We start from the raw sequence: 57,671 nt of genomic DNA, 5'->3' as shown, positions 1-57,671 counted from the left end.
AGGGCCTGGCGTATGGCGGGGGCCAGTTCGAGCGCGCGGGGCGTTGGGTGCAGTCCGGCCGGACCGCGCACGAAGAGGGGATCGCCCAAGGCGGAACGCAGGCGCCCCAGCGCGTGGCTGACCGCCGACTGGGTCAGGCCCAGCCGCGCGCCCGCGCGCGTGGCGCCGCCCTCCTCGACCAAGGCGTTGAACAGTCGCAGCAAGTTCAGATCGAAGGCGGCGAAATGCATCGGGTTCATGATCTTCGTGATGAAATATCATTTCACGCATGATGGTCGGAGGTCTATCCCGCCGGCCAAGGTTCGCGTCCGAACGAACCCGAATCTCGAAGAATGACCAATCGAACCACGGCCGGCGCCGACGCCGGTCGCCCTTGGACGTGGAGACGCGCGTGAGCGACGCGGAAGGCTATGATGCGATCGCCGAGGCCGAACTTGAGGCGGCCCGCAAACGGGATCAGCGCAGCCTGGGCAGCCGCCTGCGCCTGCCGTTGATGATCGGCGCGCCGGTGCTGGTCGGCGCGGCGCTGCTGTTCGTCTGGCTGACCGGCGGCAAGTCCGAGAGCACCGACAACGCTTACATTCAGGCCGCCCGCACGCCGGTCAGCGCTACGATCGACGGCCGCGTGGTCGAGATCGACGTCAAGGAGAACCAGTCCGTCCGCAAGGGGCAGGTGCTGTTCCGCCTCGATCCGGCCAACTACCGCGTAGCGGTGTCGGAGGCCGAGGCCGCCTTGGCGTCCGCGCGGCTGAAGGTCGGCGGCTCGCGCGCCGTCTACGCCCAGCGCCAGGCCGATCTCGCCGCCGCCCAGGAAACCGCCGACTACGCCCGCCGCGAAGCCGCGCGCCAGAAGGCGCTAGCGGCCGCCGGCGTCGCCACCCAGTCCCAGGCGGACGAAGCGGCCCATGTCGCCGAGCAGGCCCAGCGCCAGATCGCGGTCGTGCACCAGCAGATCGCTTCGGCCCTGGCCGACATCGGCGGCCGCGACGACGTCGGCGTCGACCAGCAGCCCGCCGTGCTGCAGGCCAGGGCTCAGCTGGAGCGCGCCAAGCTGGATCTGAGCTACACCACCATCGTCGCGCCGGCCGACGGCGTCGTCGCCAAGGTCGACCAGGTGCAGGTCGGCGGCCGGGTCGAGGCCTCCAAGACCCAGTTCTGGCTGATCTCGAAGGGCCTGTGGGTCGAGGCCAACTTCAAGGAAGACCAGCTGGCTCATATGCGGGTCGGCCAGCCGGCGACCATCAAGGTCGACGCCTATGACAAGCCGTTGAAGGCCCACGTCGCCAGCTTCAGCCCTGGCACAGGCTCCAGCTTCGCTCTGCTGCCGGCCGAGAACGCCACGGGCAACTGGGTCAAGGTCGTGCAGCGTCTGCCGGTGCGCCTGGCCCTGGACGAGACGCCGCCCAATCTCAGCGTCGGCCTCAGCGCCCACGCCAAGGTCGACATCCGGTCGGCCAGATGAGCGCCATTCGTCAGGAAGACGCGGCCAATCGGACGGCGATCACCGTCTCGGTGATGCTGGCGACGATCATGATCTCGCTGGACACCACGATCGCCAACGTCGCCCTGCCGCACATCCAGGGCAGCGTCTCGGCGTCGGCCGACCAGATCACCTGGGTGCTGACCTCCTACATCGTGGCCGCCACGATCATGACGCCGCTGACCGGCTTCATGACCGATCGGCTGGGCCGCAAGATGGTGTTCCTGGTCTCCATCGCCGGTTTCACGGTCGCCTCTATGCTGTGCGGCGTCGCCACCAGCCTGGTCGAGATCGTGCTTTTCCGGCTGCTTCAAGGCCTGTTCGGCGCGGCGCTGATCCCGCTGTCCCAGGCCGTGCTGCTAGACATCAACCCGCCCGAGAAGCACGGCTCGGCCATGGCCATCTGGGGCGCCGGCGCGGTGCTGGGGCCGATCCTGGGTCCGGCCCTGGGCGGCTGGCTGACCGATAATCTGGACTGGCGCTGGGTGTTCTTCATCAACCTGCCCATCGGCTTGCTGGCCTTCGGCGGGGTGTTCTTCTTCCTGTCCGAGAAGAAGGCGGCCGTGCAGAAGCGCTTCGACCTGCTGGGCTTCTGCAGCCTGGCCATCGCCATCGGCGCCTTCCAGTTGATGCTCGATCGCGGTCCCGGCCAGGACTGGTTCGGCGCGATCGAGATCTGGATCTACCTGATCGTCGGCGGTCTGGCGCTGTGGACCTTCGGCGTGCAGCTGGCGACGGCCGACAAGCCGTTCGTCGACCGCGCCCTGCTGGGCGACGCCAACTTCATCACCTGCTGCGCCTTCGGCTTCTTCATCGGCATCCTGCTCTACAGCACGCTCGCCCTGCTGCCGCCGATGATGCAGACTCTGCTGGGCTATCCGGTCGCCTATACGGGCCTGGTCAGCATGCCGCGCGGCGTCGGCTCGTTCATCGCCATGTTCGCGGTCGGCCAGTTGATCGGACGCTTCGACACCCGCCTGATCGTCTTCGTCGGCACCGCCGTCAGCGCCGTGTCGCTGTGGATGATGACCCAGTTCAGTCTGGGCATGGACAACCACCTGATCATCATCTCCGGCTTCCTGTCGGGCGTCGGCACGGGCCTGATCTTCGTGCCGCTCAGCACCATCGCCTTCGCCAAGGTGCTGCCGCAGCACCGGGCCGAGGGCGCGGGGCTGTTCACCCTGGTGCGCAACATCGGCTCGGCCGCCGGCATTTCGATCATGCAGGCCCGGTTCGTCAGCGGCATCGAGACCCACCACGCGGTGCTGATCGAGCACGCCCGGCCCGACAACCCGATCTACCGCGCCTATGCGCCCAACCTCTTCCAGACCGAGGGCGCGATGGCCGCCTTCAACGCCGTGATCACCCGCCAGGCCTCGATGCTGTCCTACCTGGACGACTTCCGCCTGATGCTGGCCATCACCATCCTCTGCGCGCCGCTGATCCTGCTGATGCGCACGCCCAAGACCCAAGGCGGAGAGCCTGTCCATGTCGCCGACCACTAAGCGTCTCGCCGCGCTCGCCGGGTTCGTCAGCCTGACCGTGCTGGTCTCGGCCTGCGCGACCGTGGGACCCAACTTCGAGCGGCCGGCCGTTCCGGCCACGACCGGCTACGCCGCGCCGGGCGAGACCGCGCCGGCCTTGGACGCCAAGCGCGTCGGGCCCTGGTGGACGGCGTTCAATTCGCCAGAACTGGACGCGGTGATGCGCCAGGCCCTGGCCGACAATCCCAGCTTGGCCGAAGCCAACGCCACCCTGGCCCAGGCGCAGTCGGCGCTGGCCCAGGCGCGCGGGCAGGCGGGGCCGCAGGGCTCGGCGACCGCCGGCGTCAACCGCCAGCGCGCCAACCTGCAAGCCTTCGGCTTCACCAGCTTCGGCGACGTGACGCTGAGCAACCCGACCTTCAATCTCTATTCGGTCGGGACCGACATCGGCTACGACCTCGATCTCTTCGGCGGCAAGCGCCGGGGGATCGAGGGCGCGGCGGCGCGGGCCGAGGCGCAGGGCTGGCGGGCCGATGCGGCCTATCTGTCCCTGACCGCCAATGTCGCCCTGCAGGCGGCGACCATCGCCTCGCTGCAAGGCCAGATCGCCGCCGTCGAGCGGATGATCGCCGCCGACCAGACCACCATCGAGCTGGTGCGCAAGGCCAACGCGCTGGGCGGCTCGACCGCGCTCGCCAAGGTCAGCGCCGACACCCAGCTGGAACAGGACCGCCAGCTTCTGCCGCCGCTGCAGGCGCAACTGGCCGAAGCTCGTCACGCCCTGGCCCTGCTGGTCGGCCGCGCGCCGGCCGACTGGACGGCGCCGGACTTCTCGCTGGAGCATATGAGCCTGGCCAGTGCGACGCCGATCGAGCTGCCCTCGGCCCTGGTGCGCAAGCGACCCGACATCCTGGCGGCCGAGGCCGACCTGCACGCGGCCACCGCCGACATCGGCGTGGCGACGGCCGACCTCTATCCGAACATCCGGCTCAACGCTTCGATCACCCAAGGCGCTCTGAAGGCCGGCGACATCTTTTCCTACGACGCCAGCGCCTGGGACCTGGGCGCCGGCCTGACCGCGCCCCTGTTCAACGGCGGCGCGCTGAAGGCCCGTCGGCAGCAGGCGCGGGACGCAGCCAAGGCGGCTTCGGCCCGCTATCAGCTGACCGTGCTGACCGCCTTCGGCCAGGTGGCAGACGCCCTGTCGGCGCTGTCGGCCGACCAGGCGCTATTGGACGCCAACGACCGCGCCGCCGCTCAGGCGGGCGAACGGCTGCGCCTGGCGCGCATCGCCTATCGCCAGGGCGGGGGGACGTTGCTTGAGGTGCTCGAGGCGCAGCGGACATTCGGCGCGCTCGGCGTTGATCGCGCTCGCGCCGAGGGACGACGCCTGACCGACGCCGTGCGCCTGTTCGCGGCGTCCGGAGCCGATTGGCGCGACGCGCCGTCGGCCGCCTGAACGTCAGGGCCGCGCGGTGACGATCCAGGCCGCGCCGTCGATCAGCACCTGGTTCGACGCCAGCCGATCGGCGAAGGCCGCCCGCACCGCCGCCAGCGCCTTGTCGCGGACTGCCTGAGGCTGATCGGTCAGCAGGCGCGCCAGCGGACCAACCTGGCTGGCCTGGTCGAGCGCATCGTCCACGGCGGCCTCGTCGGTAGCGCCGACGCCAAACACCAGAGAGGTGTCGAAGGGCGAGATCTGGATGTCGACGAAGCCGGCGTCTGTCAGGATCCTGCGCACGCGGTCGGCGTCGCCGAACGCGAACGGGTCGGGCGCCAGCGGATTGGCGGCGGGCTGAGGCTGTAGGATATTGCGGGTGGCGTCCATCGGCAGTCGAACCCAATCGTTCTCGCCCGCGCCCCGCCAGCAGATGAAGGCCAGACGACCCGTGGTCTTGAGGGCGCGGCGCAGATTGGCGAAAGCCGCCGTCGGATCGTCGAAGAACATCACGCCGAAGCGGGAGAACAGCAGGTCGAAGCTCTCTGGCGCGAAGAGCGGCTGGCTGGCGTCGGCCAGGCTGAAGGCGATGGGAAGGTTCTCAGCTTCAGCGCGTTCCCGGGCCCGGTCGACCAGGACTTGCGAGATGTCGACGCCTTCGCAGCGTCCCGTCGGCAGGACCTTTCGCGCCAGCTCGAGCGTCGTCGCGCCCGCGCCGCAGCCGATGTCGAGCACGGTTTCGCCGGGACGAGCGTCGGCGGCGGCGAGCGCGGCCTCGCCGCACGCCGCGAGCATCCGGTCGAGCCGGTCCTGGTTGGCCAGCCAGCTCGCGCCGTTCTTGCCGTTCCAGTCGATGATCTGCTGCGTGTTGCTGTCGGCCATGCGTGTTTCCAGTTGAGATTTATTCTCATATGGGGTCTCGGCGTGGCCAAGCCAGGCTTCAGCTTCGCTTTGGCGCCTTGATCTTCGACGCGTTCAGCGTCGCGGCGGCGCGGAAGAGGGTCTTCAGCGCCTCTTCGTCGATCGCTTCGCCTTCGTGGATGTCGATCGCGCGGCGGACATTGCCTTCGAGGCTGGAGTTGAACAGGCCGGCCGGGTCGGCCAGCGCTGCGCCCTTGGCGAAGGTCAGCTTCACGGCGGCCTTGTAGGTCTCACCGGTGCAGATGATGCCGGCGTGCTCCCACACCGGAACGCCGCGCCATTTCCAAGTCTCGACCACATCGGGGACGGCCTGCTTGATCAGCCCCCGGACCTTGGCCAGCGTTTCGCCGCGCCAGTCGTTCAGCGACTTGATCCGGGCGTCGATCAGTTCGGCGGGTGCGGCGCCATCCATGGCGGCGGTGGGATCGTTCTGGAGCTGCTTCATAATCTGATCTCGCGCTGGCGGCTTACAGGCGTTGGCCGGGCAATTGGCTGGCTTGCTTCGCCCAGTCGGAGAACAGGGCTTCGTCGAGCGGTTCGTTCTCGCGGATATTGAGGTAGCGCACCTCGGCCGTCTTCGACACGCCGGGCGGGACGGGGTCCAGTGATGCGCCGCGGAAGAAGGCCACCTTGATGGACTTGGCGTAGCAATGGAAACTCAGGAACCAGCCCTGATCTCCGACCGCGCCATAGAAGGGCGAGTTCCATTTGACGGCCTTGCGGACGCCCGGGACGGCCTCGGCGATCAAGGCGTCGAGCCGCTGGCCGACCTTGCTTTTCCAGTCCGGCATCGCCGCGATATAGGCCTGCACCGGGGCATCGCCATCGCCCTTGGCGATCTGCGGGTTGCCGCCCGACAGGCGTTTGGGCTCGTCCGTCATACATAGGATCCTAGGCGCGGCCGCGCCGTTTGGCGACGTAGGGCAAGACGAACAGGTAGAGGCCGGTCGCCAGCAGCAGGATGAGCGGGACCAGCGCGAACAGTCCCACCCAGGCGGCGGGCTGGCCTCGGGTCATGACGATCATGTAGCCGATGACGCCCAGCGTGAAGGCGATGGACAGCCAGCGATGGATCTGTCGGATCAACATGTTCCAGTTCAAGGAAGCCTCCATCTGAAGAGGGGGAAGTGATAACAACGGTCGGCGACAGGGCGGGGGCCTCAGTCCTCCCGCGCCAGGACCTGCTCGAGTTTCTCGAAGAACTGCCGCCAGCCATGGCCCGCGCCGCCGAAGGCCTGCTTCTGGTCGGGCCGGAAGCCCGCCTGCTCCATGCGCAGGTGCGTGCCGGCGTCGGTGGGGGTCAGCGTGAAGGTCACCACGCTGCGTAGATCGAACGCCGCATCCTCGTGGGTGAAGTTCCACGTGTAGGCCAGGGTCCGGTTCGGCTCGATCGTCAGGACTTCGCAGTCCAGCACGCCGCCCCATTCGCCGCGAAGGTTGAAGCTGTGGCCCACCACGGGCTTGAAGTCGTTCTTCATCAGCCACTCTTCGATCAGGTGCGGCTGGGTCAGCGCGCGCCAGAGCTTTTCGGGCGCATGCGGGAGGTCTCGCTCGACGACGACGGAGCGCGTCTGGGTCGCGGTGCTGGTCATTGATCCATCCTGTTGAGCAGGTCTTCGAGTTGGTCGAACCTGTTTTCCCAGAAACCGGCCATCTGGCTGGTCCAGTCGATCAGCGGGGCCAGGGCGCCGAGCTGCGCGCTGTAGTGGGTCTGCCGTCCCTCATGACGGTCGCGCACCAGTCCGGCCTGCTTTAGGACGCCCAGGTGCTTGGAGACCGCCGGCTGCGAGACGCCAGCCTGGGCTGTGAGCGCCCCGACTGTCTGCTCGCCCTGCCGGCACAGTCGCTCGAACAGCGCCCGCCGCGTCGGGTCAGCGAGTGTCCTGAAGAGCATGTCGGGGTCGGCTTGCATTGGAAACGCATAACTCTGTGGCTATGTATTAATCCATAACTGACGAGCTATGTATTTTTCAAGCCGAAAAAAGAAGGGCTCGCTAGGCGACCTGTTGCGCGTGTCCCGAGCCGGCCAGTTCCGCGTCCCAGCGCCGCGCCGCGGCGGCGGTGCTGGAGATCAGGGCGCGGGTCGCGGCCAGGGCTGGGCCATGGGCGTCGCCTTGCTCCATCGTGTGTTCGAGGTCGCGGCAAGCCTTGCTCAGCTCCGGAAAGCCCATCAGGCCCGAAGAGCCCGCCAGGGCGTGAGCCTCCTCGCGCAAGGTCGTGGCGTCGTCGCGCGTCAGGCTGTTGTCCAGTTTGGCCTGCAGCAGGTTCAGCAGCGAACGGACCGCGACGGGACCCATGGCGGCGACCAAAGTCTTGCGGATCTCCTCGCCGGCGTCGGCGGCCGACGGACGCTGCGCGCCGGCGGCATCGGGCGAGAACACCATGCTCAGCACCCGCTCCAGGGCGCCCGGATTGAGCGGCTTGGTCAGGTGATCGTTCATGCCGGCCGCCTCGCAGCGCGCCAGATGCTCGGGCTGGGCGCTGGCGGTCAGGGCGACGATGGGAATGTCCGCCCAGGCCTCGCCCGAAGCGCGGATCGCCTGGGTGGCGGCGAAGCCGTCCATCACCGGCATCTGACAGTCCATCAGCACCAGGTCGACGGGGCAGACGCGCAGGAGATCGATGGCCTCGGCGCCGTTCTCGGCCAGCTCGATCGCGCAGCCATACTTGGACAGCAGCGCCAGCATCAGCTCGCGATTGAGGTCGACGTCATCGACCACGAGGATGCGCCGTCCGGTCAGATCGCGCGCGGCCAGGGCCGGGGTGGCGGCGGCGCGTTCGGCTGAGTCGGCCAGGGGCAGGGCCAATTCGAACCAGAAGGTCGAGCCTTCGCCCATGCGGCTGGAGACACCGATCTCGCCGCCCATCAGGCTGATCAGCTGACGCGAGATCGCCAGGCCCAGGCCGGTGCCGCCATAGTGGGCCGAGACCGACGATCCGGCCTGGACGAAGCGGTTGAACAAGCCCGAGAGCTTGGCCTCGGCGATGCCCGAGCCGGTGTCGGTGATCTCGACCCGCACGCGCGGCGCGGACTTGTCGCCGCCCACCTGGGTGATGCTGGTCGTCACGCCGCCCGACGAGGTGAACTTCACGGCGTTGGAGAGCAGGTTCAGCAGCACCTGGCGAAGGCGGCCGGCGTCGCCGATGACCCTTGTCGGAGCCTCCGCGTCGATCATGACGCGCAGGCGCAGGTCCTTGGCGGCCGCCTGCGGCTCCAGCATGCTGACGGTCTGGCGCAGCAGTTCGGTCAGTTCGAAGGGCGCGTTGTGCAGCTCCAGCGCGGCGGCTTCCAGCTTGGAGAAGTCCAGGACGTTGTCGATCACCGCGTGCAGCGCCTGGCCCGCGCCGTGCACCAGTTCAATGCGGCGCTGGTCCTCGGCGCACAGACCCTGGCTTTCGGTGAGCAGGCGCGTGAAGCCGATGATGCTGTTGAGCGGCGTGCGCAGCTCGTGGCTCATATTGGCCAGGAAATCGGCTTTGGAGCGGCTGGCCGCCTCGGCGTCCAGACGCGCCTGGGCCAAGGCGTCTTCCTGGGCCTTTTGCGCGGTGACGTCGCGGATGACGTCGAGATAGCCGGTGGGTTGGCCGTTGTCCTGATCGTGGATCAGGACGGGGTTGGACTCCAGCCAGATCCAGTCGCCGCTGGCCTTGTGGCGCACCCGCCAGCGCACGCGTTCGACTGGCTTGCCCAGGATCACGGCGGTGAAGCTCTCGCGCACGCGTTCGGCGTCGTCCGGATGGGTGATGGGCAGCGAGGAGCGGCCGACGATCTCGTCCGGCGCATAGCCCGTCACCGCTTCGCAGGCGGGCGAGACGAAGGTGGCCAGGCCGCGCATGTCGCTGGTGACGATGATGTCCGTCGCGTTCTCGGCCATCAGCCGGTAGCGGTTCTCGATCGCGCGGCGGTCGGTGAGGTCCTGAATCTGGGCGATGAAGTGCCGGGGCGCGCCGTCGTCGCCGCGCACCAGTGACACTGAAAGGCGGACCCAAATGGGGGCGCCATCCTTGCGGACATAGCGCTTTTCCATCTGATAGCAGGGGATCTGGCCGGCCAGCAGCTGCTCCAGCAGCGCGATATCGGCCTGCAGATCGTCGGGGTGGGTGATGGTCTGGAAGTCGAGGGCCTGGGCCTCTTCCTTCGGGTAGCCGATGATCTCGCAGAAGATCTCGTTCAGCTTCACCAGCTCGCCGCCCAGGCCGACCAGGGCCATGCCGATCGGCGCGTGGTGGAAGGCGTTCTCGAACAGCTCCTCCTGGGCGCGACGCTCGGAGATGTCGTGCATCAGGGCGGTGAACTGCCAGGCGTCGCCGTTGCGGTTGGCGCTTATCGCCAACTCGACCGGGAAGGTCTCGCCATTTCGACGAAGGGCCGGCACCTCGATCCGCTGCCCGATCACCGGGCCCTGGCCCGAGTGCAGGAACCGTTTCAGGCCCGCGGCGTGCGCCTCGCGCAGTTCGGGCGGCACGATGATCTCGTTCAGCGCGCGGTCCAGGACCTCTGCGGTCTTCCAGCCGAAGATCTTCTCGGCGTGGCTGTTCCAGCCGGTCACGCGGCCGGCCTCGTCCATGGTGACGATGGCCTGGTGGGCGTTGGCGACGATGTTCTCCAGCCGCGCCTCGTTGGCGCGCAGGGTCTGTTCCAGCAGGGCTCGTTGCTCGGCCTCGCGCGCCGCGCGCTCCAGCGCTTCGGTCTTCTCTGCGAGCAGGAGTTCGCGCTGCTGGAATTCCAGCTGGCGCGACATCTGCGCGCCCAGCATGCCCGCCAGCACGCGCAGGATCTCGATGTCGTCCTGGTCGAACGCGCTCTTGTGTTCGGAAAACACCTTCAGGACGCCCAGGGCCTCTGTGGCGTGCATCAAGGGCGCGCAGACCATCGAGCTGACGCCGACACGAACGCAGGCGGCGCGGTCTACGCGGTCGTCGATCAGGGCGTCATGACAGATCAGCACTTCGGCCGTGGCGACGCAGAGGCCCGAAAAGCTGGCGTCGCGCTTCAGGCGCGAGCCGATCAGCGCGGTGTCGGTGGCGGCGCGATAGACGAGGTCGCAGCCGTCGACCAGTTCGACGATGGCGCCCTTGGCGCCCGTCAGGTCGGCCAGCTGCTCGACGATCGCCTGCATGAAGGCGTCCAGGTCCAGGCCGGCTTCGGACAGGGTTCGCTGGGCCTGGGCCAGCCGGGTCATGCGATCAAGGCGCGCCCGCAGGGCGGCGGCGTCGGGTTCTGCGGTGTCGAGCGGCATGGGCGACTTTCAGGCGAGCGCGTGGAGCGCCCAGCCATCCCTACCGCCGAAGGGTGAAAGCCGAGTTAGCCATGATGCGAAGTTTGGCGATCAGGCCAGCTGCATCTGTTCCTGGATGATCGAGGCCAGGGCGTTGAGATTGAAGGGCTTGCTGATCGCCAGGTCCGCGCCCAGCGCCACCGCCCAGTCGAGCACCTCGTTGCGAGTCACGTGCTTGGCGCCGGCGCTCATGGCCACGATGCGGGTCGCCGGCCAGCGGGCCCGGATCCGCTTGATGGTCTCGATCCCGTCGACCTGCGGCATGAACATGTCGACGAGCACGAGCGGGAAGGGCGATCGCTCGAAGATTTCCAGCGCCTGCTCACCGTCGGCGGCGGCCACCGGCTCGTAACCGCAGGAGGCGATGACCGATCCCGCGACCTTTTGAACGATCTCATCATCATCGACGACCAGAACCCGCATGCTCCGCCTCTCTTGGGTCGGTTTTTGGGGATGCAAACCCCTGGAACGCAACCATAGCTGGTTGACGCCCTTCAGGTAAATCACCTTCGCGATCATGCGGTTCCGGCAGGCTGGCCGGGTGTTTTGCGCAGATCGTCAGGTCGGCGGCCGCCGAGGGTCAGATTGATGGTCTGAACACGATGTTGGCGATTCCGACCGATAGCGAAGCGCAGACTGGCCGGCGATAAACTCCGTAGTTTCAGAAGAGATCATACCTTATCTGCTCTCACCAACATCAACCTGGATAAGAGTTTTTCGGCCTGTATTAACCGCGGCTTGACGGAAAGCACCTGTCGTGCGCATCAAAGGTCAGACCAATGTGGCCGGGCGATTGTCACTCTTTGTGGCTGCTCGGCGCAGCAAAACAGGCGGACGACAAGCCGCCGACGCCGTGGGTGGAACGAGACCATGAGACTTTCCCTGGCCTTGGCGGCGTTGATCTGTGTCGTCCTGGCGAGCTCTCCGGCCGCCGCCTGCGACACGCCGGTTTCGGTCTGCGGCAAGTCGAGCCCGGGCGCTTTCGCCCTGATCCATTCCGGCAAGCCCGCCGCCGTGCTGGTCGACGCTTCGGCTGATTCCGCCGTGACCCGCGTAGGCGACAGCTTCGCCGCCGACCTGCAGCGTGTCGGCGGCAAGGCCGCGCCGCGCATCACCGACCCGGCCATGGCCAGGGGCGACCTCGTCATTGTCGGCGTGCTGGGCCAGAGCCCGGTCATCGACGGCCTGATTGCCGGCGGCAAGCTCAAGGCCGATGACCTGGCCGGCCAGTGGGAAGCCTTTCGGCAAGTCGTCGTCGAGCGTCCGTTTCCCAAGGTGGCGCGGGCTCTCGTCATCGTCGGGTCGGATCGTCGGGGCGCGGTGTTCGGCGCCTACGACCTGTCCGAGAAGATCGGCGTCTCGCCCTGGTACTGGTTCGCCGACGCGCCTATCGCTCACCGCGCCGACGTCTACGTCACGGCCGGCTCGCGCCGCGACCAGCCCAAGGTCAGGTACCGGGGCTTCTTTATCAATGACGAGGCGCCGGCCTTGACCAGCTGGACCGAGAAGCGGTTCGGCGGCGCCAATTCCAAGATGTACGCCCATGTCTTCGAGCTCCTGCTGCGCATGAAGGGCAACTATCTGTGGCCGGCCATGTGGCCGCCGCGCGCCTTCAACGACGACGATCCCCAGAACATGGTGCTGGCCGACTCCATGGGGGTGGTGATGGGGACCTCGCACCATGAGCCCCTGACCCGCGCTCATGACGAATGGCGCCGCGATACGGCTGGCGGCGTCACCGGCGGACGCTGGGACTATGCGACCAACGCCGAGAACCTGCGGACCTTCTGGCGCGGGGGCATGCAGCGGATGATGTCCAAGGGCGACGGCCGCGGCTACGAGGCCATGGTTACGGTCGGCATGCGCGGCGACGGCGACGAGGCCATGGCCGAGGGCACCGCCACCCAGTTGCTGGAAACCGTGGTCGCCGACCAGCGCAAGATCATCGCCGAGGTGACGGGCAAGCCCGCCGACCAGACCCCGCAGATCTGGGCGCTCTACAAGGAGGTGCAGGACTATTACGACCACGGGATGAAGGTCCCGGACGACGTGACCCTGCTGTTTTCCGACGACAACTGGGGCCAGATCCGGCGACTGCCGACCACCGACCTGAACAGCAAGGGCGGCTACGGGGTCTATTATCACTTCGACTATGTCGGGGCGCCTCGAAACTACAAGTGGCTCAATACCACCCAGATCGAGAAGACCTGGCAGCAGATGGACCTGGCCTACCAGCGCGGCGCGCGGGCGCTGTGGATCGTCAATGTCGGCGACATCAAGCCCATGGAGTTTCCGCTCAGCTTCTTCATGGACCAGGCCTGGGATCCCGAAGCCATGGGCGTCGAGGCGATGGCCCGCTATCCGAGCGAATGGTCGGCCCGCGTGTTCGGCGAGGCCCGGGGGAAAGAGGTCGGCGACCTGATCACGCGCTACAGCCGCTATGCGGCGCGGCGCAAGCCCGAGCTGATCGATGCGGGCAGCTTCCGCCTGGGCGAAGCGGCCGGCGACACGCTGGACGGCGGCGAGTTCGGCGCGATGGTCGCCGAATGGGATGCGCTGGAGCGGGACATGGAGCGGGTCAAGGCGACCCTGCCGGCCGACCAGCGCGACGTCTATCTGCAAGTGGTCGAGCATCCGATCGCGGCGATGGCCAATCTCTATCGGCTCTACTACGCCGTGGCCTGGAACCGCCGTCTGGCGGCCGCCAACGACGCGCGGGCCAACACCTTCGCCGACCGCGCCGAGGCCGCGTTCCGCCACGATCGGGACCTGACCGACGCCTACCACAAGGCCAATGGCGGCAAGTGGGACGGCATGATGAGCCAGATCCACATCGGCTACACGAACTGGCAGCAGCCGGACGTCCAGACGATTCCGACCGTGCGCCGCGTCCAGGCCAAGGCGCCCGACAAGGCGATCGTCTTCGCGCCGCGGCACGCCCCGTCGGGCGATATGACGTCCATTGAGGCGCCCGGATTCAGCCGGGTGTCGAACGGCGCGGGCCTGGGCTGGACGGTGATCCCGAACCTGGGACGGACCGAAGGCGGCGTCACGGCCTTGCCGCAGGGGCGCGGGCCGACGACCGAGAGGGACGGCGTGCGCGTCGAATACGATCTGACAACCCGCAAGGCCGGCGACCTGACCGTGCAGCTCTATCTGTCGCCGACCCTGGACACGACGGGACGCGGGACGCAGCGGGTAGGGGTGTCGATCGACGATCGTCCGATGCTCACCCTGGTCGACAAACTGCTGCCGGCGCCGACCTCCACGACCTTGCAGGAGCAGCGCGACTGGAACGAGGCGATCCAGGACAACGCGCGGGTGCTGCGGGCCGACTTTACCGACGTCGCGCCGGGCCCCCATGTGATCAAGGTCTGGCGCCTGGATGACAATGTGGTGCTGCAGAAGCTTGTCGCCGCGACGGGGCCAATCCCGCTGAGCTATCTGGGGCCTCCGGCGCGCTGACGCGCCGGGCTTCAGTTGAAGCGGGGCTTCTTGAGCAGGCCGGCGCGATCCACCGAGCGGATTTCGACGTCGAAGACGTCTTCCTCGCGCAGGATTGTCAGGGGGATGGTCGCGCCGGGCGACCGATCGGCCCAGATCTTCCGGTAGAAGTCCTTGAGCTCCGACACCCCGACGCCGTCGACGGCCAGGATCATGTCGCCGGCGCGCAGCTCCGCCCGCGAGGCCGGGCCGCCGGGCGAGACGCCCACGACCACGACATGCGAGCCGGTTTCCTGGGCGAAGATCCCCAGCCAGGGGCGCGGCGCGTGGGCCGGCTTGCCGCGCGCCAGGTCGTCGAGGATCGGCGGCAGCAGTTCGGCAGGCACGAACATGTTGATGGGCTGGACTGCGCCGTTGCCGGTCTGGCCTTCGAGGCTCAACGAGCCGAGGCCTACGAGCTCGCCTGCGTCGCTGATTAGGGCCGAACCGCTCCAGTGCGGATGGACAGGGGCGGTGAAGATCGCTTCTTCAAGCAGATATTCCCAGTAACCGGCGAAAGAACTCCGGGCCAGGATGTGGCCGGCCACCGCGTGGGCGCGTCCGCCAGCGCCGGCGACGATCACCGGACTGCCGGCGTCAAGATCGGCCGAGGAGCCCAGCGGCAGGACGGGTAGGTCCAGCGGCTCCAGAGCCTGGACCAGGCCCAGTCCTGTCTGGAAGTCGAAGCCGAGGACGTGGGCGGGCACGCGCCGCCCGTCGTTCAGCGTCAGGGTGACGTCGGTCGCCTCGGTGATCAGATAGGCCATGGTCAGCACCAGGCCCTTGGGGCCGATGACCACGCCGTTGCCCAGACGATCGGTGCCCAGGATGCCCGCCGTATAGGCGTCGGTCGGAATGCGCGCTTCCAGCGCGACGATCGACGAGAGGGCGCGATCAAGATCGAAGGCGTGACCCTCGGCCTTGGGCCGCAGCCGCGCCTCGACCTCATATCCCTGGAATGGCGAACTCAAAGTCTGTCCCTTTCTGAAGACCTGAATCTGGGGTCTTGGCTTCGGGGCGCAAGGGCCGAGGACGGAGCGGCGGTTCAACCGACGCCGACGGCGCTTTCGGAATAACCTCTTCACTATGGCTCCTGAAGGCGGAGCCGACGAACACTTTGACGCGGCTTTTAAGTTCGCGAGGCGAGGTGACTGTCTCGTGACCAGACAAAGAAAGCGCCGGCCTCCGGGAGGGAAGGCCGGCGCTCGATCCAAGGCGCTGGGGGGAGGTGGACGACGCCTTAGAAGTTGTATCTCAGGCCGACGAAGACCTGCCGACCGCTATGGGTGTGGACATTGAGGCGGTCGCTGTCGCCGACGTACTGATCGTTGAACTCGTCGGTCAGGTTCACGCCCTCGAACGACAGCTTCAGGTTTGGTCGGACGTTGATGGTGGCCTGCATGTCGAAGTTCAGGGTCTCGTTGGTGCCCTGGATGGTGTTGCCGTCGCTGCCGGGCACCTGGGTCAGATAGCCGTCGCGATAGGCGGCCGAGCCCCGGACGCTGAACTTGTCGGTCTCGTAGTAGAGCGTGAAGTTGGCGGCGTTCTTGGACAGGCCCACCAGGGTGGCGTTGACCGTGGGCGCGCCCGGCGTCGTCGAGGTCAGGTACTGGATGTCGGAGTTCACATAGGTGTAGTTGGCGATGAAGCCCAGGTGGCTCCACGGGCCAGGCAGCATGCTCAGCGGCTGTTGCCAGTTCAGCTCGAAGCCCTTCAGGTCGCCGCCGTTCGAATTGACCGGCTGGGTCACCTGGAAGACGTCGGTGGGGCTGGCGCTGGTGCCGATCAGCAGCGAGTCCGGCAGGCCCAGGGTGTTGTAGACGGCTTCCTGGCGCAGGGTGGCGACGAAGGTGTCGATGCGCTTGAAGAAGAAGCCGCCCGCCAGCATCGTGCCCGAGGCCGGGTACCATTCCAGCGACAGGTCGACATTGGTCGACTTGGTCGGATCCAGGTCCGGGTTGCCCGAGCTGAAGGTGCGGTTGGCGCCCTGGACCGCGACGTCGCCGCCGGGAGACAGCGAGCCGATGCCCGGACGGGCGATGGTCTGGGCGGTGCTGAAGCGGGCCACCACGGTGTCGGTCAGGTCGGTGGCGATGTTGAACGAGGGCAGGGTCAGGTCGTACTCGCGCTTGGCTTGGACCTTCTGGATCACGCCCGCGACGGCGGCGTAGCCGGCCGATTCCTGGTTGGTCTTGACGTGCCGCACGCCGGCGTCGCCGCGCCAGGGCAGGCCCAGGGCCTCGAACTTGAACTCGGCCTGGGCGTAGACCCCGGTGCTCTCCTCCTGCACCGCGCCGTACTGGCCGCGAGCCGAGGTGTTGTTGGTGTCGGTCAGGGCGTAGATGCCGGTGTTGCTGTAGATGTTCAGCAGGGCGGCGTACTTGTCGATGTCGGGCACAAGCCATGCGGTGGCGTTGCCGGCCGGCAGGCCCAGATTGCGCCCGAAGCCGCTGAACACCTTGGACACTGAAGCCAGTTCGGCCGGGGTCAGGGTCTGGACGACGGTCTCGCTGGTGCGGTAGGCGCCGTAGCTGTCGTACTCGAACTTGCGCCAGTCGACCCCGGCCTTGATCGTCAGGTTCGGGCTCGTCTCCCACTCGCCATAGATTTTGGCGGTCGAGAACTGGTTCTCGACGAACTGCGGGCGGATGCGGACTTCCGAGGTGCCGTTGATCGCCGACCAGTTGGCCGGATTGGTCGGGTCGAAGCCCAGGGTGATGGCCGGCAGGCGCTGGTTGCGGAAGTCGTAGCTGTAGCCCTGACTGTTGGCCCGATCGAAGGTGACGATGGTCGACACCGGCTGGGTGAAGGTCGAGTCCGCGAAGCCGGCCAGGGCCCCGACGCGCAGGCTGTCGCTGAAGTCATGGGTCAGCGAGGCGGTGAATTGCTTGAACTCGGTGTTCAGCTCGTCATAGGCCGACTGGGTGCGCAGATCGACATTGTCCATGGTGGCCTGGACCAGGTCCTTGCCGACCACCGTGCCGCTGCGGATGATCGTCTGCGGCTTGCCGACGCCGGCGCGTGACAGGCCGATGGCCTGCAGCTGGGCCTCCTTGCGCACGCCTTCCAGGTAGGAATAGAGCGCGTCCACCGTCAGCATGGTGTTGTCGGTGATCTTGTATTGCACCGACCCGGTGACGCCGAGGCGCTTGGTGTTGATGTCGTAGCTGACATAGGCTGGGATGCGCGGGGCGAAGATGCCTGTGGCGGCGTTGGTGTCGTTGATCTGGGCGATGCTGTAGCCGGCGACGGTCGAGGCCGGGTTGAAGCCGCCGTTGCTGCCGCCGTAGGTCCAGCGCGTGATGTTGGCGCCTTCTTCCTTCAGGTGGCGCTCTTCGTAGGCGGCCGAAACCAGCACGCCGAGGCGACCGTCCAGGAAGGTGCGGCTGGCCAGCGCCGACAGGCGCGGCGTCGTCTTCTGCGACAGGTCGTTGTAGCTGGCGGTCGCCGACAGCACAAGCTGGGGCTTTCGGCTGTCGAACGCGCGGGCGGTGGTCAGGTCGACCGTGGCGCCCAGCGAGCCTTCCTCCACATCGGCCGAAGCGGTCTTGCGCACGGCCAGGCTGTTGAAGAGATCCGAGGCGAAAACGTTAAAGTCGAAGCCGCGACCGCGGTTGGTGCCGCCGCTGTTGGCCGTGCCGCCGGTGGTGGAGATCGCCTCCATGCCGTTGATGCGCACGCGGGTGTATTCCGAACCCAGACCGCGCACGGTGATCTGACGCCCTTCGCCGTTGATGCGCGAGATCGAGACGCCGGGGATGCGCTGCAGGGATTCTGCCAGATTCAGATCGGGGAACTGGGCGATGTCCTCGGCCTTGATGGCGTCGACGACGCCCGAAGCGCTGCGCTTGAGGTTGATGGCGCTGGCCAGGCTGGCGCGGAAGCCGGTGACGACGACGGCGTCGACCTCATCGGCGGCCGGAGCGGGGGCGGCGTCCTGGGCGTAGGCCGCTCCGGCCATCGCCAGGGTCAGCACCGAGACGCCGCCGGTCAGCAGAGCGCGCAAGCCGAGTGTGTTCTTGGTAGCCATAGTTCCCTCCCATGCCCGCCTTCGCGGGTCGCATTCTTTGGTCGGACCCAAGGTCGGCGTCGCATCGAGGCGACGAACCCAGGCCCTTCAGTTCGAGCCAAACGATGACGCGCCGGTCTGGCGAGGGCCAATCCTAATCGGGCATGGACCTATGCGCGATTTGCACCGATTGAGCGATTTGGAGGGCGAAAAAGGACCAAAACCCTGGTGTTCGGGGCCTTGGGCTATCGATCGCGCGCCGAAATGGCCTCCGACCCATGCCGTTTTGGCCTCAATCCATGTCGGGCTTGGATCGATCCATAGGCGATTTGACTTAGACCTGCCGGCCAGCCGCCTCTAGCTTCCCATCGAAGGCTCCCGTCAGCGGAGACCAAGGGAATGGAAACGCGATGACCGGCGCCGAAGCGGACAAGACCAAGCGTACTCGGGTTCGCTGGCTGATCATCACGGTGCTGTTCGTGATCACCACGATCAACTACGCCGACCGCGCCACCTTCTCGATCGCCGGACAATCGGCCTCGAAGGAGTTGGGCCTCGATCCCGTAGCCATGGGCTACATCCTGTCGGCGTTCGCCTGGGCCTATGTGCTGGGCCAGATCCCCGGCGGCGCCTTGCTCGACAAGTTCGGCTCCAAGAAGATTTACACCGCCGCCCTGGTGCTGTGGTCTGGCTTCACCCTGCTACAGGGCTTCGCGGGGCTGTGGAGCGGCCTGGCCGCCGCCGTCGCCCTGTTCGTCATGCGCTTCATGGTCGGGCTGGCCGAGTCGCCCTCGTTCCCCGCCAACGCCCGCATCGTCGCCGCCTGGTTCCCCGGACCCGAGCGCGGCACGGCCTCGGCGATCTTCAATTCGGCCCAGTACTTCTCGCTGGTCGCCTTTGCGCCGCTGATGGGCTGGCTGGCTCATAGCTTCGGCTGGCGCTCGGTGTTCGTGGTGATGGGCGGCGTCGGCATCGTCGCGGCCGCCTTCTTCGTCAAGCTGATCCACAGCCCGGTCGAGCACCCGCGCATCAACAAGGCCGAGTTCGACTATATCGAGGCTGGCGGCGGCCTGGTGCGGATGGAAGACAAGAACACCGCCAACGGCGCGGCCTTCACCTGGGGCAACGTCAAGCAGGTGCTGGGCAGCCGCATGCTGCTGGGCGTGTATCTGGGCCAATACTGCATCAACGTGCTGACCTATTTCTTCGTCACCTGGTTCCCGATTTACCTCGTCAAGGAGCGGGGGCTGTCGATCATGCAGGCCGGCTTCACCGCCGCTCTGCCGGCCCTGTGCGGTTTCGCCGGCGGCATCCTGGGCGGCATGATTTCGGATGGCCTGCTGAAGAAGACCGGCAATCTCGACATCGCCCGCAAGACCCCGCTGCTGCTGGGCATGGTGCTGGCCACCAGCATCATCGTCTGCAATTTCGTCGAGCAGGAGTGGCTGGTCATCGTGATCATGGCCGCGGCCTTCTTCGGCAAGGGCGTGGCCTCGCTGGGCTGGGCCGTGGTGGCCGACACCTCGCCCAAGGAGATGGCCGGGGTCACCGGCGGCATCTTCAACACCTTCGGCAACGTGGCCGGCATCGTGACCCCGATCGTCATCGGCTACATCGTCAAGGGCACGGGCTCGTTCGATGGCGCCTTGATCTTCGTCGGCGCGCACTGCGTGATCTGCATCGCCGCCTATTTCCTGATCGTCGGCAAGATCCAGCGTCTCGAACTGAAGCCCGCGTGAGTAAGAGCGTCATGACCAGCCGCCGCCGTTTCCTGCGCACCGCCTCGGCCCTGCTGCTGGCGTCCGTCGCCTCGCCTGCGCTGGCCGCGCCCTCGGCGACGCTGGAGATCAAAACGCCGATGGCGCCGCCCGAATGGGCGCTGCTGGAACGCGAGCTGTTGAAGGCCAACGCCGAGGCCTGCGAGGCCTTCTTCGCCCGCTATTTCGACGAGCGCGGCTACCTGTTGGCGGTCGAGCGCTGGGGCGCCAATGATGGCCCTGACGACGCTATCGAGAACGTCAACGACTGGCCTCACCTGCATGCTCTGGGCGGCAGCGACCGTCTGCTGGAGCTGTCCAAGAAGGCCTTCGAAGGCAATGTCCGCCAGTACACGGCGGCCAAGACCGTCGACGTGCCGTTCGCCCGCGAAGGCATGTACTACAAGGAATTCCCGGTCATGACCGACTGGCAGCACCTCTCCGAGGGGCTGTCGGTGTTCAACCTGCTGGGACTGTCGGACCCCAAAGACGCGCGCTATCGCGACCGGGTCAAGCGCTTCTCCGGCTTCTATATGGGCGAGGATCCGGGCGCGCCGAACTACGATCCCAAGCTGAAGATCATCCGCAGCATGATCACGGGCAGCCGGGGTCCGATGTTGCGCAAGGCCACGCCCCTGGACTGGGCCGGCGATCACTTCGACCCCAAGGGCTTCTTCATGGAGCATGGCGAAGAGAGCTACGAGCAGACCCTGCATCACTACGACGAGTATGACGACGTGGTCGGCGACGCGCCGCTGAACCTGCAATCCACCAGCCTGGTTCTGAACGCCTACATGCTGGACCACGAGTCCAAGTACCGCGACTGGATCGTGTCCTATGTCGACGCCTGGATCGACCGCGCCAACGCCAATGGCGGCGTGCTGCCCAGCAAGATCGGCCTGGACGGCAAGATCGGCGGGCCCAAGGGCCAGTGGTGGTCGAGCACCTACGGCTGGGGCTTTTCGCCCGTGGTGCCGCAGACCGGCAAGCGTGAGGACCGCAACCGCGTGCCGCGCGCCATCGTCGGCTTCCTGAACGCCTATCTGCTGACCGGCGACGACAAGTACCTGGACGTCTGGCGAAAGCAGAACGACGTCATCAACGCCCAGGCCAAGACCATCGACGGCAAGGTTCAGACCCCGCGCATGTACGGCCCCAAGGGTTGGTACGGCTACGCGCCGGGCGAGTACCGGCTGAACGGCCTGGAAATCTGGTACATGTCGATGAAGGCGTCCGACCGCGCCCGCGCCGCCGACCATCCGTGGCTGACCTATCTGGACGGCAAGGACCCAGGCTTCCCGACCAAGATTCTGCGCAAGGACCTCGAGCAGGTGCGTGCTAAGGCCCAGGCCCAGCGAGACGACCACTCCACGCCCGACACGCGCCTGGCCGACGCGGCGCTAGACATCAATCCCGCCAGCGCCAACGCCCTGATCCACCTGATGCAGGGCGGCATCCACATCGCCCGCCCGCCGTGGTCGCCAAGTTCGCCGTCGCAAGGCGGGGCGTTGCTCTATGCGCGGCTGCGCTATTTCGATCCCGAGCGTCGTCGAGCCGGGGTGCCCGAGGACGTCGCGGCCCTGGTCGAGACGCTGAGCGACGATGGCGCGGTCGTGACGCTGGTCAACACCAACCAGGTTTCGGCGCGCACGGTGACCGTGCAAGGCGGCGGCTATGGCGAGCATCAGGTGCTGAGCGTGTCGACCGACGGTGGTCCGGCGTTGGCGGTGGACGCCTCAGCGTTCACAGTGCGGTTGGCCCCAGGGACCGGCGCGAAGCTGACGCTGACGATGAAGCGCCACGTCAATCCGCCGACCTTGAGCTTTCCCTGGGATCGGGTTTAGGGCTTCGAAACGAATAAATCCTGTCATCCCGGAAGCCTCGCAGAGGCTGTCCGGGACCCAGGGGCCGGAGCATCGCGGTTGCCCCTGGGTCCCGGGTCTTCGCTACGCTACGCCCGGGATGACAAGCTTTTTGGAAGTGAAGAGGGTTGCCATGATCCGCGCCGCGTTCTGCGTCCTGACCCTGCTCGCCAGCCCCGCCCTGGCCCAGACCACCCCCGCGCCCATCGCCGCCGTCGCAGCCGGCGGGCCATCCGACACCGGTCCCACCGTCACCGTCCTGACGGTCGACCGCGCCGCCGACGATGAGGCTCAGGGCTCCCTGCGTTGGGCCGTCACGATCAACAACGCCGATCCAGGCCGCTACCGCATCGAGATCGTCGGCGCGCCACGCATCGTGCTGAAGTCGCCGCTGCCGCCGATCAAGGGCCCGGTCACGATAGAGGGCGTCGCATTCGCTATCGACGGCCGCCACAGCGTCATCGACGGGGCCGGCTACCTGCCGCGTGACCTGAAATCCTGCCCTGGCGCGGTGCAGGGTCAGTACGGCACGAACGTGCGCACCAGCAGCTTCCCCGGTCTGGCCCTGATCGACACGCGCGGGGTCACGCTGCGCGGCCTGGAGATCCGCGGCTTCTGCATCGGCGTATTAGTGCTGCGAACGTCCAATTCGGTGATCGCCGACAATCGCATCGTCCAGAACATCGGCGGGGCCGGCGTGATGCTCAGCGGCGACGACGGCAAGGGCGGCTCGACCTCCAACACCACGCTCGACAACAAGGTGCTGCGCAACCTGTTCCTCGAGAACGGCGACGGCCTGGAGCTGACCCGAGGTGCGGCCTTCAACCTGATCGCCGACAACGACTTCGACGGTGGAACCGACAATCTCGAGCAGTCGCAGGGCATCGAAATCCTGTGGGGAAACGACAACACCGTCGTGCGCAACCGCTTCAGCCGCTATTCGGACGGGCTGCAACTGAACTGGGGCGCTCGCAACTACATCGGGGCCAACGTCTTCCGCGACAACGCCTTCGGAGTCAGCGTCACCGGCGCGGGCAACATGATCGAGGGCAACGACATCCAGGGCAACGGCGTCGGGATCGCGGTGCGGCCCGAGGCCAGGCGTGCGGTCAACCGCATCAGCCAAAACCGGATCGTCGGCAACGGCCTGCCGGTCATGCGCTGCTCGGCCGGCGGCAGTTGCGATCCCAAGCTCTCGCGCGGCGGCATCGTCATGGGCCTGCCGGGGCTGGAGCACGGCGACTTCGTCGGCTCGCGCGGCATGGGCGTGGTGTTCGACCAGGCCGGCGCGGCGCGGGTCTGCCAGACGCCGGGCGTACCGGCGGGATGCCATGAGGCGCCGGAATTTGGCTTGCGGCCGCCGATGTTGGTCTCGGCCAAGACGGTTAGCGGTGGTGTCGCAGTTTCGGGTTCGGCGGAGGCTCCGGCCAACACCTCGCTGGTCATCGAGATCTTCGCCAACCCGACCGGAGGGACCGAGGGCGAGCGGTATCTCGGGACGATCAAGGCGGCGACGGATGCGGCCGGCAAGGCGGCGTTCGCGGGTGAGGTCGCCGGGGCGGCCCGTGGGGCGGCGATCACGGCGACGGTGACGACGTCGGGCGGTGCGAGCTCGGCGTTCTCGAAGGCGGTGGCGCTGGGCCTCTAGGACAGATGCTCCCCCTTTGGGGGAGCTGTTGCGGAGCGACTGAGGGGGTCCTCAACGGCATGGACCGAAGAGGACCCCCTCCGGCCCGTTGGGCCACCTCCCCCAAAGGGGGAGGATCGACTTTAGGTCCCCTCCTTCAGGAACGGCGCCACCGAGAACAGCTCCCGCTCCTCCCGACGCGGGTCATCCACCATCTTCGACGCCACATCGATCACCAGCGTCGCCCGCTTGGGCAGGGTGTACTTCTCCCACGCCGGGATCGCCGCGCAGTTGGGATCACCCGTCCGCGCAAAGGCGATGAACGCCTCGCTCATCTGGTTGGCCACCGCCCGCGCATCGGCGCCCGTACCGGTCCGCGACCCCGATGCGGCCAGGTTGTCGAACACCAGGGCGATATCGAAGCTGTGGTAGGCGCGCATCTTGCCGCCGTCGATCGGCGAGCCGAAGTCGAGCTGGTACATCCAGGCCGGCGCACCGATACGGGCCCGTTGCTCTGCCTGGATCAGGTGACCTGGCCAGGAGCGCCCGGCCGTGGTGGCGGCGAAAAACACCTCCGACGGCGTGTAGGCCGGGTAGAGCCCGCGATAGCGTTGGACGATCTGGGCGACCGGCACGTCCAGCACCAGTTCGGGGCCCAGGCGGACCGGCAGCTCCTCCCAGGTCATGTCGAAATTCTTCGGATCGCCGCCCAGGAAGGCCCGCGTTTCGTCGTGGGTGTTGCCGATGATCATCGGGATGTGGCCGCTCTCGCGCGGCGCGTCGGGATAGAACGGATGGCGCGGCAGCACGCCGCCGTCCATCACCGACCAGAAGACGATGGAGCCCTTCAGCTCGATCGGATCGGGGGTCTTCAGCGCCTCGACCAGCTTGTCGGCCGGCAGGGTGCGCAGCACATCGACCTGGTCGGGACGCAGGCCCAGCGTCTTCATGAAGGCCCTGGCCCGCAGTTCGGCGTGGTAGGGTCCCATGGCGGTGACGTGCTGGCCGCTCATGGTGGCGACCTTGTGCATCAGGCCCTTGGCGACGGGCATGGCCATCAGGGTGACGAGCTTGGCCCCGCCGCCCGACTGGCCGAAGGTCATCACATTGGCCGGATCACCCCCGAAGGCGGCGATGTTGTCGCGCACCCACTTCAGCGCGAGGACCAGATCCAGATTGCCGACATTGCCGCTGTCGGCCAGATCCGGCCCGCCCAGCGTGGCCAGATAGGCGTAGCCGAAGACGTTGAGCCGGTGATTGACCGTCACTACCACGACGTCGCCGCGCTTGCAGAGGTTCACGCCGTCGTAAAGCGGATCGGACCCCGAGCCGTTGGCATGAGCGCCGCCGTGGACATAGACCATCACGGGCCGCTTCTTGCCGTCCAGGGCCGGCGTCCAGACATTGAGGAACAGGCAGTCCTCGCTGGTGTGGCCCGGAGCCTTGGTCTGAGGGCTGGCCGGGCCGTAGGCCAGCGCATCCGCGACGCCCGCCCAGGGCGTCGGCGGGAGCGGCGGCAGAAAGCGACGCGGACCCGTGTCGGCGCCGTATCGCACGCCCTTGAAGACCTTGACCCCCTCGACCTCGGCGCCGCGCACCTTGCCGTATTGGGTCGCGGCGATCGGAGCCTTGGTCGCGGCCCTGGCGGACAATCCAGCCAAGCTCGCGGCGGCGGCTCCGGCCAGCACGGCGCGGCGATGGGTGGTCATGCTGTCACTCCTGACGGCGTTTAGGAGAGCGTCTCCGCCGGCGAAGCCTCGGCCATGCACAGGTCGATGAAGGACTGCAGGATCGGGCTGTCATTGTCCTTGCGCCAGGCCATGTAGAGCTCGACGGGGCGGTCCGGTGTGGTCGCGACGGGACGGAACTGCACGTCGTCGAAGTGCAGGCTCATCGCCGCCTCGGGCACAAGCGCCGCGCCAAGGCCGGCGTGGACCAGGGCCAGCATCGAATGGATCTGGGTGACGTGCTGGACGTAGTGCGGCGACACGCCGTTGGCGTCGAACAGCGTGGTCAGCATGTTGTGGAAATAGCCCGCGCCCTCGGCCGAATACATGATCAGCGGGGCGTCGTCGAAGTCGGCCAGGGTCAGCGAGGCCTTGGCCAGACGCGGATCGCCGGTCGGCAGCGCGGCGACCAGGGGCTCGGTCAGCACGCGGGCGGTGGCGAACTCGGCGCGCTCCATCGGCGGACGGACCAGGCCGATGTCGATGCGGCCGGTCAGCAGCGCCTCGACCTGCTCGCGGGTGACCATCTCGCGCAGGGTCAGGTCGGCGTTGGGCAGACGGGCCCGCGATAGGATCACCAAGCCTGGCAGGAAGTTGTAGCCGGACGCGGCGGTGAAGCCGATCGCCACCTCGCCGGCGTCGCCGACCGCGATGCGCCGCGTGGCCAGGGCCGCGCTCTCGGCCAGGCGCAGGATGCGGCGGGCCTCCAGCAGGAAGGCGCGGCCGGCGGGCGTCAGGCGAACCGAGCGGCTGGTGCGGTCCAGCAGGGTGACGCCGAGGATCCGCTCCAGCAGCTGGACCTGCCGGCTCAGCGGCGGCTGGGTCATGTTCAGCCGTTGAGCGGCGCGGCCGAAATGCAGCTCCTCGGCCGTGGCGACGAAGCAGCGCAGCTGACTGAGTTCGAACATCGGAAAGCGCCCGCTCGTGATCCCCTGGAGGGGCGAGGCTAGGCGATTGGCCGATGTGACGGTAGCCGTTCGCAGGGATTTCGGCCGTCGGGTCGCCAGCACGGTCATGCCGAGCCCGCCGCCTAGAGGCTGGCCTGGGCTCGCCGGATCAGCGTCTCCAGTTCGGCCAGTTCGCCGGCGTTGAGGTCGGTGAGCGGGGTGCGCACCGGGCCGGCGTCGCGACCGATCACCTTCATGCCGGCCTTGACGATCGACACCGCGTAGCCGCGGCCGCGATTGCGCAGCGCGATGTAGGGCAGGACGAAGTCGCGCAGGCCGGCCATGACGGCGACCCGATCCTGGGCGCGGACCGACTTGTAGAAGCTCAGCGCCCACTCGGGCATGAAGTTGAAGATCGCAGACGAATAGGTCGTCACGCCCATCTCCAGATAGGGCAGGGCGAAGGTCTCGGCCGTGGGCAGGCCGCCGACATAGGTCAGCCGGTCGCCCATGCGGGCATAGACCCGCATCATCAGTTCGATGTCGCCGACGCCGTCCTTGAAGCCCACCAGGTTCGGATTGCGATCGCATAGCTTTTCGAGGGTGTCCTCGTTCAGCACGGCGTTGTCGCGATTGTAGACGATGACGCCCAGCGGCGTGGCCTTGCAGACCGCCTCGACGTGGGCGGCCAGACCCTCCTGGGTGGAGTTCATCAGATACGGCGGCAGCAGCAGCAAACCGTCGGCGCCAGCCTCGTGGGCGGCCTTGGCGAGGTCCACCGCGATGGCGGTGCCGTAGCCGCAGCCGGCGACCACCGGGGTCTTGCCGGCCGTCTCTTCGACGGCGGCGCGCACCACCTTGGCGACTTCGGGCGGGGTCAGGGAGAAGAATTCGCCGGTGCCGCCAGCGGCGAACAGGCCGGCTAGTTCATGCTGCAGCATCCAGGCGCAGTGTTCGCGATAGGGCGCTTCGGCGAACTGATAGTCGGCGTCGAAATGGGTGACGGGGAACGACAGCAACCCTCCGCCGATCTGCTGGGCCATTTCGGCGGGCGTCATCTTGCTCATCGGCTTCCTCGCTGGTCGTCGGTCTTGTCGCCGCAAGGCGTCGCGACCTGCTGGCCGCGTGACCGTTCACTTGAGGAAGACCCTAAGGGTCGAGGACCCCGGCGGTCTAAGCCAAAGGCGCTATGGACCGATGCGAAAATTGGCTTGATCGTCGGTTTGGCGCTTTGGACCGAAAGCGCATGAGCCGGGGTGAGCGGGCCATCCCCGGACGCCCTTGGCGGACATCCGGGGATGGTTGGAGGCCTATTCCGCCGCGCGCAGCTGGCTGGCGTGGCGATTGACGGGGAAGTCCAGCTCGAGGTTTTCCCGGAAGGTCGAGCCTTCGTAGTCGTGTCGATAGATCCCGCGCGCCTGCAGGATCGGCACGACCAATTCAACGAACAGCTCCAATTGTCCCGGCAGGCTTTCGAACAATACGAAGCCGTCCGACCCTCGGGATTCGAACCATAGCTGCAGCGCGTCGGCCACCTGTTCGGGCGCGCCGACGAAGTGACCGCGAGGCGTGGCGAAGCGCAGGGCGACCTGGCGCAGGGTCAGGTCCTCGGCCTCCAGGGCGGCCAGGATCTTCTGGCTGGCGCTGAGGTTGGAGTTGGCGCCGTGGATGAACGCCTGGCGCGGGAACGGCGCGTCCAGCTCGTGCTGGCTGAAGTCGTAGTCGTTGAACGGCCGGCCCAGCAGCGACAGGGCGTTGTCGATCGACACCAGCCCGATCAGTTCCTGGTACTTGGCCTCGGCCTCCTCGGGCGTGCGGCCCACCACCGGACGGGCCGACGGCAGGATGTGCAACTGGTCCGGATCACGCCCGAAGCCGGCGGCGCGCGCCTTGACGTCCTTGTAGTAGGTCTGGGCAGCGTCGAGTTCGTCATGGGAGACGAAGATGGCGTCGGCCCGCCGGGCGGCGAAGGCCTTGCCGTCCTCGGAGGCGCCGGCCTGGAAGATCACCGGTTGGCCCTGCGGGGAGCGGCTGATGTTCAGCGGGCCCTTCACCGAGAAGAACTCGCCCTTGTGATCCAGGGTGTGGAGCTTGGCGGGATCGAAGAACTGGCCGCTCTTCTTGTCGAAGGTCAGGGCGTCGTCTTCCCAGGAGTCCCACAGCCCCTGGACCACGTCGAGATACTCCCCGGCCAGGCGGTAGCGGACGTCATGGGCGTAGTGCTTCTCCCGGCTGTAGTTGGCGGCGCTGCCTTCCAGCCACGAGGTGACGACGTTCCAGCCGGCGCGGCCGCCACTGATGTGGTCCAGCGAGGCGAACTGCCGGGCGACGTTGAAGGGCTCGCTGTAGCTGACGGTCAGGGTGGCCACGAGGCCGATATTGTTCGTGGCGCCGGCCAGGGCCGACAGGATGGTCAGCGGCTCGAAGCGGTTGAGATAGTGCGGGCTGGACTTCTCGGTGATGTAGACGCTGTCGGCCACGAACAGGAAGTCGAACTTGCCGGCCTCGGCCACTTGGGCCTGGCGCTTGTAGAATTTGAAGTCGGTGCTGGCGGTCGGCTGGGCGTCGGGATGGCGCCAGTCGCCCCAGCCGGGGCCGACGCCATGCAGGATGAAGCCCAGCTTCAGTTGACGCCCGGTGGTTTGGGAAGCGGTCATGGGTCTGGTCCGATCTATTCGGCGGGAACGAGGGTGATGTCGCGGACGGCGGCGATGACGGGGCCGGCTTCGGTGCGCACCAGCCAGTCGGGGCTGACGTCGACGAAGCGCACGACGCGGTCGTGGCCGATGACCACCACGGCCGGCTGGGGCAGTTCCCAGGTCCCGGTGCCGGTGGTGTCGCCAATGAAGCTTCCCTTAGAGCGCTGCGCGGCCTGGCTGGCTTCGTCGGCCGTGTAGAGGATGCCGAAGCGCCGTCCCAGCGCGTTATCGGTGTCCGAGGCGACCTTGAAGGACAGGTCGTGGCGGCGACGGATCTCGACCAGGCGCTCGGGGACTTGCGGACTCACGGCGACCAGGCTCGCGCCGACGTCGCGCAGGGCCGGAGCCAGGGCCTTTTCATAGTAGGGCAGGGCGATGTTGCACGCTGGGCAGCCGGCGAAGCGGAAGAAGATCAGCACCGCCGGACCCGAGGCGGTCAGGCTTTCCAGAGTCAGATCGCCGCCCTCGACGTCCTTGAGGACGAAGGGCTCGACCACGTCGCCGACCTTGATCCAGGCCGAGGGATCGGCGGTGTCGAGCAGGGTCTGTCGCTGGTCGGTATTGATCTGCAGGGCGGCCGGATCCCAGGTGCGCACGCGCTCGGCGTGCAGGTCGGCGAGTTGCTGGTTCAGGCTCATGGGTTTGTCTCCTCGGCTTTGACGGTCTGGGCGGCGCGTTCGATGGCCAGCAGTCGGGCGCGTTCGAAGATCGAGCCCATCCGCCAGTGCTGGTTGGTGAAGTGCTGGGCGTGCTCGCCCCAGCCGGAGTCGCGGCGAAAGGCGCCGAGCTGACCCGACGCCAGAGCCGCCTGGGGCATGACGCCGACGGGCGCATTGCAATCGGGCCAGACGAACAGGGCGTCAGACTCGCAGTGCAGTTCGCACAGCAGGCAGGTCTGGCAGTCGGCCTGGTGGGCGATGACCGCCTTGCCGTTTGGGCCCACCCGCAGCACGTCGCTGGGGCAGGCGTCGACGCAGCTCCCGCAGCCGGTGCAGCGCTCGTCGATGATGACCTCGATCATCAGGCGACCTCCGCCTGGGCCGCGGCGGCTTCGAAATCGGTCCAGACCCGCTCCAGGCCGCCGGACCGCAGTCGCTTGGCCAGGCGCGGATCGAGACCTGGTGCGTCCTCCCGGCGATGCATGCCCCGGGTCTCGCGGCGCGCCAGGGCCGAGGCCTTGCTCCAGCGTCCGGCGGCGACCAGGGCGGCGGCCTCGCGCGTGCGCAGCGCGTCCCGGCCCTCGCCGCGCGCATGGGCCGACAGCTCGCTCCAGACGCTGTCGAGCCGCTCGATGGATTGGGCCAGGACGTCGCCGCGTCGGAAGATGTTGCGGTCGTAGGCGTTGAGTTCGTCGCGCACGGCCTGGACCGCGCCTCCAAGGTCGACGGCCCTGACCGACCGGCTGGGGCGCAGGCCCACGCGTCCGGTGGCGATCACGAGGTCGTCGGCGCGAGCGCCACGGCCCAGGGCCAGCCGGGCCGCGCCGGCGCCGGCCCATTGCCCGGACGACAGCGCCCAGGAGGAATTGACCGCGCCACCGCCCGAGATCGCGCCGGTGACCAGTTCTCGGCTGGCGGCGTCGCCGGCGGCGAACAGGCCCGTCACCTGGGTCTGGCAGTCTCGGTCGGCCACGCGCAGTCCGCCGATCCCGCGCACCGTGCCCTCGGCGTGCAGGGTGACCTCGAAGCGATCGCGATAGGCGTCGATCCCCAACCGGTCGAAGGGCAACACGAAGTTGGGCTGCACCTGCGGCATGACGGCCCGGATGTCAGCCGGGACGCGGTCCAGGCGGCAGAAGAGCGGCCCCTTCAGCAGAGCGCGGGCCAGGTGCGGCGTGATGTCGGGTCCGGCGGGGATGTCCAGTTCGTTGTCGTCGGCGTCGAACCATCGGGCGAAGCTGTAGGCCATCGACCGGGCCATGTTCGTGCCGGCCAGGGCGGGGGTGTAGTAGTTGGTGAACTCCATGCCCGACAGGTCGGCCCCGGCTTCGACGCCCATCAGCAGGCCGTCGCCGGTGTTGGTGGCTGAACCCAGCAGACGCGAGGCGAAGGCGCAGCCGCCGGTCGCCAGCACCACGGCTCCCGCCCGGATCGTCCAAGGCGTCTCGCCGCGCAGCGCCATGCCCGACGCGCCGGCGATCGAGCCGTCGCCATGCTGGAGCAGTTCGAGCGCGGGATGGTGGTCGAGGATGCGAACGCCTTCTTCCACGGCCAGCCGGCGCATGGCCCGCATGTATTCTGGACCTCGCAGACCGCGATAGAACGGCTTGCCGTCGTCGCCGGTCGAGAAGTCGTAGTAGCCGCGAAGGCTCGGCAGGCTGGTCCAGGTCAGATCCAGGATGCGCCGCATCCAGTCCGGATCGCCAAGACCCAGCGAACGCTTCAGGCGATCGGCGACCGCGCCGTCGCGGCCTTCAGGGGGAACCCACCAGTGTCCGGGACCTGCCGTGGCGGTGACGCCGCTCGTGCCGCAGTGGCCCTTGTCGGCCAGCACGACCTCCGCGCCCTCCCGCGCCGCAGCCACGGCCGCCCAGGCGCCAGCCAGCCCCCCGCCGATCACCAGGACATCCGTCTTCATCGCCATGGGCCCGCTCACGGCGCGATGGTCGCGTTGAAGCTGCGGTCGAAGGCGCCGGCCGGATCGCGAGCGGTGTTGACCGCGCCGCTGGAGCGGAACCGGTCGAGCACGGCCTTGCCCTCGGCGACGGCCCTGTCGTCGATCGGCGCGGGCAGGGCGCGATAGCGTTGGACGGTATAGAGTGCGACTTCCGGCGTCATGCCGGTCTCCTTGGACAGCACATTGGCGAATTCGTCCGGATGGGCCGCCGCCCAGCGGCGGGCCTTGGCGAGACGGCGCAGGAAGTCCTCGACCTGAGGCCGCTTGCCGTCGATCGCACCCTGGCTGGCGGCTTCGTAACCGAGACCACTCAGAACCTTGTCGCCGTCGGCGAGGATGGTGGCGTCATCGTGCAGGCGCGCCAAGGCGACATAGGAGCCCCAGGTCACCCAGGCGTCGATCGATCCGCTGGTGAAGGCGGCCTTGGCGTCGCCGGGCGACAGGAAGACGATCGACAGGTCGGTCGGTTTCAGCCCCGCGTCCTCGATCAGGCGCAGGAGCAGATAGTGGCCGATCGAGCCGCGCCCGGTGGCGACCTTCTTGCCGCGCAGGTCGGAGACCTTGGCGATCGCCGAGCCCTTGGGCGCCAGGATCGCGGTGGACGAGCCCCCACTCTTGCCGGCCTGCACGGCCTTGATCTGGGCTCCGCCGGCATAGGCGAACAGGAACGGCGCGTCGCCAGCCTCGCCCAGATCGACGGCCCCGGCCGACAGCGCCTCCAGCAGCGGCTGGGCAGCGGGGAACTCGCTCCATTCGACCTTGTAGGGCGCGCCCTCCAGGGCGCCGGAGGCGACCAGGACCGCCTTCGTGCCGCCGCGCTGGCTGCCGACCTTCAGGGTGACCTGATCGACCTTGTCGGCAGGATTGCAGGCCGCCAGCACCGAGATCAGGACCGCGGCCGCCAGTTCGACGACGAGTTTGCGCCTTTGGATCATCGCGACCTCAGGCCTCGCCACCGCAGTAGGCGTCGCCATCGGCGCATGCGGGCGCGGCGCGGGTGACGGCGGTGATCATGGAGCCTCTCGCGTGACGGCGCGGCTCAAGACCGCGAGGTCAGGACCATGGCGTCATCTCTCGCGGTCTTCGATAGAGTAATTCTCGGTCGACTTTGAGGGTTTTGTATATCGATGTGAGTAATATGTGGAAATAGTATTGATCAATGACTGTAATTAATAAGGTGTATTTGGCTTTTGAATATGCGGATATACGGGTTTGATGGCCCGTCGACATTATCGGCTGTGGCGGTTGGGAGCTTAAGGGTTGCGGACTCAGCCCATCCAGCGGCTGACGGGGACGGCGGAATCCTCAAGGGGCTGGGAGATCACGTCGATCAGGGTCGGTCCGTCATAGGCGATGGCGGCGCGGACCACGGCGTCGAGTTCGGTCGGATCGGTCACCGTCCAGGCCTTCAGGCCGAAGGCCTCGGCGATGCGCGCGTGGTCGGAGCGGCCGAAGTCTACCGAGAAATAGCGCTGGCCGTAGCCGTCCTTCTGGCTGGCCTTGATCCAGCCGTAGGAGGCGTTGGAGAACACGATCAGCGTGATCGGCAGCCGCTTGCGGACGATGGTCTCCAGCTCGCCGACCGCGAAGCCGAAGCTGCCGTCGCCCATCACCGCCACCACCTTGGCCGACGGCGCGCCATAGCTGGCCCCGACCGATGCAGGGAGGGAGAAGCCCAGGGCGCCATGCGCGCGATTGGTGATGAACCGGCGTCCGGCGCTGTTGAAGTCGAAATAGCCCGAGAAGTAGGGGCAGGGCGTGCCGGGATCGGCGACGATGATCCCGTCCGATGGCAGCGCAGCCTGGACGGCGGCCAGCACGCGTTCGGGGCGGATCGGCCGGTCGGTGGAGCGGGCCAGCTGTTCGAAGCGCGCTCGCTTGGCCTTGCGCATGGCGGTCAGGCGCTGGGCGGTCAGCTGGTGACGCGGCGCGCCCTCGAGCCGACGCGCGATCTCCGCGCCCAAAGCCGCCAGGCACAGGCGGGCGTCGCCGACCAGGCCGGCCTCGACCCGGTAGTTGGCCCCGACGACCATCGGATCGATGTCGATATGGACGATCGGCACGTCGTGGGCCGGAACCGTGCCGTGCTCGGTGGTGGTGGATCCGGCGCGACAGCCGACGAAGATCACCGTGTCGGCCGAGGCGACGATGTCGCGGGTCTCGTCCACGCCGCCATTGGCGCCGACCACGCCCACCGCCAGGGGATGGTCGTCGGCGATCGCGCCGTGGCCGCTGACGGTCGAGGCGACCGGCGCGTCCAGCATCAGCGCCAGCTCCGCCAGCTCCGTCGTCGCGCCGGAGATAATCACCCCGCCGCCGCACACGAAGACCGGACGCCTGGCCGCCAGGATGACGTCAGCTGCGGCCAGGACGAGATCGGGATCGGGGCCGGTGCGGAACGCCGGGAAACGGCCGTGCTCGGCCTGGGCCCACAGTTCGAAATCGAAGATCTGCTTCTGAAGGTCGTAGGGCAGGCCGATATGGGCCGCGCCGGGCCGTCCCGTGGTTGCCGCGCGAAAGGCGGTGCGGAAGACGTGGGGGATCTGCGAGACATGGTCCAGGAGCGTGTTCCACTTCGTCAGGGGACGGAACAGCGCCTTCTGGTCCAGCTCGGTCAGCGGGTAGCGACCGCGCGCCGTCACCGGTACGTCCGAGGTGATCGACAGGAGGGCGACCGAGGATTCGTTGGCCTCGATGACGCCGGGCAGGATGTAGGTGGCGCCGCCGCCGCTGGGGCCTTCGCACACGCCGACCTGGCCGGTGACCCGGGCATAGGCGTCGGCCATGTAGGCGGCGCTGCGCTCGTCACGGGTCAGGATATGCTCCATGCCGTGTTCAAGGCGCTGGAGCGCGTCGTAGAAGGGCAGGCTGGTGTCGCCGCACAGGCCGAAGATGTGCTTGACCCCATGGCGCTGCAGCATCCGCACTGCGGCTTCCGCCCCCGTCATCATGGTCCGATCCTCCGACTGAGCGTCCGTCTTTCGCCGTGTCGCGGCAGCGCTCAAGCCGGCCCGGAGCGAAATGGTTCAGCGGCGGCGCGCTTCTTATCGATGAGCCGCCGAACCGACGCTAAAGGTGCGCGGCGATGAGTGACGCGTGGGGCGCAGGAGGAGCGTGAAATGACCGACCGGCGACATCCGTTCGCGTTCCGGGAATTTCGCTTCTTCTGGATCGCCCGGCTCTGCTCGACCCTGGCGCAGAACACCCTCGTGATCGTGATCGGCTGGCAGGTCTATGACCTGGCTCGCCTGACCATGGCCCCCAAGGCGGCGGCTCTGCAGCTTGGGCTCGTGGGCCTGGTGCAGTTCGTGCCGTTGTTCGTGCTGACCCTGGTCACGGGCTGGACCGCCGACCGGCTGGACCGGCGCGCCATCATTCGCGTCACCACGGGACTGCAACTGTTCTGCGCGGCGATGTTGGGCTGGCTGACCTCCAAGGGCGCGGCGTCGATCGATGCGTTGCTCGTGGTGGCGGCCCTGCTGGGCGTGGCGCGCGCTTTCTCGATGCCGGCCCTGAGCGCTCTGGGTCCGAACCTTGTGCCGCCGCAGGTTCTGCCCCACGCCATCGCCACCAACGCCATCGCCGGCCGGGTCGGATCGATCCTGGGACCGGCCATGGGCGGCTATCTCTACGCCTGGAGTCCTCACACGCCCTATGCGGTCAGCGCCGGTCTCTTCGGACTGTCGCTGCTGTGCATGTTCATGTTGCGGCCGATGACGCGCGCCGTGATGGACCGCTCGCGCCATCCCTGGCGGCAGATGGTCGACGGGCTCAGCTACATCCGCGAGAACAAGCTGGTGCTGGGCGCGATCTCGCTGGACCTGTTCGCGGTGCTTCTGGGCGGCGCGACGGCGATGTTGCCGATCTTCGCCCGTGACATCCTGCAGGTGGGACCGGCGGGGCTTGGCCATCTGCGCGCCGCGCCGGCCGTGGGCGCGATGGCGACCGCCCTGTGGTTCTCGTGGCGGCCGCTGAAGCATCATGTAGGCGTCAAGATGCTGGCCTCGGTGGCGCTGTTCGGCGCGGCCACCGTCGGCTTTGGCCTATCGCGCTGGATGCCGTTCTCGCTGGTCTGCCTGGCGGTACTGGGCGCAGCCGACATGCTGTCGGTCTATGTGCGTCAATCGCTGATCCAGCTGTCGACGCCCGACGCCATGCGCGGCCGTGTCTCGGCGGTCTCGAGCCTTTTCATCTCGGCCTCGAACGAGCTGGGGGAGGCGGAGTCCGGTTTTCTGGCCGCCCTGATCGGGCCCGTGGCGGCGGTGATCGCCGGCGGACTGGGCGCGATCGCCGTCACCGGCCTTTGGACCTGGTGGTTTCCAGTGCTGCGCCAGGCCAAGACCTTCGATCACGTCCAACGCGACGAAGCGTCCTAGGCGGCCGCGGTCCTCCCGAGCGGTGAAATGGATAGGGCTGGGCGCACTTTTGATCGACGTCACAAGCCCGTTGGCGCCTAGGTTGAAGAAAAGCCGACATCGCGCGCGCTCAGCCGCGCGCCAATAGAACCAAAGACCGCCGAGCAGTTCGACCGAGCGGTGCGTGATCAGGAGGAACTATGGACCGCCGAAACTTCCTTGCCGCCGTCCCCGCTGTTATCGCGGCCGGCAAGGCTTTGGCCGCCGCGCCCAAGCCGAGCAAGGGCGTGATGCTGATGAACCGTATCGGCCCGTCCTCCTCCGAACTGTTCATCGCCAACGCCGACGGCTCCAACGAGCGCAAGCTGCTGCAGAGCTCGGTGTTCGACTATCACGCCGACTTCAGCGCCGACGGCCAGTCGGTGATCTTCACCTCCGAGCGCAATGGCGACGGCCAGTCGGACATCTTCCGGGCCCGCCTGGATGGAACAGCGATCCAGCCGCTGGTGGTTGGTGCGGCGGTCGATGACGCCGGGGTGCTGTCGCCGGACGGAACGCGCCTGGCGTTCGTCTCCACCCGCCAGGGCTATCGCACCAACATCTGGGTTCTGAATCTCAAGACCAAGCGGCTGATCAACCTGACCGGCGGCGAGGACGTGCAGGGCGACAACGCCTATCCCAACGGCTTCTTCCGGCCCGCCTGGTCGCCGGACGGCAAGTGGATCGCCTTCTCGTCGGACCGCAACACCGACTGGCGTGGCCATAACGACGGCCACGGCTGGGAGCACACCCAGGAGCTCAGCATCTATGTGATCGGCGCGGACGGCAAAGGCTTCCGCCGCATCGCCTCGCGTCCGGACTATTGCCTGGGCTCGCCAAAGTGGTCGCCGGACGGCAAGCGCGTGGTGTTCTACGAACTGCTTACAGAGGACACCTGGGGCTCGCGTCGTCCCGAGGGGGTGGCCAAGGTCGTCTCGCAGATCGTCTCGGTGGATGTGGCCACCGGCGACCGCGTCGAGCACTCCACCGGGCCTGGGCTGAAGCTCTTCCCGCAGTTCCTGAACGACAAGATCATAGCCTATCACCGCAAGGGCGGCCCGGACGAGGGGCTGGTCTACACCTCGGGCTACGAGGCGGTGAAGCGGTCGATCCGCTCGCCCGTCTGGTCGCCCGATGGCAAGCGGGTGATCTACGAGAAGGTCGGCTTCAAGGCTCGGCCCCAATATAAGCCGCTCTACAGCTGGGACGGCGATTGGGAATATAAGCACACTGACGTCTTCCCGGTGCTGTCCAACGACGGTGTGCTGGCCATCACCGAGAAGCAACAGGGCAACTCCTCGATCGTGACGATGAACCGCGACGGCTCGAACCGCCGGGTGGTGTTCAACGTAGACGGCAAGGGGCTGGACCCCGAGATGGTCAAGAAGGGTCTGGCCGGCGCCTTCCAGCCCGCCTGGTCGCCCGACAGTCAGTGGATCGCCTTCGGGCTCGGCGCGTGGTTCCAGGAGCGGTCGCGCGGCAAGGCCACGCTGATGCGGGTGCGGCGCGACGGGACCGGCGTGGAAGCGCTGACCGACGGCACGGTCCATTCGGGCTTCCCCAGCTATTCAGCCGACGGCAAGGAGATCGTGTTCCGGGTCTTCGGAGCCGAGGACAAGGGCCTGCGGATCATCAATCTGGAGACGCGCGCGGTTCGAGTGCTGACCAAGGGCTACGACAACCTGCCGTTCTGGTCGCCCGACGGAAAGCGCATCGTCTTCACCCGCAAGGTGGACGCGGTGAACTTCGACATCTTCACGATCCGTCCCGATGGCGGCGACCTGCAGCGCCTGACCACCAACCGGGGCAACGACGGCCACGCCGTCTGGAGCGCCGACGGCCGCATCCTGTGGAGCAGCGGCATGTACGGCTTCCGCGAGGAGGCCGCGCTCTACGACAACACCTTCCAGCCCTACGGCCAGATCATGGTCATGAACGCCGACGGGACCGGCAAGCGCCTGCTGACCGACAGCCTGTGGGAAGACTCGATGCCCCTCTACCTGCCGACGCGATAGACCGCCGACGGTCGGGAATACTATCGGGCGCTACAGGCTTTTGATCGCTCTTCCAGGCCCGTCGACTGTTCTACTTCAGTCGAGCGGAAGGATTGAAAGAGCGACCACGGCCAGCCGGCAGGCGCATTGAGGTCGTTCGGACTGGAGAACAACATCCACCTCTCGCATCCGGCGAGCCTGAGCGAGCGCATGCTTGCGCTCGGCCTCGGGCGCGCCTTTGCCCGCAAGGGCTGACAGGTCGGACTTGAGTCAGCCTCGCAACGTCGATGGCTGGAGGCGAACAAATAAATCACGGACCCCGCCAAGCAGAGATGGGGCTCCAAACAAAAGAGGGAGGAATACATGCGAATTCAACATCGCGCCCATCGACCGCTGCGAGCCCTTTTGCTGGCCGGCGCGGGCCTGACCTCGGCCTGGGCCGTTTCCGCCCACGCCCAGACCGCGCCGAGCAGCGCGCCGATCGCGCTGGAAGAGGTGGTCGTCACCGCCCAGAAGCGCAGCGAAAACGTCCAGACCATTCCGGTGGCCGTCACGGCGGTGAGCGCCGAAAGCCTGGAAAAGCAGGGCGCGCCCAACCTTCAGGCCATCCAGGGCTCGGCCCCGAACGTCGAGATCAACTCCAGCAACGCCGCGACCGGCGTGGCCATCCGCGGCATCTTCAGCACCAACGACGGTCCGCAAGGGGACTCGGCGGTCGCCTATCACGTCGACGGCGTCTATCTGGGTCGCCCCCAATCCACCGGCGGGCTGATCTACGATATCCAGCAGATCGAAGTGCTGCGCGGACCGCAGGGCACACTCTATGGCCGCAACGCCACGGCCGGCGCGATCAATGTGATCTCAGCCAAGCCTCGCTCGGTGTTCGAAGCCGCGCTCGGCGCCGAGTATGGCTCCTACGACCAGTTCGGCGTGACCGGCATGGTCAACCTGCCGATCGGCGACAAGGTCGCCGCGCGCGTGGCGATGCGGACCCTCAAGCGTGACGGCTACGCCGCCGACGGCGTCAGCGAGGATCAGGATTCCCGCGCCTTCCGCGGGCAGCTGCTGGTCAAGCCGACCGACGACATTTCGGTGCTGCTGGCCGCCGACTACGACCTGCGCAAGGGCGTCGGGCCGGCCGCCTACAAGCTGGCCGTGGCGGGCGTCGATCCGCGCTCGACCAACACCGTCAATCCGGGCGCTCACATCAACAACAAGAACTGGGGCGTCCACAGCGAGATCAACTGGGATTTCGGCGGCGTGACCCTGACGGTTCTGCCCGCCTATCACGAGCTGACCCTCGACAACCTCTACGCCAGCGACCGGCGCATCCAGCTGAACCAGCAGGCCAAGCAGACCTCGGTGGAAGTGCGCCTGGCCTCCAAGCCTGACCAGACGGTCAGCTGGATCATCGGCGCCTACTACTGGGACGAGCTTCAGAGCTCGTTCCAGACGCTGCTGGCCCCGCCCACCTCGGTCCGCTTCGGCTATCCCCAGATCGACGCCTATTCCCGAGCCCTCTTCGGCCAGGCGACCTGGCACGTCACCGATCGCCTGAACATCACCGGCGGCCTGCGCTACACGGCCGACCAGAAGAAGCAGAACGGAACGACAGAGGTCCGCAACCCGGCGGGCATCCTGCTTTCGCGGATCACCAACGTCGCCAACAGCGAGTGGGACGCGGTCAACTGGAAGGCCTCGGCCGAATACGACCTGGCCGAGCGGTCGCTGCTCTATGTGACCGCCGCGACCGGCTACAAGGGTGGCGGCAACTACGACGGCCTGGCGCCCAACTCGTATGATCCGGAGAAGGTGCTGTCGTTCGAAGCCGGCTCGAAGAACCGCCTGTTCGACAATGCCCTGCAGCTGAATCTGACGGCCTTCCACTATAGCTACAAGAACTACCAGGCCAGCCAACTGGGCTGCCTGAACCTGCCCTCGAACCTGGCGCCCTGCACCGCCTCGGGCCGCCTGACCTACAACGCCGACAAGGCCACCGTTTACGGCCTGGAGCTGGAGTCGCAGTGGGCGATCACCTCGAACGATCGCCTCGGCGTCGTCGGAGCCCTGACCCACTCGGAGTTCAACGACTTCACACTGCCGGTGACCCCGTACTCCTCGGGCGGCAACTTCTCGGGCAATCCGCTGCCCAAGTCGCCCAAGTCGACGCTGACGGTCGATTACTCGCACCGCTTCGATCTGCCCAACGGCGCGACGATCACGGCTGCGGCCCGGGCGCGCTTCGTGGCCAAGCAGTACCTGCTGTTCGACATCCGCAGCCCGATCATCAAGCAGGACGCCTATACGACCAGCGACCTGAACCTCAGCTACGACGCGGCTGGCGGGGCCTATTCGGTCACTGTCTTCGCCAACAACGTCACCGACGAGCTGGTTAAGTCCTACGCCTTCGCGACCTCGACGGCCGGCGTCTACTACGGTTCCTACCTTCCGCCTCGGATGGTCGGCCTTCGGGTCGGCGCCCGGTTCTAGACCGGACTGGACCGGAGGCGTTTCCGACGCCTCCGGTCATCCTTTCGGAACTTTAGGCCAGCGTCTCGCCCGGCAACAGTTCGGTGTCGACCTGGGTCTGAGCTTCCGCCGGATAGCGAGCGCCTCGAAGGGCGCCGTCGAACAGGGCGTCGATGCGATCAACGACCTCGGACGCCAACGTCATCGTCGTGGCACGGACGTTTTCTTCCAGATGAGCGATGCTGGTGGTGCCAGAAATGGCGACCACATGCTCCGCGCGGGCCAGCGTCCAGGCCAGGGCCAGCTGCGCCGCGCTGAGGTCGAGTTCGGCCGCCAGGGCCGCGAACCGGCCCACAGCTTCCAGATTGTGCGAAAGGTTGGGCTCGACGAAGCGCGGCATCCAGGCCCGGATATCGCCCTTGGCGTAGCCGTCGTCACGGACGGCGCCGGCCAACAGGCCATGCGCGAGGGGCGAGAAGGCCACAAAGCCGACGCCCAGCCGGCGACAGGCGTCCAGGACGGCCACCTCGGGATTGCGCACCGCCGCCGAATACTCGCTCTGCATGGCCGCGATGGGATGGACCGTGTGGGCGCGCTCGAGCGTGGCGGCCGACACTTCCGACAGGCCGATAGCGCTGATCTTGCCAGCCTCCACGGCGCGCGACAGGGCCCCCACCGACTCCTCGATCGGCACGCGCCTGTCGAGCCGGTGCAGGTAGAAGAGGTCGATGTGATCCACGCCCAGTCGGGCCAGCGAGCGGTTGAGGCTGGCGGTGAGCGCGTCCGGCGACCCGTCCAGCACCCGCCTGACGCCGTCGATGTCCAGCCCGGCCTTGCTAGCCAAGGTGAATGCGTCGCGCCGATGGCCGACGGCGCGGCCGATCAGCCGCTCGTTGCCGCCGCCGCCATATAGAGCGGCCGTGTCGAGGTGGGTGACGCCCAGGTCCAGGGCGTGGTTGAGCAAGCGTTCGGCGTCTTCGGCGCTCGGCGGCGGGCCATAGGCGTGGCTGAGGTTCATGCAGCCCAGGCCGATGGCGGAAATCCTGAACGGGCCGAGCGTGCGGAGCGGCAAAGCGGTCAAGGTGTCGTCCGTGCAATTCGGTTGAAACCGCCAGATGTTTGATGCGTCGTCTCGCTGGCCCGTATCGGAAGTCCTTCCTCGCCCATAACTATTGGCTGAGATCGGGACGTCGAAGCCGCGGACCGCGCTATCGGATCTGCCCTCTATCGCCGCGAAGGACCAAGGTGAGCGCATGACGAACGCCCGACACGAAGTGAGCAAGGTGCGCCGCGAGCCCAAGCGTCGGCGTGTGACCGTCATGACAAAGCAGCAGCTCACGCCTGGCATGCTGCGCGTCGCGTTCGCCTCGCCCGACCTCGCCGATTTCGACAGCGCCGCGCCGGACGACCACATCAAGCTCTTCGTCTCGGCGGACGGCGAGACCGTCATGCGCGACTACACGCCCCGCGCCTTCGATCCGCAGGCCGGGACCCTGACCATCGACTTCGCGCTGCACGAGGCCGGGCCCGCCACGCGTTGGGCGATTGAGAGCCAGGTCGGCGACGTGCTGGAGATCGGCGGGCCGCGCAGCTCGACGGTCGTGGCGGACGACTTCGACTGGTACCTGCTGATCGGCGATGAGACGGCGCTGCCGGCGATCGCGCGTCGGCTGGAGGAATTGCGGTCGGGCGTTCCGGTGATTGTCCTGGCGGTCGTCGATTCAGAAGCGGACCGGCAGGCGTTCTCCACGCGCACCCGACTGACCGCCACTTGGCTGATCCGCGAGCAAGGAGCCGAGGTCGATGGCGATCTCCTGACGACGGCGCTCGGGTCCGTGCGGCCGCCGGAAGGCGAGGGCTATGTCTGGATCGCCGCCGAGGCCCTCGCCGCACGGGTCGTGCGGGCGCACGTGATCGACGTGATGGGCCACCCCAAGGCCTGGGTGAAGGCCGCAGGCTACTGGGCGCGCCAGGCCGCCGGCAAGCACGAGCCTATCGAGGACTGACCGCCAGGAAGGCGACGCTGACCGGCCTGCCGACCGCCATCGTCTCCGGGGTGGAGCTGAGCTTGCCGGTCGCCGGATCGCGAGCCAGCACGGTCAAGGTATTGGAGGCCTGATTGGCCACCAAGACCCATTTGCCCGTGGCGTCCAGACTGAAACTCCACGGCGCCTGACCGCCCGAAGCGATGCGCTGGATCTCCTTCAGGGCGCCCGTGCGGCGGTCGACGGCATAGGCCGCCAGCACGTCCTCGCCGCGCACCGAGACATAGACGAAGCGTCCATCGCGGCTGGCGATCACCTCGGCGCCCTTGGCGACGCTGGCCTTGGCCGGATCGCCGACGGTCGGCAGGCTTTGGATCAAGGTCAGCCGACCCTGGCGAGCGTCCCAGCGATAGGAGCGAAGCTCCGGCACAAGTTCGGTGAGCACGAACAGGAACCGTCCGCCGGGCTGAAAGGCCAGGTGTCGAGGACCGGAACCGGCGGGCAGGGCCTCCGAGTCGGGCGTGGCGGCGCTCAACTGACGCGTGGCGCGATCGTAGGGGTAGACGAATAGGTGATCGGCGCCCAGGTCGGTCACCAGCGCAAACCTGCCGGACGGATCCAGCGTCACGCCATGGGCGTGCGGACCCTTCTGGCGCGGATGTGGGCCCGAGCCCTGATCGGCCTGGATCGACGCTGGGGCGCCCAGGGTCGCATCCGCCAGAATGGGCAGCGCGGCGACGTGGCCGGTGCCGTAGTTGGCGACGAAGACGGTCTTGGATGTCGGGTCGAGGGACAGGTGGGTCGGACCGCCGCCGCCGGAGTCCGCCGCGCCGATCTTGCTCAGCGCGCCCGTCACCGGATCGGCGCGATAGGTCCCGATGCTGCCATGCGACTTGCCGTCGTTGCCGACCTCGCTGACCGCGTAGACGATCGGCTGGGTTGGATGCGCCACCAGCCAGGTGGGCCGCTGGGCCTCGACCGCCACGCCCAGCGCGGTCAGCTTGCCTGTGCGCGTGTTCAGCCGCGCGGCCCAGATCCCCTGGCCCGCCTCGGTGGCCTGCGTGCCGACATAGACCAACTGTTCGGCCGGCGCCTTGGGCGCGGCGCTGGCCGGCAGGGCGGCCAGGGACAGGGCGAGGGCGGCGGCGGCTCGGCCGATCGTGAGGCGTCGCGCCAGGTTCTGGATCTTAGACATGGATGGATCGCCTACAGGTCGCGTTCGGATCGCCGTCGAGCAAGGGCGCGAGGGTTCGCCAATGATGTCCGCCTCGGCCAGCGAGCCGGCGTCCAGCCGTCCCTAGCGGTCTCGATCTCGAACTTGGTCATGTGCGCGCTCGTGGCTTCAGACCGCGATGATAGCCGTCCACCACGGGCGCACCGCCAAGTTCGACGATCGGAGCGATCGGAAAGCCGTCAGCCCGCCTTCTTGAGCATGGCCGGCACCGCGGCGTCGGCCATGTGCCGGCGCAGCAGATCGACGAACTCGGTGTGGAGCTTGGTCGGCAGCCAGCCCGAACGCATCGTGACGCCGATCGCCGGCGTCGGCTCGATAGGGCCGAAGGGCAGGGGCATCAGGGCGCCATTCTCGTGCATCAGCTCGTACGAGGTCATCAGTGTCAGGCGATCGCTGCGCGCCAGCAGGTGGCGGATCACCGGCAGGGAGCAGGTGGCGATCGAGGCCTGCGGACCAGGACCTTCGCCGAACAGGCGCTCGAAGCAGGCCCGGCGACTGGCGCCCGGCGTGCCCACTACCCAGTCGTAGTCCAAGAGGTCCTGGAGCGTCACGCTGCCCTGTCGCAGCAGGCGGTGGCCGCGCCGCGCGACGACCGCGTAGGGCGTCTTGGCCAGGGCTTCGTTGGTCAGGTCCTCGGCCGTGGTCTCCTGGACCAGGCCGATGACGAAATCGACCTCGCCGTCACGGAGACGCTTGAGCATCTCCGAGGCGCTTTCATTGACGATCTTGACGTCGACCTTGGGGTTGGCCTTGACGAACTCGTCCAGCACCGAGGCCAACAGCACGCTGCCGCCGAACGGCATGGCGCCGATGGCGATCTGGCTGTTGACGCTGCCGCGCGCGGCCTCGATCTCCTGGATGCCCCACTCGATTTCCTGGGTCGCCAGCTTGATCCGCCGGCCGAACTCGACGCCGGCCGGGGTCACCATCACGCCGGCGGCGGTGCGGTAGTAGATCGACTTCTTCAGATTGCCTTCGAGGTCGCGGGCGGCGCGCTGCAGCGAGGCCTGGGACAGGTCCAGCGATTGGGCGGCCTGGGCGAACGAGCCGCTTTCGACGATGGCGATCAGGCTGCGGGCTTGCGAGCGGGAGATCCGCTTGGCGATCACCGAAGCGGCGGTCGGCGCGCCCGGCACGCCCAGCGCCACCAGAGCTTGCTCGAACTGTTCGAACAGGCGGGTCGTCCGCCGGTGAAAGATCTCGCCCAGTTCATTGAGATAGCTGCCGCTGGCGCGGCGCTCGAGAAGCGTGGCGCCGATCTGCTGTTCCAGCTTGGCCAGCGCCTGGGTCACTGCCGGCTGGGAGAGATTGCACTCCTCCGACGCTCTGCGGACGCTGCTGAGTCGACCGACGCTTTCAAACAGCTTCAGCTGCCGAAAGCTCAACGACGCGGCCCTGCTTTCAGGATCCATGTCCATCATTTTAGTCCTCCCGATAGGCAAGGCGTAACAGGAATTTATCGGGCTGGGAATTGGCGTTTTTGGATCCGGCCTTGAGTCCTCCTCTTCAGCGATGGCTTGCGGGCGTTTCCAAAGTCAATGTCTTTGCGGGGCGAGTGAAATGGTTATATCTCCTATAATCTAATGAAATAACTCAACTATTTATATCTTGCGGCGTGGCGATTGAAGGGGTTTACCACGCGCGGCTGTAGCGTCTTGAATGACCGCTATCCGCATCAAAAGGTGGCGAGCCGGGCAGGTCGATGCGGTGCTCAGGCCATAAGAAACGAGCGCTTCGACGTCGTCTGAATGAGGCGTCTTGACGCAAAACTTATATCGCAGCGCCGCAAACCTATCGGGTCATTCGACGTCCGCGATCTCATTGACCGCCTCCGCAAACCGCGTCCAGACGCCGGCTTCGAAGGGAAGACCCGCGTGTGCAGGCGGTGGGCTTTACCGGTTCGCGGGCGGGCGGCGTGGCGCTGACGGCGCCTCCGATCAAGCGGCTCCTGGGGCCTGTCTGCTACCAGGGCGTCCCGCCCGGCCTGCTGCCGGACGCCGTGTCAGGCGGCAATCCACCGGGCGTTCCGCGGCGCCTGAACGGGCGGTTCGAGGTCTCGTAGACGGCAGGCGACCGCCGATAGGAAATGGGCTGCGCACGCAAAGATTTGCTCCGCGCGTGTTGACGATGCCCCCCCTGTCGAAGGCCTTGTGAGGCGAAGCGAGGCTCTGGCCGGCGTGACGAGCGCCCGCCCAACCTCCAGAGATTTGTATTCCAGGAGAGAACTTTGGCCGGGAAAGTCCCACTCAAGATCGCCGTGGCGGAACATCCGCACACGTCGGCCATCCGCGACGGCTCGATCCCGATCGAGGGCGTCGAGGCCGAGATCATCACCGTCAAGCCGCAGATCGGCGCCTTCCGCCGGATGGTGCGCGACGTCGAGTTCGACGTCTGCGAGATCGCGCCGACGACCTACATCATCGCCCGGGCCTATGGCGCGCCGTTCGTGGCCCTGCCGATCTTCGTGGTCCGCCGCTTCCATCACTCGGGCATGCTGGTGCGGCCCGACGCCGGCATCGGGACCCCCAAGGACCTGGAAGGCAAGAAGGTCGGGGTGCGCGCCTATTCGGTGACCACCGGCGTTTGGCTGCGCCAGGCGCTGATGGACGACTGTGGCCTGGACGCCTCGAAGGTGACCTGGGTCGTCGACGACGAGGAGCACGTCCGTGAGCTGAAGCTGCCGGGCAACGTGATCCACGCCACCCGGCCGCTGGCCGAGATGATGGCCGACGGCGAACTGTCAGCGGGCGTCGAGGGCGCGGCGGGCATCGGTCGCACCGGCGCGCCGACCGGCGGCTGGCAGGAGGTCGAGGCCGACTATCCGGACTTGCTGCCCAACGCGGCCGAACTGGAAGCCGATTACTTCCGGCGCACCGGCGTCTATCCGATGCACGGCACCATCGTGGTCAAGGACTCGGTGTTGGCCGAGCATCCCTGGGTCGCCAAGTCGCTCTACAACGCCTTCAAGCAAGCCAAGGACGAGTGGCTGGAGCGCGTGCGCGCCAATGGTCCGCAAGACGCCACCGAGAAGAAGTACGTCAAGCTGATGGACCTCGTCGGGCCCGATCCGCTGCCCTACGGCATCGAGGCCAATCGGCCGACCATCGAAGCGCTGGAACAGACCGCCTTCGCCCAGGGCCTGACGCCCCGGCGGATGAGCATGGACGAACTGTTCGTCGACCCGGACAAGCTGTGAACGCCAAGGACAAGACCATGATCATCGATTGCCACGGCCACTTCACCACCGTCCCCAAGTCGTTCCGCGACTTCCGCCAGCGTCAGGTGGACGCCGCCAACGATCCGGCCAACGCGCCGCCGCTGTCGGACGCCCATGTCAGCGACGACGAAATCCGCGAAGGCGTCGGCAACGGCCAGCTGAAGCTGCAGCAGGAGCGGGGCAGCGACATCACCCTGTTCTCGCCCATCGCCGGCCTGATGAGCCACCACCTGGGCAACGAGCGCACCAGCCTGGAATGGGCCGAGATCTCCAATAACCTGGTCAAGCGGGTGACCGAGATCTATCCGGACAACTTCGTGCCGGTCTGCCAGTTGCCGCAGTCGCCCGGCGCGCCGCCCAGGAACTCGATCCCCGAACTGCGCCGCTGCGTCGAGGAGATGGGCTTTGTCGGCGCGAACGTGAACCCGGATCCCACGGGCGGTTACTGGACCGGCAAGCCGTTGACCGACCGTGAATGGTATCCGCTGTTCGAGGCGCTCTGTGACTTGGACGTGCCGGCCATGGTTCACGTGGCGGCCTCGTGCAATCCGAACTTCCACGGCACCGGCGCGCACTATCTGAACGCCGACACCTCGGTGTTCATGCAGATCCTGCAGAGCGATCTCTTCAAGGACTTCCCGACCTTGCGCCTGGTCATCCCGCACGGCGGCGGCGCGGTGCCCTATCACTGGGGTCGCTATCGCGGCATGTCGTTGGAGATGGCCAACCGGCCGCTGGAGGGCCTGCTTGACAACATCTTCTTCGACAGCTGCGTTTATCACCACCCGGGCGTCGACCTGCTGACCAAGGTCATCCCGTCCAAGAACGTGCTGTTCGGCTCGGAGATGATCGGCGCCGTGCGCGGCAAGGATCCCAACACCGGGCACTATTTCGACGACACCAAGCGCTATGTCGACGCGTGCGTCAGCCTGACCGAGGAAGACCGCTACAACATCTACGAAGGCAACGCCCGCCGGGTCTATCCGCGCCTCGACGCGCAGTTGAAGGCCAAGAGCAAGTAGACCGCTTCGAGTAATTTCGAAGGCGCGACACGGGGACACTCGCGTCGCGCCTTTGTCGTTTCAGGATTTGTCGCAGCCTAAACTTATATCCCGCCGCATAGCTTCGACTGCTCCGGCGCGGCGATCTCGGGGACCATGGCCTTCAACACGCGGACGGCGAACACGCCACGCGAGAGGTCAGTCTAGGGAGCGCTTATGTCCTCGGTCATCGACATTCATCCGCACGTGATCTCGGATGACGAGGCGCGCTATCCGCCGGCTCCGCTGTTCGGCAAGCGGTCCGACTGGTCGCAGGAGCGGCCCTGCGTGGTCGAGACCCTGATCGCCGCCATGGACGAGGCCGGCGTCGCCAAGGCCGCCGTCGTCCACTCCTCGACCACCTACGGCTTCGACAACAGCTATGTGGTCGACGCCTGCAACCGATACGCTGACCGCCTGATCGCCGTCGGCTCGGTGGACGTGCGCGCGCCGGACGCGGTCGAGACGATCAAGGCTTGGGTCGACAAGGGCCTGGCCGGTCTGCGCATCTTCACCGGCGGCAGCACCAAGGACTTCGATCCCACCGAGCTGGAGGACGAAGCGGCCTATCCGGCCTGGGCGCTGCTGGGCGAACTGGGCCTGACCATGTGCATCCAGACCGGCCCCGTCGGCCTGCCGCAGGTGACGAACCTGGCCAGGCGCTTCCCGAACGTGCCGATCATCCTCGACCACCTGGGTCGCCCCGAGGTCGCCGACGGCCCTCCCTACGACGCCGCCCGGAGCCTGTTTGAGCTGGCCGAGATCCCGTCGATCTATCTGAAGCTGACGCCCAGGATTATGGGCGACAGCGTCAAGGGCGCGGCCACCGCCGAGACCTTTTTCCCGAAGCTGGTCGAGGTTTTCGGCCCCCAGCGTCTGGCCTGGGGATCCAACTTCCCGACCTCGACGGGTGAACTCTCGGAAATCCTGGCGACCGCGCGACAGCGCCTGGCCGCGCTCTCGGACGAGGATCGCGAATGGGTCTTCGGCAAGACCGCCCTGTCGCTCTATCCCAAGCTCGGCGCATAAAGATGAAAACGTCTGGGGAGAAACATATGGCTAGCACCAACGAGGCCGTCATCGGGACCGCCGCGCCGGCCCAGGTCGTGATCCCGCCAGCCTGGAAGCGGTGGTCGATCCTGGTCCTTCTGGCCGTCGGCGCGCTGATCGCGTTCGTGGACCGGACCAGCATCTCGTCGGCCCTGGCGGCGCCGTCGTTCAAGGCGCACTTCCATCTGTCCAATCTCGATCGGGGCTGGATCAATTCGGCGTTCTTCTGGTCGTACGCGGCCCTGCAGATCCCGATGGGATGGGTGGTCGATCGCTATGGCGTGAAGCGGGCCTATACGGTCTGTTTCATCGTCTGGTGCGCTGCATCGGCGCTGACGGGCCTGACCACGACCCTGGCGGCGCTGATCGTCATGCGCCTGGTCGTCGGCGCGGCCGAGGCCGTGGTGGTGCCGGCCAGCTATCGCTGGATCCGCAACAACTTCCACGAGGGCGAGAGCGGCACGGCCGTCGGCCTCTACATGCTGGGCAACAAGTTCGGCCCGGCCATCGGCGCGCCCGTCGCCGCCTGGCTGATCGTCGCCTATGACTGGCGCGCCATGTTCGTCATCACCGGCGTCGTGGGCATGATCTGGCTGCTGCCGTGGTTGTTCATGGTCAAGAACGACTTGCCGGCCAAGAGCGACATGGTTGCCGTCCGCGCCAAGGCCTCGGCGGTGCCGTTGAAGAACATCCTGGCCAGCCCCCTGGTCTGGGGCACCCTGGTCGTCAACTTCTGCTACAATTACTTCACCTTCTACTGCATGACCTGGATGCCGGCCTATCTGGTCGAGCAGCGCCATCTGTCGCTGGCGAAGATGGGCCTCTATTCCTTCTTCAGCTTCGCGGGCATCGCCATCGTGGCGCTGGTGGCCGGCTGGGGCGCCGACAAGCTGATCGCGCGAGGCGGCGACGCCGTGGTCGTGCGCAAGAGCTTCGTCATCGCCGGCTTCCTGGTCGCTTCGACCGTGATCCTCGGAGCGCGGGCCGAGGACCTAGGCACGGCCCTGTTCTGGAACGTGGCGTCGCTGTCGGGCCTGGGCCTGGCGACGGCCAACAACCTGGCGCTCTGCCGCCTGACCCTGATTCCCAAGCCCGCCGTCGGCGTGGTCACCGGCATCCAGCAGGTCGCCGTCAGCCTGGCCGGCATGGTCGCCCCGATCCTGTCGGGTTGGCTGCTGGACACCAGCGGAAGCTACGTGCTGCCGATGTACGTGATCTTCGCCTTCCTGCTGCTGGGCGCCCTGACGACGCTGTTCGTCCTGCGTCGCGACTGGGCCCCGAAGGTGCCCGAGGGCGTCGAGATCTGAGCAAGCGGCGGGCGTGAAGCGATCACGCCGAGCCCGAAACGAATTGGCGAGGCCTGGGTCCAATCCCTAGGCCTCGCTGATCAAGGAGACGCGTAAATGGCCAAGATCGTATTTGGCATGGCGGTGCCCCACAGCGGCATGCTGGGCCAAGCCCCCGAGGACTGGCTGACCAACGGCGAGCGGGACCGCAAGAACCCCGAACTCTGGTTCCAGAACCGCACCTGGACCTATCCCGAACTGGAAGCCCATCGCGGAGCGGCCTTCGAGCCCTTCCTGACGATCGAGGAGCGCACCGAGCGCGCCGGCCGCTGCCGCGCCGCGCTGGACAAGATGGCCGAGGCCTATGGCCGCGCCAAGATCGACGTCGCCATCGTGCTGGGCAAGGACCAGAAGGAGATCTGGCCCGACCAATCCCCCTCGATCACCATCTATACCGGCGAGGACGTCCACAACGGCCCGCCCCAGCGGCCCGTCTACGCGCCCGACCACCATGTGGTCCACAAGGCCTATCCCGAGCTGGCGACCTATCTGATCAAGACCTTCCAGAAGGAGGGCTTCGACCTCAACGACCTGCAGGCCTGGCCCGAGAACGTCTGGATGGCCCAGCGCCAGGGCGTGAAGCCGGATTATCCGGTCGTGCCGCACGCCTACAGCTTCGTCTACCACCAGATCATGGGCGACCAGCCGCCGCCGCACGTGCCGGTGCTGTTCAACCTCTTCTATCCGCCGACCCAGCCGTCGATGAGCCGCTGCATCGAATTTGGCCGCGTGCTGCGCGAGGCCATCGAGGCCTGGCCCGATGACGTGCGCGTCGCCATCATCGCCTCGGGCGGGCTGTCGCACTTCGTCAACGACGAGGAATTCGACCACGACGTCATGCAAAAGCTGGCGGCCTACGACTATGACGGCCTGGCCGCCATTCCCGACGGTTACTACCAGTCGGGGACCTCCGAGGTGAAGATCTACAGCATCGTCATGATGGCCCTGCAGCACACCGGGGCCCAGATGACGCTGGTCGATTACGTGCCGTGCTGGCGGACCGCCGCCGGGACCGGTGAGGGCATGGGCTTCATGTACTGGAACCCCGAAGAGGCCGCGCAAGCGGTCTGACGAGAAAGACGAAATCCGTATGACCGACACCCGCCTGAACGGCATCATTCGTGCGTGGGAAGCCGGCAAGCCCGCCTTCACCTGCTTCGCCAAGGCCGACAAGCAGTCGGCGATCGACCTCTCGGACTCGCCCTATGACGGCCTGGTGTTCGAGATGGAGCACAATCCCTGGGACATGGCCGCGCTCGGCGATGCGCTGCAGTACCTGCTGAACCGCAAGCAGATCCATTCGGCCGCGACCCTCGCGCCCCAGGTGACTCCGATCGTCCGCGTGCCGGCCAACGGCGTGGAGATGAACCAGGCCTACGCCAAGCAGGCGTTGGACCGGGGCGTCTACGGCGTGATCTGGCCGCACATCAACGACGTGGCCCAGGCCTATAACGCCGTCGCCTCGTGCCGCTACGGGCGGCCGAAGAACGCGCCGCTGTACGAGCCGGGTGGCGTGCGCGGCGATGGTCCGGCGACCGCCTCGCGTTACTGGGGTCTGTCCATGCCCGAGTACTACGCCAAGGCCGACGTCTGGCCGCTGGCCCCGCAGGGCGAGATTCTGGTCGGGCTGATGATTGAGAGCGTCAAGGGCGTCGAGAACCTGGACGAGATCCTCAAGGAAGTGCCGGGCGTTGGTTTCGTGCTGATCGGGGAGGGCGACCTTTCCCAGGAGATGGGCTTCCCGCGTCAGTACGACCATCCGGACGTCCGCGATGCGATGAAGAAGGTCGCCGAGACCTGCGTTCGCCATGGCGTGCCGGTCGGCAACCCGCACACCAACGCCGGCAACATCGAACGCCTGCTGGCCGAGGGCTACCGCTTCCTGATGGCCGCTCCGCAGCGCTCGTACGGCGTGGTCGGAAAGGGCAAGGAAATGGCGGGCTACTAGTCTCAAAGCTTCCAGGGAAGGGCCGGAAATCTATCGCTTTCCGGCCCGTTTGGATTGGGCCGCCGTCCCCTGGAAATGGTCTTTCTTCCTCTTGAGACGGCCGCGTCGCGAAGCGCGGTCCGCCGAGTGGAGGAGTTGAGATGAACGGCGCCGAAAGCCTTGTGAGCACCCTGGTCGATCAAGGCGTCGACATCTGCTTCGCCAATCCTGGCACGTCGGAGATGCATTTCCTGGCGGCGCTGGAAAATCCCAAGATGCGCAGCGTGCTGTGCCTGTTCGAGGGCGTGGCCACCGGGGCCGCAGACGGCTGGTACCGGATGCGCGACACGCCGGCCTCGACCCTGCTGCACCTGGGTCCGGGCCTGGCCAACGGCCTTGCCAATATCCACAACGCCAAGCGCGCCAGCTCCGGGATGGTCAACATCATCGGCGAGCATGCGATCCAGCACCTGAAGTACGACGCGCCCTTGACCTCGGACATCGAGGGGCTGGCGCGACCGCTCAGCCACTGGGTGCGCCGCACCGATACCCCCCAGTCGATCACCATCGACGCGGCAGCCGCGGTCGCCAAGGCCAGCGAGCATCCTGGCCAGATCGCCACCCTGATCCTGCCGGGCAACACCTCATGGAGCGAGGCCGGCCAGCCGCCGAAGATCGAGCGCTTCAAGGCCCAGCCCAAGGCCCCGGACCTGGCGCGGGTCGAACATGTCGCGCGGGTGCTGAAGTCTGGCGAGCCGACCCTGATCATCTTCGGCGGCAAGTCCATGCGCGGCAAGGCGCTGGACCTGGCCGGCCGGGTGGCCGCCAAGGCTGGCGCCCGCCTGGCGACCCAGTTCTTCAGCGCCCGCATCGAGCGCGGGGCAGGGCGCGTGCCGCTGGAGCGCATTCCCTATGGGGTGCCGCAGGCTGTGGCGTTCCTGAAGGGCTTCAAGAACATCATCACGGTCGAGACCGTCGAGCCGATCGCCTTCTTCAGCTATCCCGACAAGCCCAGCCGCCTGAAGTCGCCCGATAGCGTCGTCCACAGCCTGGTCGAGACCGGCGAGGACAGCATCCTGGGCCTGGAGATGCTGCTGGACGCTCTGGGCGGCCCGGCCGTCGAGCCCCAGCTCCAAGCGCGTTCCGACCAGGCGCCGCCGACCGGCAAGCTGGAGCCGATCAGCATCGCCCATGCCCTGGCCACGGCCATGCCCGAGCACTGCATCCTGGTCGACGAGTCCCTGACCACGGGGCGGGAGTCGATGGGGCTGACGGCCGGCGCCCTGCCGCACGACACCATCCAGAACATGGGCGGCTCGATCGGCTACGGCACGCCGGTCGCCACCGGCGCGGCCCTGGCCTGTCCCGACCGGCGGGTGTTCTGCATGGTGGGCGATGGCAGCGCCATGTACACGATCCAGTCTCTGTGGACCCAGGCGCGCGAAGGCCTGAACGTCACGACGATCATCTTCGCCAACCACAGCTACCAGATCCTCAAGACCGAATTCGCCAACATGGGCTTCGGCGCGCCGGGCCCTCAAGCCCTGGCGATGATCGACATCGACAAGCCGCGCATCGACTGGGTGGCGATGGGGACCAGCATGGGCGTCCCCTCGCACCGCGTCACCACGGCCGAAGACTTCCACCAAAGCATGGTCAATTCCGTCCGCGAGCAGGGGCCGGTGCTGATCGAGGTCGCCCTCTAGGCGGCCTGACGAAGGATATCGAACATGACCGACACCGCCACGCCCGTGACCACCCTGAAGACCAATCTCGCCGACTATCCCGTCACGATGGCGATGAAGGACGGCCGGGTGACGTCCGACATCGTCAATCTCGACTTCTGCGGTCCGGAGCAGGCGCACAACGGCTTCAAGGCCATGGTGCGCGAGAACAAGTTCGATGCCGGCGAGCTGGCGATCGTCACCTATCTGCAGGCCAAGGCCTACGGAAAGCCCTACGTCATGCTGCCGGCCCCGATCTCGGGCCGCTTCCAGCATCACTGCGCCGGCTTCAATAAGATGCTAGGCCACCTCGATCCCAAGGATATCGAGGGCAAGCAGGTCGGGGTGCGCACCTACGCCCAGACCACCGGCCTGTGGATCCGGGGCATCCTGAAGCACGAGCATGGCGTTGACCTGGACAAGGTGACCTGGATGACTGTCGGCGACGGCCATCTCGCCGAGTACGAGGATCCGGCCAACTGCGTGCGTCTGCCCAAGGGCTCGGACATCGGCCAGATGATGCTGGACGGCGAGCTGGCCGCGACGCTGCAGGGCGTGGACCTGCCCAAGGACCCGCGCGTCCAGTTCCTGGTCCCCGATCCGCACAACGCCGCCAAGGCCTGGTTCGAGCGCGAGGGCGTGGTGCCGATCAACCACATGTTCGTCGTCCACGAGGACATCTCAAAAAAGCGCCCGGATATCGTGCGCGAGATCTTCCGCATGATCGTCGAGAGCCGCGAACTGACCGAGGGCGGTCCGCCCAAGGTGTTCCCGCCGATCGGTCTGGAGGCCAACCGCAAGGGCCTGCAACTGGCCATCGACTGGTCGTTCGAACAGAAGATCATCCCACACAAGATGTCGGTCGACGAGCTGTTCGACGACACCACGGCGGCGCTGGGCGCCTAGCCGAAGACATTCGACTCCCCGTCGGATTCTTGGGCGCGCATCATTCGGTGAAGGGATGATGCGCGCCCTTTTTCTTTGACGCGGCAAGGTCTTCCCAGGTCCTGTTCGATCGCCGCGAAGTCTCCGACATGGCTTCGAAAAACGAATGGATGCGTTCGTGAAACCAATAAGCAATCTGATGTAGCCAGGACCCATCCTCCTTGAGCGACATCGCTGAATGCCGCGCGAGAACGACAAAACGGGGTGGGCGCGGCGTGTCCGGCCACTCCCCGAACTACAGGGGATGGAAGATGAGGACTCTCAGGATCGCCGCCGCATTCCTCGCGGGGGCCAGCACGTTCGCCTTGAGCGCCGCGGCGTCCGCCCAGACCAGCGCGCCGTCCGGGCCCGCCGATGACGCCACGGTCGGCGAGATCGTCGTCACCGGCTCGCGGGTCATCAGAAACGGCGACGCCAGTCCGTCTCCTGTCACCGTCGTTGCGACCGAAGACGTGCTGCGCATGCAGCCTGGGACCCTGGCTGATGCCCTTCAGGTCCTGCCGGTGTTCGCCGGCTCGCGCGGCTCGGGCGTCAACCCGACCTCGACCGGCAGTGTCGGGGCGGGCAACGCCTCGGCCAACCAGCTCAATCTGCGCAATATCGGGCCCAACCGCACCCTGGTGCTGATCGATGGCCTGCGCGTGCCGCCGACCCTGCTGAACGGCGTCGTCGACGTCGACGTGATCCCTCAGATGCTGGTGCAGCGCGTAGACACAGTGACCGGCGGCGTCTCGGCGGTCTATGGCTCCGACGCCGTCTCGGGGGTGGTCAACTACGTCATCGACAAGCGGTTCAACGGCCTGAAGGCCCTGGCCCAGACCGGGGTGTCCGACCAGGACGACGGCAAGAAGGTCGATGTCGGCTTCGCGGTCGGAACGCGGCTCGGTGATCGCGGCCACTTCGAGGGCAGCTACGAGTATCGCGACGAAAAGGGCATCGCCTATCGCTCGGATCGCGACTGGATGAACCTGTGGGGCGTGGCTGGCGCGGGCACGGCGGCCAATCCCTACCAGCTCTACAGCAACGTCCATCAGTCGGCCTATTCGTTCGGCGGCCTGATCAACAGCGGTGCGCTGAACGGCCAGACCTTCAACGCGGACGGCACGTTGCGCCCGTTCGTTCACGGGACGGCGACCGGATCGTCGGCGCTGGAGATCGGCGGCGACGGCGCCTATTACGACTCCTCGCTGCTGGCCTCGTTGAAGGGCCACCAGGTCTTCGGCCGCTTTGACTACGACCTCAGCGACAGTGTGCACGGCTATGTTCAGGCCAGCGGCAACATCAAGACCAACGCCAACTACTCCGACTACCTGACCCTCAACCGGGTCACGATGAGCTCGCAGAACGCCTTCCTGAACCCGATCTATCGGACCCAGCTGGCCGCCGCCAATCAGGCGACCTTCACGCTGAGCGAACTGGTGGCCAGCGCGCCGCGCCTGGAAGCGCGGTCCAAGTCTGACCAGCGTATCTACACCGCGGGTCTCGACGGCGACCTGGGCGCCTACAAGTGGGGCGTCGACTACACCCACGGCACGACCGAGCTGCGCACGACCCTCGTCACCAACATCAACAACCAGCGCCTTGCCGCCGCGCTGGATGCGGTGACCGACTCCACCGGCAAGATCGTCTGCAGCGTCACCCTGACCAATCCAAGCTCGGGCTGCGTGCCGCTCAATGTCTTTGGGTCGGGCGCGGCCAGCGCCGAGGCGATCAACTACGTCATGCAGCCGACCCACTACGCGGCCAGCACGACGATGGACGCCCTGTCGGGCCACCTGAACGGGACGCCGTTCAGCACCTGGGCCGGGCCGGTCGGGGTCGCGTTGTCCGGCGAATGGCGCAAGCTATCCTTCGAGTCGCGCAGCGACGCCTCGACCAGCGATCTCGTGAACTGCACCGGCATCCGCTACAACTGCACGGCCGGCGGGGCGCTGTGGACCCAGACCTACGCCGCCAGTCCCAAGGTCAGCCAGACCGTCAAGGAAGCGGCGCTCGAGTTCGACGCGCCCCTGGTCAAGGACGCGCCGCTGATGCAGTCGCTGAGCCTGAACGGCGCGGCGCGCTTCACTCGCTACGACACCAGCGGCGACTACTGGACCTGGAAGATCGGCTTCGACTGGCGGGTCAATGACGCGCTGCGGTTCCGGGGCGCCAAGTCCCGCGACATCCGCGCCCCGACCCTCTACGAGCTGTTCGCGCCGGTGAACTCGGTGCCGGTCAATCCGGTGGACCTGCTGACCAACACCAGTCCGCGCGTGCCGTCGACCGATCTGTCCAACCCCGACCTGACGGCCGAGATCGGCAAGACGACCACGGCCGGCCTGGTCTGGAACCCGCTGCCGCGCCTGAGCATCGCCCTGGACGGCTATCACATCACGGTGACTGACGCGGTGGCGCAGATCGCCGGCTCGACGGCCGCCTATCAGCAGGCCTGCTACGCCAGCGGCGGCTCCTCGCCGTACTGCGCGCTGCAGGTCCGGCCGAACGGCTACACCAGCACGGCCGCCTCCAACGCCGTCACGCGGTGGTACACCAAGTACTACAACATCGCCGAGATCGAGACCTGGGGCGCCGACCTGGAGGTCAACTACGCAACCACATTGTTCGACCGGCCAGCAAGCCTGCGGTTCCTTGGGGCCTGGCAACCGCACGTCTATTACCGCCAGCCAGGCGTTCCGACGACCGACCAGGGCGGGGTGGCCTTCGGGCCGCTGGGCATGGCGGCTGGACCCGATCTGCGCGTCACCGGCCTGCTGCGCTTCCAGCCCGCGCCGCACCTGACCGTGGATCTGATGCAGCGCTGGCGGGACTCGATGAAGCTGGGCGGCGACCCGACCCAGGTGTGGGTCGAGAACCGCATTGCCGCGTTCGGAACCACCAATCTCAGCCTGACCTACGACGCCGATACGGCGTTGGGCCGCACGGAGCTGTTCCTGAACATCCAGAACCTCTTCGACAACGACGCGCCCGGCGGGGCCTATTCGGGCAACGGCACCCGGGCCGGCATGCGCGACGGCTACGCGATCGGCGACGACGTGCTGGGCCGTTACTTCACCATCGGCGCCCGCCTGAAGCTG

The 57,671-nt window shown here is 67.1% G+C and carries 43 protein-coding genes (2 of these 43 cut by a window edge); 20 read left to right on the top strand and 23 right to left on the bottom strand.

The features are described from left to right. Positions 1–239: the beginning of a LysR family transcriptional regulator gene (locus AC1RUS_RS17865; RefSeq protein WP_492917954.1), read on the bottom strand. Its footprint begins 724 nt before the window's first position; 239 of the gene's 963 nt are visible here — the first part of the coding sequence; the start codon lies at positions 237–239; the stop codon falls past the left edge of the window. A 152-nt stretch (positions 240–391) separates the two neighbouring features. On the opposite strand from AC1RUS_RS17865, the gene AC1RUS_RS17860 reads away from it, so the two are divergent. The 3 genes from AC1RUS_RS17860 to AC1RUS_RS17850 are packed head-to-tail and all read left to right on the top strand — an operon-like array spanning position 392 to position 4,423. Further along, positions 392–1,462: an HlyD family secretion protein gene (locus AC1RUS_RS17860; protein WP_492917953.1), complete on the top strand. Its 1,071-nt coding sequence runs from the start codon at positions 392–394 to the stop codon at positions 1,460–1,462. Next, positions 1,459–2,985 carry a DHA2 family efflux MFS transporter permease subunit gene (locus AC1RUS_RS17855; protein ID WP_492917952.1) on the top strand — a complete coding sequence of 509 codons (1,527 nt, stop codon included), beginning with the start codon at positions 1,459–1,461 and terminating at the stop codon, positions 2,983–2,985. The genes AC1RUS_RS17860 and AC1RUS_RS17855 overlap by 4 nt, the downstream gene beginning before the upstream one ends. Next, entirely contained in the window at positions 2,969–4,423 is a 1,455-nt protein-coding gene (locus tag AC1RUS_RS17850) for an efflux transporter outer membrane subunit (protein ID WP_492917951.1), read from the top strand. The genes AC1RUS_RS17855 and AC1RUS_RS17850 overlap by 17 nt, the downstream gene beginning before the upstream one ends. Before the next feature lie 3 nt (positions 4,424–4,426). Here the strand turns inward: AC1RUS_RS17850 and AC1RUS_RS17845 are convergent, their stop codons facing one another. From AC1RUS_RS17845 to AC1RUS_RS17810, 8 genes are all read right to left on the bottom strand, one after another. After that, positions 4,427–5,284: a class I SAM-dependent methyltransferase gene (locus tag AC1RUS_RS17845; RefSeq protein WP_492917950.1), complete on the bottom strand. Its 858-nt coding sequence runs from the start codon at positions 5,282–5,284 to the stop codon at positions 4,427–4,429. 58 nt (positions 5,285–5,342) lie between these two features. Next, the gene (locus AC1RUS_RS17840; RefSeq protein ID WP_492917949.1) at positions 5,343–5,768 is read right to left on the bottom strand and encodes a DUF1801 domain-containing protein; all 426 of its coding nucleotides are present in this window, start codon (positions 5,766–5,768) and stop codon (positions 5,343–5,345) included. Positions 5,769–5,790: 22 nt separating this feature from the next. After that, on the bottom strand, positions 5,791–6,204 hold the full coding sequence (locus AC1RUS_RS17835; RefSeq protein ID WP_492917948.1) for a DUF1801 domain-containing protein: 414 nt from the start codon (positions 6,202–6,204) through the stop codon (positions 5,791–5,793). 10 nt (positions 6,205–6,214) lie between these two features. Beyond that, positions 6,215–6,424, bottom strand: coding sequence for a hypothetical protein (locus AC1RUS_RS17830; protein ID WP_492917947.1), 210 nt, complete (start codon positions 6,422–6,424; stop codon positions 6,215–6,217). A gap of 59 nt (positions 6,425–6,483) precedes the next feature. Next, complete coding sequence (locus AC1RUS_RS17825; protein ID WP_492917946.1) at positions 6,484–6,915, bottom strand: SRPBCC family protein; 432 nt, start codon at positions 6,913–6,915, stop codon at positions 6,484–6,486. Beyond that, on the bottom strand, positions 6,912–7,235 hold the full coding sequence (locus AC1RUS_RS17820) for an ArsR/SmtB family transcription factor (protein ID WP_492917945.1): 324 nt from the start codon (positions 7,233–7,235) through the stop codon (positions 6,912–6,914). Before AC1RUS_RS17820 ends, AC1RUS_RS17825 begins: the two co-directional genes overlap by 4 nt. 82 nt (positions 7,236–7,317) lie before the next feature. Next, a complete protein-coding gene (locus AC1RUS_RS17815; RefSeq protein ID WP_492917944.1) occupies positions 7,318–10,563 on the bottom strand; it encodes a PAS domain S-box protein in 3,246 nt (1,081 codons plus the stop codon). 90 nt (positions 10,564–10,653) lie between these two features. Then, positions 10,654–11,025: a response regulator gene (locus AC1RUS_RS17810; protein WP_492917943.1), complete on the bottom strand. Its 372-nt coding sequence runs from the start codon at positions 11,023–11,025 to the stop codon at positions 10,654–10,656. A 447-nt stretch (positions 11,026–11,472) separates the two neighbouring features. On the opposite strand from AC1RUS_RS17810, the gene AC1RUS_RS17805 reads away from it, so the two are divergent. Then, positions 11,473–14,067 carry a glycosyl hydrolase 115 family protein gene (locus tag AC1RUS_RS17805; protein WP_492917942.1) on the top strand — a complete coding sequence of 865 codons (2,595 nt, stop codon included), beginning with the start codon at positions 11,473–11,475 and terminating at the stop codon, positions 14,065–14,067. Between the two features lie 11 nt (positions 14,068–14,078). Here AC1RUS_RS17805 and AC1RUS_RS17800 read toward each other — a convergent pair whose 3' ends face one another. Next, positions 14,079–15,056, bottom strand: coding sequence for a S1C family serine protease (locus AC1RUS_RS17800; protein ID WP_492917941.1), 978 nt, complete (start codon positions 15,054–15,056; stop codon positions 14,079–14,081). A gap of 269 nt (positions 15,057–15,325) precedes the next feature. Further along, positions 15,326–18,115 (bottom strand): TonB-dependent receptor, encoded by a 2,790-nt coding sequence (locus AC1RUS_RS17795; RefSeq protein ID WP_492917940.1) that lies wholly within the window; start codon positions 18,113–18,115, stop codon positions 15,326–15,328. Between the two features lie 389 nt (positions 18,116–18,504). Between AC1RUS_RS17795 and AC1RUS_RS17790 the strand changes: the two genes are divergently transcribed. The 3 genes from AC1RUS_RS17790 (at position 18,505) to AC1RUS_RS17780 (ending at position 23,361) form a co-directional block, all read left to right on the top strand. Beyond that, the gene (locus tag AC1RUS_RS17790; protein WP_492917939.1) at positions 18,505–19,833 is read left to right on the top strand and encodes an MFS transporter; all 1,329 of its coding nucleotides are present in this window, start codon (positions 18,505–18,507) and stop codon (positions 19,831–19,833) included. Next, positions 19,830–21,695: a DUF8034 domain-containing protein gene (locus tag AC1RUS_RS17785; protein WP_492917938.1), complete on the top strand. Its 1,866-nt coding sequence runs from the start codon at positions 19,830–19,832 to the stop codon at positions 21,693–21,695. The genes AC1RUS_RS17790 and AC1RUS_RS17785 overlap by 4 nt, the downstream gene beginning before the upstream one ends. Positions 21,696–21,846: 151 nt before the next feature. Continuing rightward, positions 21,847–23,361 carry a right-handed parallel beta-helix repeat-containing protein gene (locus AC1RUS_RS17780; RefSeq protein ID WP_492917937.1) on the top strand — a complete coding sequence of 505 codons (1,515 nt, stop codon included), beginning with the start codon at positions 21,847–21,849 and terminating at the stop codon, positions 23,359–23,361. A gap of 122 nt (positions 23,362–23,483) precedes the next feature. Here AC1RUS_RS17780 and AC1RUS_RS17775 read toward each other — a convergent pair whose 3' ends face one another. The 9 genes from AC1RUS_RS17775 to AC1RUS_RS17735 form a co-directional block, all read right to left on the bottom strand. Next, a complete protein-coding gene (locus AC1RUS_RS17775) occupies positions 23,484–25,049 on the bottom strand; it encodes a carboxylesterase/lipase family protein (protein ID WP_492917936.1) in 1,566 nt (521 codons plus the stop codon). 20 nt (positions 25,050–25,069) lie between these two features. Beyond that, a complete protein-coding gene (locus AC1RUS_RS17770) occupies positions 25,070–25,975 on the bottom strand; it encodes a LysR substrate-binding domain-containing protein (RefSeq protein WP_492917935.1) in 906 nt (301 codons plus the stop codon). Between the two features lie 122 nt (positions 25,976–26,097). Then, a complete protein-coding gene (kdgD, locus tag AC1RUS_RS17765; RefSeq protein ID WP_492917934.1) occupies positions 26,098–27,021 on the bottom strand; it encodes a 5-dehydro-4-deoxyglucarate dehydratase in 924 nt (307 codons plus the stop codon). Positions 27,022–27,264: 243 nt separating this feature from the next. Then, complete coding sequence (locus tag AC1RUS_RS17760; protein WP_492917933.1) at positions 27,265–28,611, bottom strand: LLM class flavin-dependent oxidoreductase; 1,347 nt, start codon at positions 28,609–28,611, stop codon at positions 27,265–27,267. Between the two features lie 14 nt (positions 28,612–28,625). Then, the gene (locus AC1RUS_RS17755; protein ID WP_492917932.1) at positions 28,626–29,291 is read right to left on the bottom strand and encodes a peroxiredoxin-like family protein; all 666 of its coding nucleotides are present in this window, start codon (positions 29,289–29,291) and stop codon (positions 28,626–28,628) included. Next, complete coding sequence (locus AC1RUS_RS17750; RefSeq protein ID WP_492917931.1) at positions 29,288–29,674, bottom strand: 4Fe-4S dicluster domain-containing protein; 387 nt, start codon at positions 29,672–29,674, stop codon at positions 29,288–29,290. The genes AC1RUS_RS17755 and AC1RUS_RS17750 overlap by 4 nt, the downstream gene beginning before the upstream one ends. After that, on the bottom strand, positions 29,674–31,236 hold the full coding sequence (locus AC1RUS_RS17745) for an FAD-dependent oxidoreductase (RefSeq protein ID WP_492917930.1): 1,563 nt from the start codon (positions 31,234–31,236) through the stop codon (positions 29,674–29,676). Before AC1RUS_RS17745 ends, AC1RUS_RS17750 begins: the two co-directional genes overlap by 1 nt. Positions 31,237–31,244: 8 nt before the next feature. After that, positions 31,245–32,204, bottom strand: coding sequence for an ABC transporter substrate-binding protein (locus AC1RUS_RS17740; RefSeq protein ID WP_492917929.1), 960 nt, complete (start codon positions 32,202–32,204; stop codon positions 31,245–31,247). Positions 32,205–32,537: 333 nt separating this feature from the next. Continuing rightward, positions 32,538–34,220 carry a thiamine pyrophosphate-binding protein gene (locus tag AC1RUS_RS17735; RefSeq protein WP_492917928.1) on the bottom strand — a complete coding sequence of 561 codons (1,683 nt, stop codon included), beginning with the start codon at positions 34,218–34,220 and terminating at the stop codon, positions 32,538–32,540. A gap of 168 nt (positions 34,221–34,388) precedes the next feature. Between AC1RUS_RS17735 and AC1RUS_RS17730 the strand changes: the two genes are divergently transcribed. From AC1RUS_RS17730 to AC1RUS_RS17720, 3 genes are all read left to right on the top strand, one after another. Further along, positions 34,389–35,645, top strand: a complete 1,257-nt coding sequence (locus AC1RUS_RS17730; RefSeq protein ID WP_492917927.1) for an MFS transporter — start codon at positions 34,389–34,391, stop codon at positions 35,643–35,645. 179 nt (positions 35,646–35,824) lie between these two features. Beyond that, positions 35,825–37,678: a hypothetical protein gene (locus tag AC1RUS_RS17725; RefSeq protein WP_492917926.1), complete on the top strand. Its 1,854-nt coding sequence runs from the start codon at positions 35,825–35,827 to the stop codon at positions 37,676–37,678. A gap of 342 nt (positions 37,679–38,020) precedes the next feature. Next, positions 38,021–40,147 carry a TonB-dependent receptor gene (locus AC1RUS_RS17720; protein WP_492917925.1) on the top strand — a complete coding sequence of 709 codons (2,127 nt, stop codon included), beginning with the start codon at positions 38,021–38,023 and terminating at the stop codon, positions 40,145–40,147. Between the two features lie 52 nt (positions 40,148–40,199). On the opposite strand, the gene AC1RUS_RS17715 is transcribed toward AC1RUS_RS17720, so the two are convergent. Continuing rightward, positions 40,200–41,207 carry an aldo/keto reductase gene (locus tag AC1RUS_RS17715; RefSeq protein ID WP_492917924.1) on the bottom strand — a complete coding sequence of 336 codons (1,008 nt, stop codon included), beginning with the start codon at positions 41,205–41,207 and terminating at the stop codon, positions 40,200–40,202. Positions 41,208–41,379: 172 nt separating this feature from the next. On the opposite strand from AC1RUS_RS17715, the gene AC1RUS_RS17710 reads away from it, so the two are divergent. Next, the gene (locus AC1RUS_RS17710) at positions 41,380–42,132 is read left to right on the top strand and encodes a siderophore-interacting protein (protein WP_492917923.1); all 753 of its coding nucleotides are present in this window, start codon (positions 41,380–41,382) and stop codon (positions 42,130–42,132) included. Here the strand turns inward: AC1RUS_RS17710 and AC1RUS_RS17705 are convergent. Both AC1RUS_RS17705 and AC1RUS_RS17700 read right to left on the bottom strand, forming a co-directional pair. Then, complete coding sequence (locus tag AC1RUS_RS17705; protein WP_492917922.1) at positions 42,119–43,306, bottom strand: lactonase family protein; 1,188 nt, start codon at positions 43,304–43,306, stop codon at positions 42,119–42,121. The genes AC1RUS_RS17710 and AC1RUS_RS17705 overlap by 14 nt on opposite strands. A 218-nt stretch (positions 43,307–43,524) precedes the next feature. Beyond that, the gene (locus AC1RUS_RS17700; RefSeq protein ID WP_492917921.1) at positions 43,525–44,730 is read right to left on the bottom strand and encodes a LysR substrate-binding domain-containing protein; all 1,206 of its coding nucleotides are present in this window, start codon (positions 44,728–44,730) and stop codon (positions 43,525–43,527) included. An 842-nt stretch (positions 44,731–45,572) separates the two neighbouring features. On the opposite strand from AC1RUS_RS17700, the gene AC1RUS_RS17695 reads away from it, so the two are divergent. The 9 genes from AC1RUS_RS17695 to AC1RUS_RS17655 all read left to right on the top strand — a co-directional run. Continuing rightward, positions 45,573–46,541 carry an ABC transporter substrate-binding protein gene (locus tag AC1RUS_RS17695; protein ID WP_492917920.1) on the top strand — a complete coding sequence of 323 codons (969 nt, stop codon included), beginning with the start codon at positions 45,573–45,575 and terminating at the stop codon, positions 46,539–46,541. A 17-nt stretch (positions 46,542–46,558) separates the two neighbouring features. Continuing rightward, positions 46,559–47,584, top strand: a complete 1,026-nt coding sequence (locus AC1RUS_RS17690; RefSeq protein ID WP_492917919.1) for an amidohydrolase family protein — start codon at positions 46,559–46,561, stop codon at positions 47,582–47,584. A 195-nt stretch (positions 47,585–47,779) separates the two neighbouring features. Then, on the top strand, positions 47,780–48,631 hold the full coding sequence (locus AC1RUS_RS17685) for an amidohydrolase family protein (protein ID WP_492917918.1): 852 nt from the start codon (positions 47,780–47,782) through the stop codon (positions 48,629–48,631). Positions 48,632–48,657: 26 nt separating this feature from the next. Beyond that, positions 48,658–49,959 carry an MFS transporter gene (locus AC1RUS_RS17680; RefSeq protein WP_492917917.1) on the top strand — a complete coding sequence of 434 codons (1,302 nt, stop codon included), beginning with the start codon at positions 48,658–48,660 and terminating at the stop codon, positions 49,957–49,959. 96 nt (positions 49,960–50,055) lie between these two features. Next, positions 50,056–51,069, top strand: a complete 1,014-nt coding sequence (locus tag AC1RUS_RS17675) for a DODA-type extradiol aromatic ring-opening family dioxygenase (RefSeq protein ID WP_492917916.1) — start codon at positions 50,056–50,058, stop codon at positions 51,067–51,069. 19 nt (positions 51,070–51,088) lie between these two features. Further along, a complete protein-coding gene (locus AC1RUS_RS17670) occupies positions 51,089–51,946 on the top strand; it encodes an HpcH/HpaI aldolase family protein (protein WP_492917915.1) in 858 nt (285 codons plus the stop codon). A gap of 140 nt (positions 51,947–52,086) precedes the next feature. Continuing rightward, positions 52,087–53,631 (top strand): acetolactate synthase large subunit, encoded by a 1,545-nt coding sequence (locus AC1RUS_RS17665; RefSeq protein ID WP_492917914.1) that lies wholly within the window; start codon positions 52,087–52,089, stop codon positions 53,629–53,631. Between the two features lie 24 nt (positions 53,632–53,655). Beyond that, entirely contained in the window at positions 53,656–54,555 is a 900-nt protein-coding gene (locus tag AC1RUS_RS17660; protein ID WP_492917913.1) for a substrate-binding domain-containing protein, read from the top strand. Between the two features lie 290 nt (positions 54,556–54,845). Further along, positions 54,846–57,671, top strand: the 5' portion of a protein-coding gene (locus AC1RUS_RS17655) for a TonB-dependent receptor plug domain-containing protein (RefSeq protein WP_492917912.1). 3 nt of this gene lie beyond the right edge of the window; the window shows 2,826 of its 2,829 coding nt (coding positions 1–2,826); its start codon is at positions 54,846–54,848; the stop codon falls past the right edge of the window.

It is taken from the genome of Caulobacter sp. GW821-FHT10F06, assembly GCF_058809215.1.
Note: the sequence above shows the minus strand (reverse complement) of the source record. Positions and strands in the feature narration are given on the sequence as shown.

Excerpts from the sequence above, each read along its gene's own strand:
- AC1RUS_RS17855 (WP_492917952.1), top strand. The coding sequence starts at position 1,459 with ATGAGCGCCATTCGTCAGGAAGACGCGGCCAATCGGACGGCGATCACC.
- AC1RUS_RS17850 (WP_492917951.1), top strand. The coding sequence starts at position 2,969 with ATGTCGCCGACCACTAAGCGTCTCGCCGCGCTCGCCGGGTTCGTCAGC.
- AC1RUS_RS17845 (WP_492917950.1), bottom strand. The coding sequence starts at position 5,284 with ATGGCCGACAGCAACACGCAGCAGATCATCGACTGGAACGGCAAGAAC.
- AC1RUS_RS17840 (WP_492917949.1), bottom strand. The coding sequence starts at position 5,768 with ATGAAGCAGCTCCAGAACGATCCCACCGCCGCCATGGATGGCGCCGCA.
- AC1RUS_RS17835 (WP_492917948.1), bottom strand. The coding sequence starts at position 6,204 with ATGACGGACGAGCCCAAACGCCTGTCGGGCGGCAACCCGCAGATCGCC.
- AC1RUS_RS17825 (WP_492917946.1), bottom strand. The coding sequence starts at position 6,915 with ATGACCAGCACCGCGACCCAGACGCGCTCCGTCGTCGTCGAGCGAGAC.
- AC1RUS_RS17820 (WP_492917945.1), bottom strand. The coding sequence starts at position 7,235 with ATGCAAGCCGACCCCGACATGCTCTTCAGGACACTCGCTGACCCGACG.
- AC1RUS_RS17815 (WP_492917944.1), bottom strand. The coding sequence starts at position 10,563 with ATGCCGCTCGACACCGCAGAACCCGACGCCGCCGCCCTGCGGGCGCGC.
- AC1RUS_RS17810 (WP_492917943.1), bottom strand. The coding sequence starts at position 11,025 with ATGCGGGTTCTGGTCGTCGATGATGATGAGATCGTTCAAAAGGTCGCG.
- AC1RUS_RS17805 (WP_492917942.1), top strand. The coding sequence starts at position 11,473 with ATGAGACTTTCCCTGGCCTTGGCGGCGTTGATCTGTGTCGTCCTGGCG.
- AC1RUS_RS17795 (WP_492917940.1), bottom strand. The coding sequence starts at position 18,115 with ATGGCTACCAAGAACACACTCGGCTTGCGCGCTCTGCTGACCGGCGGC.
- AC1RUS_RS17790 (WP_492917939.1), top strand. The coding sequence starts at position 18,505 with ATGACCGGCGCCGAAGCGGACAAGACCAAGCGTACTCGGGTTCGCTGG.
- AC1RUS_RS17780 (WP_492917937.1), top strand. The coding sequence starts at position 21,847 with ATGATCCGCGCCGCGTTCTGCGTCCTGACCCTGCTCGCCAGCCCCGCC.
- AC1RUS_RS17775 (WP_492917936.1), bottom strand. The coding sequence starts at position 25,049 with ATGACCACCCATCGCCGCGCCGTGCTGGCCGGAGCCGCCGCCGCGAGC.
- AC1RUS_RS17770 (WP_492917935.1), bottom strand. The coding sequence starts at position 25,975 with ATGTTCGAACTCAGTCAGCTGCGCTGCTTCGTCGCCACGGCCGAGGAG.
- kdgD (WP_492917934.1), bottom strand. The coding sequence starts at position 27,021 with ATGAGCAAGATGACGCCCGCCGAAATGGCCCAGCAGATCGGCGGAGGG.
- AC1RUS_RS17760 (WP_492917933.1), bottom strand. The coding sequence starts at position 28,611 with ATGACCGCTTCCCAAACCACCGGGCGTCAACTGAAGCTGGGCTTCATC.
- AC1RUS_RS17755 (WP_492917932.1), bottom strand. The coding sequence starts at position 29,291 with ATGAGCCTGAACCAGCAACTCGCCGACCTGCACGCCGAGCGCGTGCGC.
- AC1RUS_RS17750 (WP_492917931.1), bottom strand. The coding sequence starts at position 29,674 with ATGATCGAGGTCATCATCGACGAGCGCTGCACCGGCTGCGGGAGCTGC.
- AC1RUS_RS17745 (WP_492917930.1), bottom strand. The coding sequence starts at position 31,236 with ATGGCGATGAAGACGGATGTCCTGGTGATCGGCGGGGGGCTGGCTGGC.
- AC1RUS_RS17740 (WP_492917929.1), bottom strand. The coding sequence starts at position 32,204 with ATGATCCAAAGGCGCAAACTCGTCGTCGAACTGGCGGCCGCGGTCCTG.
- AC1RUS_RS17735 (WP_492917928.1), bottom strand. The coding sequence starts at position 34,220 with ATGATGACGGGGGCGGAAGCCGCAGTGCGGATGCTGCAGCGCCATGGG.
- AC1RUS_RS17730 (WP_492917927.1), top strand. The coding sequence starts at position 34,389 with ATGACCGACCGGCGACATCCGTTCGCGTTCCGGGAATTTCGCTTCTTC.
- AC1RUS_RS17725 (WP_492917926.1), top strand. The coding sequence starts at position 35,825 with ATGGACCGCCGAAACTTCCTTGCCGCCGTCCCCGCTGTTATCGCGGCC.
- AC1RUS_RS17720 (WP_492917925.1), top strand. The coding sequence starts at position 38,021 with ATGCGAATTCAACATCGCGCCCATCGACCGCTGCGAGCCCTTTTGCTG.
- AC1RUS_RS17710 (WP_492917923.1), top strand. The coding sequence starts at position 41,380 with ATGACGAACGCCCGACACGAAGTGAGCAAGGTGCGCCGCGAGCCCAAG.
- AC1RUS_RS17705 (WP_492917922.1), bottom strand. The coding sequence starts at position 43,306 with ATGTCTAAGATCCAGAACCTGGCGCGACGCCTCACGATCGGCCGAGCC.
- AC1RUS_RS17690 (WP_492917919.1), top strand. The coding sequence starts at position 46,559 with ATGATCATCGATTGCCACGGCCACTTCACCACCGTCCCCAAGTCGTTC.
- AC1RUS_RS17685 (WP_492917918.1), top strand. The coding sequence starts at position 47,780 with ATGTCCTCGGTCATCGACATTCATCCGCACGTGATCTCGGATGACGAG.
- AC1RUS_RS17680 (WP_492917917.1), top strand. The coding sequence starts at position 48,658 with ATGGCTAGCACCAACGAGGCCGTCATCGGGACCGCCGCGCCGGCCCAG.
- AC1RUS_RS17675 (WP_492917916.1), top strand. The coding sequence starts at position 50,056 with ATGGCCAAGATCGTATTTGGCATGGCGGTGCCCCACAGCGGCATGCTG.
- AC1RUS_RS17670 (WP_492917915.1), top strand. The coding sequence starts at position 51,089 with ATGACCGACACCCGCCTGAACGGCATCATTCGTGCGTGGGAAGCCGGC.
- AC1RUS_RS17665 (WP_492917914.1), top strand. The coding sequence starts at position 52,087 with ATGAACGGCGCCGAAAGCCTTGTGAGCACCCTGGTCGATCAAGGCGTC.
- AC1RUS_RS17660 (WP_492917913.1), top strand. The coding sequence starts at position 53,656 with ATGACCGACACCGCCACGCCCGTGACCACCCTGAAGACCAATCTCGCC.